The sequence below is a fragment of the Auritidibacter sp. NML100628 genome (genome assembly GCF_003185985.1).
GTDB classification, from domain to species: domain Bacteria; phylum Actinomycetota; class Actinomycetes; order Actinomycetales; family Micrococcaceae; genus Auritidibacter; species Auritidibacter ignavus.
The window spans coordinates 1-54682 of sequence record NZ_QHLP01000019.1 but is presented as its reverse complement, the minus strand read 5'-3'; the positions used below and the strand labels follow the sequence as shown (position 1 = coordinate 54682).

General features: G+C 60.2%; 44 protein-coding genes, 1 tRNA gene, 1 other RNA gene and 1 riboswitch. Of the genes, 29 read left to right on the top strand and 17 right to left on the bottom strand.

The features are described from left to right. Positions 1-60: 60 nt before the first annotated feature. From DCC24_RS12670 to DCC24_RS10945, 3 genes are all read right to left on the bottom strand, one after another. Complete coding sequence (locus DCC24_RS12670) at positions 61-297, bottom strand: helix-turn-helix domain-containing protein (RefSeq protein ID WP_369860294.1); 237 nt, start codon at positions 295-297, stop codon at positions 61-63. Positions 298-959: 662 nt separating this feature from the next. Beyond that, complete coding sequence (locus tag DCC24_RS10950; RefSeq protein WP_110099939.1) at positions 960-2456, bottom strand: HNH endonuclease; 1497 nt, start codon at positions 2454-2456, stop codon at positions 960-962. Positions 2457-2607: 151 nt separating this feature from the next. Then, positions 2608-3981 (bottom strand): sodium/glutamate symporter, encoded by a 1374-nt coding sequence (locus DCC24_RS10945; RefSeq protein WP_199446278.1) that lies wholly within the window; start codon positions 3979-3981, stop codon positions 2608-2610. 141 nt (positions 3982-4122) lie between these two features. Here DCC24_RS10945 and DCC24_RS10940 point away from each other — a divergent pair, with 141 nt between their 5' ends. From DCC24_RS10940 to tgt, 9 genes are all read left to right on the top strand, one after another. Beyond that, on the top strand, positions 4123-4581 hold the full coding sequence (locus tag DCC24_RS10940; protein ID WP_199446277.1) for a 23S rRNA (pseudouridine(1915)-N(3))-methyltransferase RlmH: 459 nt from the start codon (positions 4123-4125) through the stop codon (positions 4579-4581). 105 nt (positions 4582-4686) lie between these two features. Continuing rightward, positions 4687-9717 (top strand): ATP-dependent helicase, encoded by a 5031-nt coding sequence (locus DCC24_RS10935; RefSeq protein ID WP_233492072.1) that lies wholly within the window; start codon positions 4687-4689, stop codon positions 9715-9717. A 30-nt stretch (positions 9718-9747) separates the two neighbouring features. Next, on the top strand, positions 9748-10242 hold the full coding sequence (locus DCC24_RS10930; protein ID WP_110099946.1) for a zinc finger domain-containing protein: 495 nt from the start codon (positions 9748-9750) through the stop codon (positions 10240-10242). Positions 10243-10263: 21 nt separating this feature from the next. Beyond that, entirely contained in the window at positions 10264-11331 is a 1068-nt protein-coding gene (locus DCC24_RS10925) for a pseudouridine synthase (protein ID WP_110099938.1), read from the top strand. A gap of 137 nt (positions 11332-11468) precedes the next feature. Further along, positions 11469-13346 (top strand): hypothetical protein, encoded by a 1878-nt coding sequence (locus DCC24_RS10920; protein ID WP_110099937.1) that lies wholly within the window; start codon positions 11469-11471, stop codon positions 13344-13346. A 41-nt stretch (positions 13347-13387) separates the two neighbouring features. Next, on the top strand, positions 13388-13927 hold the full coding sequence (locus DCC24_RS10915; protein ID WP_110099936.1) for an NUDIX hydrolase family protein: 540 nt from the start codon (positions 13388-13390) through the stop codon (positions 13925-13927). A gap of 117 nt (positions 13928-14044) precedes the next feature. Then, positions 14045-14395: a non-heme iron oxygenase ferredoxin subunit gene (locus tag DCC24_RS10910; RefSeq protein WP_110099935.1), complete on the top strand. Its 351-nt coding sequence runs from the start codon at positions 14045-14047 to the stop codon at positions 14393-14395. After that, positions 14392-15777, top strand: a complete 1386-nt coding sequence (locus DCC24_RS10905) for an FAD-dependent oxidoreductase (protein WP_110099934.1) — start codon at positions 14392-14394, stop codon at positions 15775-15777. Before DCC24_RS10910 ends, DCC24_RS10905 begins: the two co-directional genes overlap by 4 nt. A gap of 78 nt (positions 15778-15855) precedes the next feature. Beyond that, positions 15856-17235: a tRNA guanosine(34) transglycosylase Tgt gene (gene tgt, locus DCC24_RS10900; protein WP_110099933.1), complete on the top strand. Its 1380-nt coding sequence runs from the start codon at positions 15856-15858 to the stop codon at positions 17233-17235. Here tgt and DCC24_RS10895 read toward each other — a convergent pair. Continuing rightward, a complete protein-coding gene (locus DCC24_RS10895) occupies positions 17175-17966 on the bottom strand; it encodes a queuosine precursor transporter (protein ID WP_369860293.1) in 792 nt (263 codons plus the stop codon). The two genes, tgt and DCC24_RS10895, sit on opposite strands and share 61 nt — an antisense overlap. Before the next feature lie 315 nt (positions 17967-18281). Here DCC24_RS10895 and DCC24_RS10890 point away from each other — a divergent pair, with 315 nt between their 5' ends. From DCC24_RS10890 to thiD, 3 genes are all read left to right on the top strand, one after another. Continuing rightward, entirely contained in the window at positions 18282-19394 is a 1113-nt protein-coding gene (locus tag DCC24_RS10890; protein WP_110099932.1) for a class I SAM-dependent methyltransferase, read from the top strand. Between the two features lie 11 nt (positions 19395-19405). Continuing rightward, positions 19406-19924 (top strand): hypothetical protein, encoded by a 519-nt coding sequence (locus DCC24_RS10885; RefSeq protein ID WP_199446276.1) that lies wholly within the window; start codon positions 19406-19408, stop codon positions 19922-19924. Positions 19925-19994: 70 nt separating this feature from the next. Further along, entirely contained in the window at positions 19995-20816 is an 822-nt protein-coding gene (gene thiD, locus DCC24_RS10880) for a bifunctional hydroxymethylpyrimidine kinase/phosphomethylpyrimidine kinase (protein WP_233492071.1), read from the top strand. A gap of 132 nt (positions 20817-20948) precedes the next feature. Here the strand turns inward: thiD and DCC24_RS10875 are convergent, their stop codons facing one another. Beyond that, positions 20949-22115 (bottom strand): thermonuclease family protein, encoded by a 1167-nt coding sequence (locus DCC24_RS10875; protein ID WP_110099930.1) that lies wholly within the window; start codon positions 22113-22115, stop codon positions 20949-20951. Positions 22116-22379: 264 nt separating this feature from the next. Here DCC24_RS10875 and DCC24_RS10870 point away from each other — a divergent pair, with 264 nt between their 5' ends. Together DCC24_RS10870 and DCC24_RS10865 are read left to right on the top strand one after the other, a co-directional pair. Further along, complete coding sequence (locus tag DCC24_RS10870) at positions 22380-23387, top strand: YeiH family protein (protein WP_110099929.1); 1008 nt, start codon at positions 22380-22382, stop codon at positions 23385-23387. 92 nt (positions 23388-23479) lie between these two features. Further along, complete coding sequence (locus DCC24_RS10865) at positions 23480-24604, top strand: YihY/virulence factor BrkB family protein (protein WP_233487961.1); 1125 nt, start codon at positions 23480-23482, stop codon at positions 24602-24604. A gap of 112 nt (positions 24605-24716) precedes the next feature. Here the strand turns inward: DCC24_RS10865 and DCC24_RS10860 are convergent, their stop codons facing one another. The 3 genes from DCC24_RS10860 to DCC24_RS10850 all read right to left on the bottom strand — a co-directional run bounded on the left by DCC24_RS10860 (position 24717) and on the right by DCC24_RS10850 (position 28001). Further along, entirely contained in the window at positions 24717-25274 is a 558-nt protein-coding gene (locus DCC24_RS10860; RefSeq protein ID WP_110099928.1) for a CarD family transcriptional regulator, read from the bottom strand. A gap of 201 nt (positions 25275-25475) precedes the next feature. After that, positions 25476-26960: a helix-turn-helix transcriptional regulator gene (locus DCC24_RS10855; protein WP_110099927.1), complete on the bottom strand. Its 1485-nt coding sequence runs from the start codon at positions 26958-26960 to the stop codon at positions 25476-25478. Between the two features lie 36 nt (positions 26961-26996). Continuing rightward, complete coding sequence (locus DCC24_RS10850) at positions 26997-28001, bottom strand: magnesium and cobalt transport protein CorA (protein ID WP_158524669.1); 1005 nt, start codon at positions 27999-28001, stop codon at positions 26997-26999. Between the two features lie 439 nt (positions 28002-28440). On the opposite strand from DCC24_RS10850, the gene aceA reads away from it, so the two are divergent. Further along, positions 28441-29733: an isocitrate lyase gene (gene aceA, locus DCC24_RS10845; RefSeq protein WP_110099925.1), complete on the top strand. Its 1293-nt coding sequence runs from the start codon at positions 28441-28443 to the stop codon at positions 29731-29733. A gap of 56 nt (positions 29734-29789) precedes the next feature. Continuing rightward, entirely contained in the window at positions 29790-31457 is a 1668-nt protein-coding gene (aceB, locus tag DCC24_RS10840) for a malate synthase A (protein ID WP_369860290.1), read from the top strand. Positions 31458-31625: 168 nt separating this feature from the next. On the opposite strand, the gene DCC24_RS10835 is transcribed toward aceB, so the two are convergent. From DCC24_RS10835 to DCC24_RS10825, 3 genes are all read right to left on the bottom strand, one after another. Then, positions 31626-32576, bottom strand: a complete 951-nt coding sequence (locus DCC24_RS10835; RefSeq protein WP_233492070.1) for a glycine betaine ABC transporter substrate-binding protein — start codon at positions 32574-32576, stop codon at positions 31626-31628. 68 nt (positions 32577-32644) lie between these two features. Continuing rightward, positions 32645-33532 (bottom strand): ABC transporter permease, encoded by an 888-nt coding sequence (locus DCC24_RS10830; RefSeq protein WP_369860289.1) that lies wholly within the window; start codon positions 33530-33532, stop codon positions 32645-32647. Then, complete coding sequence (locus tag DCC24_RS10825) at positions 33529-34788, bottom strand: glycine betaine/L-proline ABC transporter ATP-binding protein (protein WP_110099923.1); 1260 nt, start codon at positions 34786-34788, stop codon at positions 33529-33531. The genes DCC24_RS10830 and DCC24_RS10825 overlap by 4 nt, the downstream gene beginning before the upstream one ends. Before the next feature lie 611 nt (positions 34789-35399). Between DCC24_RS10825 and DCC24_RS10820 the strand changes: the two genes are divergently transcribed. From DCC24_RS10820 to ribH, 6 genes are all read left to right on the top strand, one after another. Beyond that, positions 35400-36227 carry a TIGR03084 family metal-binding protein gene (locus DCC24_RS10820; RefSeq protein ID WP_158524668.1) on the top strand — a complete coding sequence of 276 codons (828 nt, stop codon included), beginning with the start codon at positions 35400-35402 and terminating at the stop codon, positions 36225-36227. A gap of 185 nt (positions 36228-36412) precedes the next feature. Beyond that, on the top strand, positions 36413-37795 hold the full coding sequence (locus DCC24_RS10815; protein ID WP_110099941.1) for an aldehyde dehydrogenase family protein: 1383 nt from the start codon (positions 36413-36415) through the stop codon (positions 37793-37795). A gap of 192 nt (positions 37796-37987) precedes the next feature. Then, positions 37988-38125: riboswitch (FMN riboswitch) on the top strand. 86 nt (positions 38126-38211) lie between these two features. Next, positions 38212-39366 carry a bifunctional diaminohydroxyphosphoribosylaminopyrimidine deaminase/5-amino-6-(5-phosphoribosylamino)uracil reductase RibD gene (gene ribD / locus DCC24_RS10810; protein ID WP_110099921.1) on the top strand — a complete coding sequence of 385 codons (1155 nt, stop codon included), beginning with the start codon at positions 38212-38214 and terminating at the stop codon, positions 39364-39366. Then, complete coding sequence (locus DCC24_RS10805) at positions 39366-40025, top strand: riboflavin synthase (protein ID WP_110099920.1); 660 nt, start codon at positions 39366-39368, stop codon at positions 40023-40025. Before ribD ends, DCC24_RS10805 begins: the two co-directional genes overlap by 1 nt. A 34-nt stretch (positions 40026-40059) precedes the next feature. Further along, the gene (ribB, locus tag DCC24_RS10800; RefSeq protein ID WP_110099919.1) at positions 40060-41448 is read left to right on the top strand and encodes a 3,4-dihydroxy-2-butanone-4-phosphate synthase; all 1389 of its coding nucleotides are present in this window, start codon (positions 40060-40062) and stop codon (positions 41446-41448) included. Then, complete coding sequence (gene ribH, locus DCC24_RS10795; protein WP_110099918.1) at positions 41445-41930, top strand: 6,7-dimethyl-8-ribityllumazine synthase; 486 nt, start codon at positions 41445-41447, stop codon at positions 41928-41930. Before ribB ends, ribH begins: the two co-directional genes overlap by 4 nt. A 27-nt stretch (positions 41931-41957) precedes the next feature. Here the strand turns inward: ribH and DCC24_RS10790 are convergent, their stop codons facing one another. Then, on the bottom strand, positions 41958-42911 hold the full coding sequence (locus DCC24_RS10790) for a cyclase family protein (RefSeq protein ID WP_110099917.1): 954 nt from the start codon (positions 42909-42911) through the stop codon (positions 41958-41960). Positions 42912-44019: 1108 nt separating this feature from the next. On the opposite strand from DCC24_RS10790, the gene DCC24_RS12240 reads away from it, so the two are divergent. Then, positions 44020-45060: a PT domain-containing protein gene (locus DCC24_RS12240; protein WP_199446275.1), complete on the top strand. Its 1041-nt coding sequence runs from the start codon at positions 44020-44022 to the stop codon at positions 45058-45060. Between the two features lie 188 nt (positions 45061-45248). Here DCC24_RS12240 and DCC24_RS12100 read toward each other — a convergent pair whose 3' ends face one another. Continuing rightward, positions 45249-45386 (bottom strand): hypothetical protein, encoded by a 138-nt coding sequence (locus DCC24_RS12100; protein WP_158524667.1) that lies wholly within the window; start codon positions 45384-45386, stop codon positions 45249-45251. Positions 45387-45676: 290 nt separating this feature from the next. After that, a tRNA-Ser gene (locus DCC24_RS10775) sits at positions 45677-45762 on the bottom strand. 144 nt (positions 45763-45906) lie between these two features. Between DCC24_RS10775 and ffs the strand changes: the two genes are divergently transcribed. Then, positions 45907-46003: signal recognition particle sRNA small type (gene ffs, locus DCC24_RS10770), an RNA gene on the top strand. A gap of 14 nt (positions 46004-46017) precedes the next feature. Here the strand turns inward: ffs and DCC24_RS10765 are convergent. After that, on the bottom strand, positions 46018-46230 hold the full coding sequence (locus DCC24_RS10765) for a hypothetical protein (protein WP_110099915.1): 213 nt from the start codon (positions 46228-46230) through the stop codon (positions 46018-46020). Positions 46231-46956: 726 nt separating this feature from the next. On the opposite strand from DCC24_RS10765, the gene DCC24_RS10760 reads away from it, so the two are divergent. Beyond that, complete coding sequence (locus DCC24_RS10760) at positions 46957-47982, top strand: nitronate monooxygenase family protein (RefSeq protein WP_199445898.1); 1026 nt, start codon at positions 46957-46959, stop codon at positions 47980-47982. Positions 47983-47990: 8 nt separating this feature from the next. On the opposite strand, the gene DCC24_RS10755 is transcribed toward DCC24_RS10760, so the two are convergent. Beyond that, entirely contained in the window at positions 47991-48512 is a 522-nt protein-coding gene (locus tag DCC24_RS10755) for a type 1 glutamine amidotransferase domain-containing protein (protein ID WP_110099914.1), read from the bottom strand. Positions 48513-48697: 185 nt separating this feature from the next. On the opposite strand from DCC24_RS10755, the gene DCC24_RS10750 reads away from it, so the two are divergent. The 4 genes from DCC24_RS10750 (at position 48698) to DCC24_RS10735 (ending at position 54301) form a co-directional block, all read left to right on the top strand. Continuing rightward, a complete protein-coding gene (locus DCC24_RS10750; protein WP_110099913.1) occupies positions 48698-51427 on the top strand; it encodes a DNA polymerase III subunit gamma and tau in 2730 nt (909 codons plus the stop codon). A 36-nt stretch (positions 51428-51463) separates the two neighbouring features. Beyond that, positions 51464-52078 carry a recombination mediator RecR gene (recR, locus tag DCC24_RS10745; protein WP_110099912.1) on the top strand — a complete coding sequence of 205 codons (615 nt, stop codon included), beginning with the start codon at positions 51464-51466 and terminating at the stop codon, positions 52076-52078. A 172-nt stretch (positions 52079-52250) separates the two neighbouring features. Next, on the top strand, positions 52251-53537 hold the full coding sequence (locus DCC24_RS10740) for an aspartate kinase (RefSeq protein ID WP_110099911.1): 1287 nt from the start codon (positions 52251-52253) through the stop codon (positions 53535-53537). A 176-nt stretch (positions 53538-53713) separates the two neighbouring features. Beyond that, on the top strand, positions 53714-54301 hold the full coding sequence (locus tag DCC24_RS10735; RefSeq protein ID WP_110099910.1) for a hypothetical protein: 588 nt from the start codon (positions 53714-53716) through the stop codon (positions 54299-54301). Here the strand turns inward: DCC24_RS10735 and DCC24_RS10730 are convergent. Next, on the bottom strand, positions 54289-54682 hold a 394-nt coding region (locus DCC24_RS10730), incomplete at its 5' end, for a transposase (RefSeq protein WP_146206322.1). The two genes, DCC24_RS10735 and DCC24_RS10730, sit on opposite strands and share 13 nt — an antisense overlap.

The following is a 54682-nucleotide window of genomic DNA, read 5'->3' as shown; positions in this document are numbered from 1 at the left end:
AAGGCGCCACTGGCCTTCAACTGCGCAACAACATCAGCCCCACCAGGCTGATCAACACGATCATCTGTCATGGTCATCATCATGTCCTCTCATCGATGACTCTGTACACAAACAATCTGACACCCTCCTGACATTATGAGGATGACGCGGAGCACGACGCAGTTCTCGACTGCTCGTCGAAGGACTACGCCTCAAAAGCTTCGCGATTGCACGCACGCCCAGACCCTCCGCGTTGCACAACGCGATCTCTTCACGCTCAGCAAACGTCAAAAACCGTTTCGAACGCCCATATCCCACTGGTGGTTTCACACCACCACGATCAGCCAACCACCGAAAACACGACCCCGTTGACACGCCGATCAATGCAGGAATCGCATCAGGAACCGTCCCTTCACGCACGCGATCCCAAAACTCAGCCTCTTTTTCCACCAGCAACCGATACCTGGGCACAACCAAAACCTCTTCTGACCAGAGGTGTTGCAACGACCCCTTGAACCCAAGCCCTGGGATTCTGCACAAACCATATGGGGACACAAGCCGTATGTGGACACAAGCTCAAGGAGCGTCGCGGATCATTCCAAGATAGGGGCACGTTACGCTGATCGGTTCCTGACCATAGTCCGCGATCGTCGCCGGGTGACCGGGCAGATCATCGGGAAGGATCATTACCCCGGGGGGCGATAAAGAGCGGAAGGTGGGCTCTAACCGCTATCTCATCGACGAGTCCGGCTAGCTCATCGACGAGCCCGGGTCCTTGGGAGCATGGATGTTGGCAGAACTGTCGTGGCGGGGTTAGTGCCCCTGTCGGAGGCTGACTGGCAGGCGCCCCCATCGCTGGCGTGAAATCCTCTCGTGCCATTTTCCTGTCAGATTCGTGTCAGACCCTAGGGGCAACTCCGTCACAACACATTGCGCAGTGAAGCGAGTCCGTCTAAAGATTATGTCCTACAACGCCGGCACTAGGCAGCCCGGCGCATACCGGGGATCAACGGCGGGTCCTGAGTGAAGTAGCTGTGTCCGGTTGGGGTAATGACTTTGAGCCCACCTTTCACGGGGCGCTGGGTCCAACCGTGGGTTTCTTTCATTTGGTTGCATACTGCACACAGTCCCTGACCGTTGTCCAAACTGGTCTGACCGCCATCGCGGTAGCGACGAATGTGGTCGGCGTGGTCGATCGGGTTGTCGCAGTACAGATTGCGGCACCGGTGGTCCCGGAGCACCAGCATCTTGCGCAGGGTCTGAGGGAATGCGCGGGATCGGGAGTCCATAGTGACCAGCTGGTTGGTTTCCGGGCTCGTGTAGAGTCGGCGCAGGAAGACTTCGATCTGCTCATCTTGGACCCATTCTCGGGCTAGAGCGGCCGGGATCGGACCGTATCCCACAAATTGCGCCGGGGTGTCATCGCCAGCGAACAGTGCCGCATCGGTCATGACCAGGTTGAGTTCGATGGCTCGTGGAGCCCGGAATACCGGTGACTGGGCGTCGGAGGCCGGCTCGGGGTCTGGGTCATTCGCGGGATCGTGGGTGAGCTTGGCGATGAAGAGATCTGCCATGATCTGGTCGATGGTGCGGGGCGGAGTGGGCGTCGAAGCTGCGGTGTCATGTTGAGGGTTCTCCGCTCGCTCGGCATCATCACCAAGCTCAGCATTATCGACATCATCGGCATTATCGGTGAAGTCTTCGACCGCGCGCAACGATTCGGTATAGGCAGCCCGCTCAGCGCGGAGGATCTTTTCGGCTTGCTCTCGCAGGATATCCAGGACGGGGATCCCATATTTGGCTTCGACCAGCCCCGAGATTTCAACCATGCCGTCGGAGCGGTCAGAGCGGGCCACTTTGCGGGAGGCTTGGGCGCGATCGGATTTGTCGCGGGAGGACTGCGGTTCAAGGCGTTGGACATGGCCGCGGGCTTCATCTTTGAGCTGAGAGATCCCCAGGAACCGGTAGCGGTCCTTCAGCTGGGCATCGACCTCATGCTGAGTCTGGTGTTGTGTGCCGGCTAGCTCACGGGCGAGTACGGTGACTTGGTCTTCGTTCAGATGGCCCTGGCTCAGTGCGGTGTGGGCGTGTCGGGCGTGGTGGGCTAACAGCAGTGCTTCGCGCAGGCGAGCGTTGCCTTTGGAGGGGGATTCACGACGCGCGAGTCCGATTTCGGCGCCCAGTCCGCCAGCGCGTCGTTGTTTCGGGATGTTGGCGAGTTTGTCGCGACGGGTTCGTAATCGATTCAGCTGTGCGGTGGAGGCAATTTGTTGTGCAGCCAGAGCATTCTTAGCGCGTTCGGCGGCGGCAAGGTGGTCGACCAGATCACGTTCGAGATCGCGTATTTGGTCGGCGGTGAGTTCGTCTAAGGCCGGATCATCTGGGATCTCCGGCGAGGTTAAGACGCCGGGATGGCCGGAGGGGCTGGGGCCGGTGCTGGGGGTGTGGCGGGGAAGCGCCGGTGTGGAATGTGTCATAGGTTCACGGTAAGTGGCCACGGCACCAAAAATCCGGGGTGGATCTCTACTGTGGACAGTGCTGGCCCGATCCGGGATCTCGCCCCGAACCCTACGGACGAACTGTGGATGAGATCAGCTGTGACCGAGGAGGAGATAAGAAGGAAAGCGTTTAGCGCGAGGAACCGGTTGAGGCGCTTGAGGTCGTGAGGGTCTGGCCGTCGCGAGCATTCATCCGGGCCAGGATGAAAGCTGCCACGATCGTGACGACCGCGATCGCACCCCAGATGCCGACGACGGTCCAGGCGAGTCCAGCCAGCACCAGACCGGGAACGAATGTCACCGCGGTGATCTCGACCGGGGTGACCGGAAGGTAGGCGAGGCCGAAGTCCTCCAGGGTTCCGGATTTTAGTTTCGGATCGACCACGCGCAGCATAGCGATGCCGGTGGACACACCGCCGGTGGACCACCCCCAAGTGAATAGCTGGCGCTCGAACCAGCCATGCTGAATGATCCGTGGCGCGATCACCTGACCTAAGAACAAGCAGAGGACCAGGCCAAAGACGAACAAGATGCTCAGTTCTAGCCAGTTTCCGGCCACGACGGAAGGGTCGATCGAAGCTATACCGCACACGATGAGCACATCGGTAAAGGCCCCCGAGGTGGAGTTCAGTGAACCCGGGTCGACGTATTTGGCGACGTTGAGCCGGCTCATCACCGCGCGGGCTACCAAGCCGATCAAAAAGGCCACCACAAAGACGGGGACCGACAGCTCGGGGAGTCGCCCTTGAATCCATTCGGTGATCCCGTATCCGGCCCCGGCGGTAGCAACCACCAAGGAGATCTGGATGGCCAGGGTTTCCACCGAAGAACCCGAAAAGGTGTGCTGACCGATCGAAGGGCGTTTATTGACCTGTCGGATCAGACCGGTGCGCTCTTCCTCGGGCAGAGCGGACATGCTGGCGAAGGCCTCGACCTGTCCGCGCATCGCACCAATTTTAGCCTGGATAAGACCACCGACAATTCCCACGACGAGCCCCACGGTCGCCGAGGTGAAAGCCAAGGTACTCAGCTCCGGATCGGACTCGGCGAAGGCATCCCCCATGGCTGCGGCCGTACCATACCCTCCGGCCCAGCCTGCGAACAGCACCACACCGACTTCATCACCTGTGCCGAATAACGGTTGCAGTAGTACCAACACCAACAGCATGCCCAGCGACACCTGGAGCGCGTAGATCATCACGCCTTGGGCGGCGAAACCCCCTACCGTGCGGTTGAGTTTGAAGATGTTGAAGTCGTCGGTCATGGCCACGCAGGCGAACACTCCCGCGATCAGCACCGAAGAATAGGTGGAGAGCTGATCGGAGAAAGGCAACCAGCCCAGCACCATGGGACCAAAGATTAGCCCCAGGATCCCACCCAGCACACTGGCGGGGATCATCAGAGTTTGGATCGGTCTGATCCAGGCACGTAGGACGGCACCAATGAGCAGAAGAACGCCAATCAAGGTAGCATCGGTCAAGGCAACCCACGGTGTGAACTCCATGGATACGGATACTACTCGGAGTTGAATAGCAGGACGTTAATCTGTCCGGGTGTTCACTCGCGCGGAGGCGGGCGCGTGCGCGGGTGCGGGAAGGAGCATCGTGGGTCTCATCGGTTCGATTCACCAGTTAGTCTGACCGGTATGGACATTACGGTGGTCGCGATCGGAAAGAAACATGAGTCCTGGGTGGCAGACGGGATCGACCGCTACGCTCAACGGTTGAAGAAGCCCTGGAAGATCAGCTGGAAGCTGTTGCCACACTCCTCTCGTGAGGGTGAGCAGGCGCGCGCTGAGGAATCCGAACGGCTGGTGGCCGCCTGTGGTGCCCACGATGAGGTCATCCTGCTGGATGAGCGCGGGACGATGCTGGATTCGGAGTCGTTATCGCGGACCTTGCAGGGCCGTTTTGATCGGGGTCGGCACGTGGTGATGCTCATCGGCGGGGCGTACGGGGTGACCGAGGAGTTGCGAGCTCGGGCGAATCTGGTGTGGTCACTATCGGATTTGGTATTCCCCCATCAGCTGGTGCGGCTGATCGTCACCGAGCAGATCTACCGGTGCCAGGAAATTGCGGCGGGACGGTCGTATCATCATCGGTGAGCTGAGATTGTTTTGTCGCAGGATCTCCGGCAGGACCGGACCGGCCGTAGAATCGTCTCCTATGGTGACCTATGGCGATGAAGATGCGAGCGAGCCGAGGTAAGCGTGCTGGATCCTGACAGTACACCGGATCCTGACCGGGCAGAACAGGTGCTGAACCGGTTCACTCCCGCCACCCGCCGGTGGTTCACCGGGGCCTTCTCCTCCGCTACTGAAGCACAGCTGGGGGCCTGGGAGGCGACCTCACGGGGTGACCACACACTGGTAATCGCACCGACCGGTTCGGGAAAGACGTTGGCGGCTTTTTTGTGGGCGCTGGACGGGTTCCTGCGGACGAGCGCATCCGATCGAACCGAGGCATCCGGTAAGGCTGATGCCCGTGGCACCACAGTGTTATACATTTCCCCGTTGAAGGCGCTCGGGGTGGATGTCCAACGGAACCTGCGCGCGCCACTGATCGGGATCACCCAGACCGCTGCGGGATTGGGAGTCGAAGCCCCCGAGGTTCGTGTGGGCGTACGCACGGGCGATACTCCGGCCAGGGACCGGCGCCGATTGGTCACCGACCCGCCGGATATTCTGATCACCACACCCGAGTCGCTCTACCTCATGTTGACTTCCAAGGCGCGCAACACGCTGGCCTCGGTGCATACCGTGATCATTGACGAGGTGCACGCGTTGGCCGATTCCAAGCGCGGGGCGCACCTGGCGGTGAGTTTGGAACGCCTCGATGAGCTCACCGACACCCCGGCCCAGCGGATCGGGCTGTCGGCCACGGTCTCCCCGCCTGAGGAAGTGGCACGGTTCATCGGTGGGGTTCAACCGGTGACGATCGTCAATCCCGCCTCGGCCAAGCGCTGGGATCTGCACGTCAGCGTGCCGGTGGACGATATGACCCGACTTCCGGATTTTATCGGCGAGCAACCTCATGACCCTGCCGGCAACGCCACAGCGGATCCCGGTAGCGCCGTAGCGGATCCGCAACCGGTGAGTAGCATCTGGCCCCATATTGAACACCAGATCATCGACCGGGTCAGCCAGGTCCATTCCACCATCATCTTCACGAATTCCCGCCGGCTGGCCGAACGACTTACCCAGGACTTGAATGAGATGTGGGCTACCCGCGCGGAGGCAGACCAGCGCACGGGCGAGGAGGAGTTTGCCCGATCCCACCACGGGTCGGTGTCGAAAGTGCAGCGCGCCCTGGTGGAAGAGGGGCTGAAAGCGGGCACGTTGCGGTGTGTCGTGGCGACCAGCTCGTTGGAGTTGGGGATCGATATGGGATCGGTGGATCTGGTGATCCAGGTGGAAGCGGCCCCCTCGGTGGCCTCCTGCCTGCAACGGGTGGGTCGAGCCGGGCACCAGGTCGGCGAAATCTCCCACGGGGTGTTTTATCCCAAACATCGATCCGATCTGGTCAATACCGCCGTGATCACCGAGCGGATGCTGCAGGGGAAGATCGAACAGCTCCACGTGCCGGATAACCCGCTGGATATTTTGGCCCAGCAGACCATTGCGGCGGTGGCGATGGATGATTTAGAGGTGGAGGCCTGGTACGACACCGTGCGACGGGCGGCACCGTTCACCACACTGGGCCATCAGGTCTATGAGTCGGTGCTGGACCTGATCTCGGGGCGGTATCCCTCCGATGATTTTGCAGAGCTACGGCCCCGGGTGCTCTGGGATCGGGATGCCGGCACGCTCTCGGCCCGGCCGGGAGCCCAGCGACTGGCGGTCACGTCCGGGGGCACCATCCCGGACCGGGGGTTGTTCGGAGTGTTTCTGGCCGACGGCACGAAGGATACCCAGCGGGCCGAGGACATCCAGGAGTCGGACCCTTCCCAGAGAGCTGACAGCGTCACGCAGCGTAGCACCAGCTCATCGGGTGGCCGGCGGGTCGGGGAGCTGGACGAGGAGATGGTCTACGAATCCCGGGTCGGGGATGTGATCGTGTTGGGTACCACCAGCTGGAAGATCCAGGAGATCACCCACGATCGGGTGCTGGTGCTTCCAGCCTTCGGACAGCCGGGCAAACTGCCGTTCTGGCGGGGCGAATCCGAGGCCCGGCCCACCGAGCTCGGGGCCGCACTGGGAGCCTTCCGGCGCGAGATCGGCCAGTACCTGGTGGGATCATCAGCGGGATCATCGGGGCCATCGGGCCGATCGGGCCGGGCCGATTCGGCCACGGCTGGCCATCTAGCCGGGCCTGACGACCCGATCGCGCAACGACTGACCGCGGCCGGGTTGGACGAGCGAGCCCAAGCTAACCTGGTGGCCTATCTGTCTGAACAACAGCAGGCGACCGGGGTGCTACCCACTGATCAGACCCTGGTGATCGAGCGGTTCCGAGATGAGCTAGGCGACTGGCGGGTGGTCTTGCATTCAGGTTTCGGCCACGGCGTACACGGCCCGTGGGCCTTAGCGGTGGCTGCCCGACTCACCGAGCAGTACGGGTTTGACGCGCAGGTGCAAAGTTCCAATGACGGAATCGTGTTGCGCCTGCCGATGATGGAGACCGCCCCGCAACTGGCCGATCTCTTCCTCTTCGATCCCGACGAGCTGGCCGATCTGGTGCGGACCGAGGTCGGGTCCTCAGCGTTGTTCGCCTCCCGGTTTCGGGAAAATGCGGCTCGGGCATTATTGATCCCGCGTACGAAGCCCGGCCAACGGGCCCCGCTGTGGCAACAGCGTCAGCGGGCCGCACAATTACTCGGCGTAGCCGCCGAGCACCCGCAGTTCCCGATCATCCTCGAAACCGTGCGCGAGTGCCTGCAGGACGTCTACGACATGGACGGGCTGATGTGGCTAATGCGATCCCTGCAGTCCGGGTCGGTGCGACTGGTCGAGGTCGAGACCGCCACCGGCTCACCTTTTGCCCAGCATCTACTATTTGGCTATACCGCCCAATTCCTCTACGAAACGGACTCGCCGTTAGCCGAACGGCGCGCGGCCGCCTTGAGTTTGGATCCCGAACTGTTGCGCCAGCTGTTTGGTGACGATCAGCTCCACGATCTGCTCGACGATGAGGTGATTGCCGAGATTGAGGCCGACCTGCAGTACCTGAGCCCGCGACGGCAACTGCGGTGGGATACTGAATCGGTGGCGGATTTGGTGCGGGTGCTGGGGCCGTTGGATGCTGACCAGTTGGCGGCCCGCATGCGGCCGGATGACGCTGAGCCAGCTACTGAATCAGCTGCCGAGCCGGCTGCCAAGCTGGCTGAAGCACTCGCGGAGGATCTGGTGCACCAGCGCCGGGCGATACGGGTGCGAATGGCCGGTCGTCAGGTCTATGTCGCTATCGAGGATGCCGCCCGGATCCGGGATGGGTTGGGGATCCCGTTGCCGATGGGTATTCCGGTGGCGTTCATCGAGCCGGTGGACGATCCGCTCGGGGACTTGTTGGGCCGGTATCTGCGCACCCACACGGTGGTCACCGCCGAGCACATTGCCACCCATTTCGGACTCGGTACTGCGGTGGTCACCCAGTATCTCACCGATCAGGTGCAACGCCGGAGGGTGGCGTCCGGGATCTTCCAGCAGAGTGCTCAGTCCGGCGGAGTCCGCACACGCCAGACGCAGTACTGTCATACCCAGGTGTTGCGTCGGATCCGGCAACGGAGTTTGGCGGTCTTGCGCCAGGCCGTCGAGCCGGTGACCGGTCCCGATTACGCTCGCTTCGTGCTCGATACGCACGGGATCGTTCCCCCGCGCACCCAGTACGGACTCTACCGGCCCGGGCAACGGGGGATCGATGCGGTAGCCGAAACGCTCACCCAGCTGACGGGGTATCCAGCTCCGGCCAGCGCGTGGGAGCACTATATTCTGCCCGCCCGGGTCGCCGACTATGCGCCCGGGATGCTCAATGAGCTATTGGGCACCGGCGAATTTGTGATGGCCGGCACCGCCCCAGGCACCGGAGATGATGGCTGGTTGGCCTTCCACCCGGTCGAAACCGCCGAACTGACCGTGCCCATTCCCGATCCCGCACAGATTGAGGCCTTCGGAAGGGTGCATCACCGGATCATCGAGGTGCTGGCCGACGCCGGGGCGTTCTTTTTTCCCGAGTTATGTCACCGGGTCGCGGGATTGGATGGTGACCAGCAGTCCGCACAGCCCGATAGCCAGCAGGCCGGTCAGCAGTTCAGCGACTCGGCGGTGCTCTCGGCCTTGTGGGATCTGTTCTGGGCCGGGGTGGTGACCAATGACAGTTTCACGATGATCCGCGCCGGGTTGGCCACCGGTCGTAGCGCGCATCGGCAACGATCGCAACCACGACGCTCCCGGGCTCGGCGGGCTCGGCCTCGGTTGTCGACCGGGCTGGACTCCGGCGGGCTGAGGCCGTCCGGGGTGAGATCCACCGGGGTAAGGTCGAGCGCCGGATTGGATGCTGCCACCGATCAGCCCCGCGCGGCCGGACGGTTCTCGCTGTTGCGCCACCCGGAGGCCACCGGCCCCGATTCGACCCTGGCGGCCAACGCTCAGGCCGAGGTGTTGCTGGACCGGTACGGGGTGATCACCCGCGGGGCGGTCAGCACCGAGAAAATCCCCGGCGGATTCGGATACTACTACCGGTTCTTGACTCACCTGGAAGAGCTCGGTGCGCTGCGGCGCGGGTATTTCATCGATCAGCTTGGTGCCGCCCAGTTCGCCACCGCCAACACGGTGGATGCGTTGCGTAGCTTCCACCCGGCCCCGGGCGAGGACGATCCGGACCATCCGCGGGCCACCCATCACGCGGTGGGGTTGGCTGCCACCGATCCGGCCAACCCCTACGGGGCCACCTTGCCCTGGCCCGAGATCGCCGAACCGGCTACTGATCACCCCGCAACGGGGAAGTCCTCCGGCCCGCACCGCCCGGGCCGAAAGGCCGGTGCCCTGGTGGTCTTACTCGACGGCCAGCTGGCGGTGTACCTAGAACGCGGGGGCAAAACCATCTTGGAGTTCCCCGCCGCAACCACCCACCGCCCGCTGATCGCGCAGGCGCTGGTCGAGGCGTTGCAACGGGCCGATGCAGCTGCGGTGCATGTCAAAACCGTCAACGGGTCCCCGATCCGCAACACCGAACTCGCCGAGGCACTGCTCTCGGCCGGGTTCTCGTCCTCACCACAGGGGGTCCGGTTCCATCCACATGTTTGAACGTGACGGCTCTGCCCGAAAGTAGTTGCGATGCCCGAAGGCGACACACTTTTCCATCTCGCCGGCCAACTGGACCCGTTGTTGCGCGGGCAGATTATCACCGACTCCGATGTACGCACCCGGCGCTACGCGACCGCGGAGCTGACCGGAAGCCGGATCACCGGTGTGCGCTCGGTGGGGATCGCGCTGTTGGATCAGTCCATCCTGGCCGGAATCGGCAATATTTACCGGTGCGAGGTGCTGTTTGTGGCCCGGCTGGCTCCACATACTCCCGCCGGTGATCGTGATCCGGTCCTGCTGGGCGCGGTGGTGGATTTAGCCCGCGCGCTGATGCTGGCCAATAGTGGTGCCGGGCCCGAACACGCGTCCACGCGCACGGGCGCATCCGCGCGCACGCGAGGGCGCGGGCGGTTCTGGGTTTATCCGCGCACCGGGGCGCCCTGCCCGCGCTGTGGTGCCGTGATCCAGCACGACAGGCTGGCGGGCCGAGATTTATACTGGTGCCCGGCGTGCCAACATCAGTAGGACACCAGGAGGGCTCACCCCATGGCCATGACGCCACCGCTACCGGTCAAAGACGGGATCAATCCCACCCGGTTGCACCTACCGGTCACCGCCAACCAACTCGCCGAGCTCGCCGAACAGTACCGGCCCACTCCCCCGCGCACCATTGCTGAGTACATGATGGCCCGATTCGACCACGTGGATCCCGCCACGCTACGTGAGCGGTTCGACTCCGGGGAGGTGGTCACGATCACCGGCGATCCGGTGGGGTGGGAGCAGCCCTTGGGATCCCACGAGTTCATCTGGTATTACCGCACGGTGCCAGACGAGCAACCACTACCGGAGTCGGTCCAGGTGCTGTTCGAAGATGAGCACCTGCTGGTGGTGGATAAACCGCACTTCATGCCCACCACTCCCGGCGGGCGTTTTGTGAAGGAGTCCGCGCTGGTCAAGCTCCGGGTGGCGACCGGTCATTCCGATCTGGTGCCGCTACACCGGTTAGATCGGGCCACCGCTGGGGTGCTGCTGTTCTCCACTAATCCGGCCACCCGTGGGGCCTATCAGATGCTCTTCGCGCAGCGGCGGGTGACCAAAACCTATCAGGCGATCGTGCGGCTCGATGAGGATCCGGATCGGGCGATTCAGCAGTGCCGACGTTTACCGCTGGTGTATCGCAACCGGATCATCAAAACTCGGGGCGTGATCACGGTGGATGTCCAGGACTATCCGGTGGCCGATTCGGGTCGACTCGACCCACCGCGAATCGGCAAACGCCGGCGCAGTCACGATCCCACCACCGGACCGAATGCCCAGACCCGGATCTCGTGGTTGGGGGCGAAAGATGCCCAGGGTCCGGTCCCGCACCACGGGCTGGGATGGGTGCGGTTGGAACCACGCACGGGGCGCACCCACCAGTTGCGGGTGCATTTGGCCCAATTGGGTACCCCGATCCTGCACGACCGGCTCTACCCCGAGCTTTTAGTTCAGGCCCCCGATGAGATGGATCGGCCATTGCAGTTACTGGCCAGCACCCTGGAGTTTATCGATCCGCTCAGCGGTCAGGCCCGCCGATTTCAGACCGATCGACGACTCGCATATCAACCTCGGTAAACCCCAAGATCACAATCCGGCAACGTCCAGCGTCTTTGATGAATAATTCAGGATGATTGGGTAGCCTGAGATATCCCTGACAGAACCCGGCGGGTTCTCGGCAACGTCCCCACACCACAGCAAAGGATGCCCTGCTGATGAACGATGAGCACGGTCACGACACCGCCGCATCCGAGGCCTTGTCGCGCCTGAAAAGTTCTTCGTCAACGTCGCGCGAGCCCTTTGACCAGCAACAGTTCGAAGACTCGGCCGTCGAGGACTCTCCCGAGACCGAGTCGCCGACCCCAACCTCGGCTGATCCGAGCGCGGAGCAGGAACCCGGCGCAACACCAGCAACACCAACAGAGTCTACGGAACCCGTTGAGCCTACTGAACCCGCCCCTGATGAGCCGGCCAGGAAGTCCCCGGAGGTCTCGGCCGAAGACAAAGCCCTGTGGACGGTGAGCTTCAATACCGGTTCCGGAGAAGAACAGCGCAAAGACACCCTGGGGACCCGGCTAACCACGTGGTTGGATTCATTCGGCGGACCAGATATGGACAAGGTCGAGGCCGATATTGCTGATACGCCAGCCCGGCTACGGCGGCACTGGCTCAAACATCGGGCCCGACAGACGCTGAAGAAGCGTCGCGCGGCAGAGCAAGCCGCAGCGGAACGAAGGGCGCGGGAAGAGCGGGAACGACTCGAGGCCGAGGTCGCCGAGATCCAACAGATCTTAGCGGTCCAGGCAGCCGAGCGCGCTGCCGAGGAGAGGGAACGCCAACGGTTGGCCGAGATGGAGTTGCTCAAGGCGCAGCAAGAACGCGAGACCCAGGCTTTGGTGACCGCAGCGCGCGAACTAGACGGCACCGATTATGTACCGGCCCCCGATCACCGGCCCATGTTGCAACGGCCCGGGGAAGAACTCTCCGATCAACAACTGCTGTCTCGGGCCCGATCACTCTTGCCGGAGTGGCGACGTCGTGACCGGATCGTGGAAAAGGCCCAAGCGATTGAGGCCAAGCAGGCCCAGCTACGCACAGACCAAACCGACACCGGTGACGATGCCCACGACCCACTGGGGCTTGGCGATGGTTCCGGCTACATTCCGCCCTACCTGCTTCCGGAACGGCAGGATCCCCAACCGGAACGACTCGATAGCGTCCGTCGGGTGATCGTGACCATCGCCTGGGTGCTGTTCGTGATCGGTGGGCTGGTGGGTCTGGGGTGGATCGGTGGCACCGAGCCACTGTCCCAGGTCAATGATGGGGCCTACCATTCGTCGGCAACCCTGTTATCGATGGCAAATTGGCACGTCACGATCTGGCCGGTGCTGTGGATCGCCACCGGACTGTACACCGTGCACCAGTGGACCCCCTCGCAACGGTCGGCCTCCCGACAACGGCGCACCGGGTGGCTCATGGCCAACGCCATGTTTGCCCTGGCCCTGTGGTTCGCACTGGTCCATATCGAACCGTGGGGACTGGAAATCATCGTGTGGATATTGCTCTGCGCGCTGCTGGTCACTGCGGTCCGGAACCTGAATTTACACACCTCGCGAACCCAGGGCGAGCAACTGTTCACCGACGCCCCGATCGGGCTGTTGACCGGGTGGGCGCTGGTGTTTATGGCCTCCCAACTGCTGACTGTGGCCGGGATCTGGGACGTACTCCACCTGCTGTGGTTGCCCGAATCCGTGTGGGCAATCGTCATTCTGATGGCACTGATGCTGTTCGTTCCCATGGTGTCGATGACCGAACGAGGGCGCGTGGTGATCGTCGTCGGCATGGCCTGGGGGCTAGCTGCCATCATCGGGGTGCGCCTGTTCGGATCCAATCCCTCGGTCTTGATCGCCGCGGTGGCATTGCTGGGAGGTTTCGTGGTGTTGTTGGCAACCGAAAACCGGCGCTGGCGGATTGCGCAGGCCGAAAAACGCTACCTTAACCAATTCGATGATGAGCCTCAGGGTAGTCTCGAGGGCGGGCTCGCAACAGACCCCGAGAACAGCCCGACATCGACCTCGATTGCTGGAGGCTGAATCCGGTGTTGTCGGACCCACCGGGCTGGTAGAAAAGAACTATGAGCGTTCGTACCCCAGATCCACATCCCGGTTGGCTCTCCGATGAGGACCTCTACGAGGCCCGGCGACGGTTGCCGATGGTCTACGTGGAGGCGATCCCGGTCCGGGTCGATCCTCTGGGATATGTCTCCCAGATCGGGTTACTCTACGTGGCCGATGGAGACGGGCACCTGCGACGGACGTTTGTCTCCGGTCGGGTGATGTACCGGGAAACGCTGCGGGCAGCGTTGATGCGGCATCTGGAAAAGGACCTCGGCCCGCTGGCATTACCACAAATTCCAGCCGATCTGCGACCGTTTACCGTCGCGGAGTACTTCCCCCATCCTTCCGAAACCGAGTTGACCGATGACCGTCAGCACGCGGTGGCGTTGTGCTATTTAGTGCCGGTGACCGGAGAATGTCAGCCACGCCAGGATGCCCTGGAGCTCAGCTGGCTGACCCCGGAGGAAGCCATGGCTGAAGACATCCAGTCCGAATTCGTCGGCGGGCGGGGACGGATTATCCAGCAGGCCTTGGCCAGCGTGAACTGGGGGCGCTAACCCGTCCGTGCTGGGATCCTCCGACCGGGCAGTGGCTGCAGTCTGCTCTCCCATCCGTCCCAACCTCACATCCATCCCAACCTCACATCCATCTAGAATCTCGAAAAGGTAGCGAAGATGACTGACCAGCCTGGGCTCGATGTCGGCGCAGCCGCGGATCTGCCGGTGGAGGAGACACTACTGGTTCCGGCCAGCACCACCGGCACCGTGCCAATCACCATTTTTCACGACGAAACCGGATTCTTCGCGCTCAACGACCGGTGCACCCACGGTAACGCTTCTCTGGCCGAAGGGTGGATCGAAGACGGAACGGTGGAATGCCCCCTGCACGGTTCCCCCTTCTGTCTGGCCACTGGCAAGGCTCTGGGCCTGCCCGCCACCGTGGCTGCTCCCACCCACCGGGTTGAGGTGGTCGACGGGCGCCTGATCCTTTACCCGGGAGTGCCCGCCGACGGGACCGAGGCATGAGCACCACAGCGGAGCCGGCAACGCCCGGGTCGGTCGCCATCATCGGTGGTTCGGTCGCTGGATTCACCGCCGCGCACACCCTGCGCGAACGCGGCTATGCCGGGGCGATCACCGTGATCGACCCGAACCCCTACCCTTATGATCGACCACCGGTCTCCGGAGATTATCTCACCGGGGCGCTCGACGAGCCCGGTCTACGCTTGGGCGGTGCACACTGGGCCGAGCAGCACCAGATCCGCTGGGTGCAGGCGGTCGCGACCGAGCTACACCTGGGGCACCGCCGTGCTGAGCAGACGGCCGGATCGGTGGCCACCGCAGCAACGAGATCCACACACCTGATCCGCACCGGGGACGGTCAACAGCTCTCGGCCGAGGTGGTCATTCTGGCTACCGGGGCCTCCCCGGCACCCTTCGAGCACTCGCTAGCCGATCAAGACGGCGAGCCTTTGCCGGTACTCACCGTACGGGACCACACCGACGTCGACAGAATCCGGCAACTGATCACCTCCCGAGCTGAGGAGTCCCATTCGTCACCCCCACTGCGCATCAGCGTGGCCGGTGCCGGGCTGTTGGCCGCAGAACTGGCCGCCGGGGTGCATCAGCTCGGAGCTGCGGTGCGACTGTATCAACCACACCATCGGCAGGCTGCGGAGATTTTCGGGGACACTATTGCCGAGCTACTCGACGCCGACCATGCCCGGCACGGGGTCGAGCTGATTCAGCAGTATCTGCAGGCCGATGCGCTCCCGGAAGGGTTCACGGCCCAGACGGATCTGGTGCTCGCCGCGGTCGGGACGGTACCCAATACGCAACTGGCCGAGCAGGCCGGGTTGCCGGTCACCGACGGCGTTGCCGTCGATGACCGGCAACGGGTGGACGGTGTCTGCGGGGTGTACGCGATCGGGGATCTCACCCCGGGGGTCAAGCACTGGGATCAGGCGGTGCGTTCTGCTCAGCGGGCGGTCGCCGACCTCCTCGATACCAGCCCGACCGCCGAACCGGACCAGGTCCTGCCCAAGCAGAACGAACACCACCGCGTGGCTCCGCGTTGGATCTGGACGGATCGCTACGACACGCACGCCGGGGCCCTGGGCGAGATGACCCTGGCCGCTCGGCCCGGATATCAGCTCATCGAGCGTTGGCGCCGTCCGATCCATGAGGACGAAAGCCCGCTGCATGGTAGCGCAGCCAGTGGCGGACAGCGACGCGAGCACGCCAGCTTCGTGCTCGATCCGCAACACCGGTTATGCGCGGTAGCGGCACTCAACCAACCGTTGGTGCTACGGGCGGCCACCCGATTGATGCAACGCGGGATCGTCATCGACCCGGTGGACCTGGCCGATCCGGACCTGAACCTGCGCTCACTCATCCGAAATCGGTGAAACGCTCACCCGGTCCCGCTAAGGTGCTGGCCTCGTACGGTTAACACGTCGACCAACCGGGGCTCTATCATGACAGAGATGGCAGATTACCCACAGACCCGTCGCCAACCCAGCGATCCCACCCCCGCGGTGGTTCCCACCCACCACCCAAGCCCGCGGGACGTCAGCTTCAGCATCCAGACCCGGATGGACTCCGGTCTGGGTCGCACCGGGGTGATCCACACCCCGCACGGGCAGATCCAGACCCCGGCGTTCATCCCGGTGGCGACTCAGGCCTCCGTGAAGGCCGTCGCCCCCGAGCAGATGTCAGCCATCGGCGCGCAGGCGTTGCTGGGCAATGCGTATCATCTCTACCTGCAACCAGGGGCCGAGCTGGTCGATCGAGCCGGCGGACTGGGTCAGTTCATGAATTGGTCGGGACCCACCTTCACCGATTCGGGAGGGTTCCAGGTGATGAGCCTGGGGTCGGGATTCAAGAAAGTGATCGATATGTCCGGACCGCATGCTCCCAACGGGACCGGGTCCGATGACGACACCGCGGCCGGCAAGAACCGACTGGCCCACGTGGATGATGACGGAGTCTGGTTCACCTCCCATCTGGATGGCTCCAAGCATAGATTCAGCCCGGAAATCTCGATGAACATCCAGCACCAGCTGGGTGCGGACATCATGTTCGCTTTTGATGAGCTGACCACCCTGCATAATTCTCGTCGATATCAAGAAACCTCGCTGGAACGCACCCGGCTGTGGGCCCAACGCTGTCTGGATCACCACGCCGGGCTCACCGCCCACCGGTCCGATCGACCCTATCAGGCCTTATTCGGGGTGATTCAGGGCGCCCAATACGAGGATTTGCGACGCAAGGCGTGCCAGGATCTCTCAGCCATGCAGGCTGATTTTGTCACCGATAACGGCACTGACCGCGCCGGGTTCGACGGGTACGGGATCGGCGGAGCACTGGAGAAGAAGAACCTGGGCACGATCGTGTCCTGGTGTGCCCAGGAACTACCCGAGGACAAGCCACGTCACCTGCTGGGGATTTCCGAACCCGATGATTTGTTGTGGGCGATCGAGTCGGGGGCGGATACCTTCGACTGTGTCTCGCCGACCCGGGTAGCCCGCACCGGTGCGTTCTACACCGACTACGGACGGATCAACCTGCCGCGAGCGCAGTTCAAGGACGATTTTGCCCCGCTACAGCCCGGGTGCGACTGCTATACCTGCGCGCATTATTCGCGGGCCTATCTACGACATCTGATCAAGGCCAAAGAGTTGCTGGTGCACACGCTGATCTCGATCCACAATGAACGGTTCGTCATTCGGCTCGTGGAGACCATCCGGACCAGCATGATCGAAGGCACCTACCCGGAGCTGAAAGAACAGGTGCTGGGACGGTATTACTCTGCTGAGGCCTCGGACCCGCCTGGGGCTTCGGCCCGTTTTTCGGTGACCCCGTAGGCCGGTTCAGCGCGTTTGATCAGCTTCATCACCCACATGGTCACCGGGGCGAGGATGATTTCCACGGCGGATTTAAACAGGAAGCCCACGACCACGTAGTTGACGAATTGGCCAACGGTTTCGATCCCGATCACCGGTGTTGCGATCGAGCAGAACACCAGCGTGTCCAAAAATTCGCCGATCAACGTCGAGACCGCAATACGACCAAACAGGACTTTCTCGCCAAAGGAGCGCTTCATCCGCACCATGAACCAGGCGTTGGAGAGCTGACCAACCAAAAAGCCCAACAACGAGGCCACCACGATCATCCACACCGGCCCGAGAGTGCGTTCCAGGGCCTGTTGGCCGTCATAAAAATCGGCCGGGGGCAGATTAATGATGATCCAGTAACACAGCACCGCGAAGATCGACAACGCGAAGGTGGTGATCACCGCGCGACGGGAATTTTTGAAACCGTAGACCTCGGCCACCACGTCGCCGACGATATAGGCCAGCGGGAACAGGAAGAAGCCACCGTCGGTCACGAGTGGGCCAATCTGTACGCCCTTGGATGCACCGATATTTGACAGGATCAACACGGTGGCCATGATCGCGGTGATGATCGCGTACAGTCCGGATCCAGCCGGGGCGAAGCGGGCGATCGGTCGGGATTGATCAGTAGCTGAGGTCTTGGAGTTGCCGACGTTGCCAGAGCGGGGTGAGCCGGGGGTGGAAGAATCGGGGGCAGACACGGTGATCCTCCTGGACGGTGCTGTCAATGATGCAGTCGTGCTCGCTGGTACCGGCACGTGTGCTGGTCGTGTTGCCAGCGCTGGACGACGACGGTCTCACCGGCCTCTACGGCCCCGTGCACACCTGCTGCCCCAGGCGGCGTCCGCAGCTAGTGTACCAACGGTGTCCCCGGGTGCGGAAAGATGCCCCGCGTGCGGATCACGCCCCGGCTACGCGGGTGTGACAGGATAGAAGGGGATCACCTGAGCGTGCTGTGCTGTGCGCGCACGGCGCAGGCGAGAGCATTGGTTGCACAGAACCGAAGGAAAGTCTAGATGAGTACCATCGACAAAATCTTGATCGCGTTGTTTGCCCTGGCGTTGGCCGGTGGCCTGATTGCCTGGGGCCTGCATGCCAGCTGGTGGGTGGGGCTGGCCGCCCTGATCGCGGTCGCGATCCTCGGGATCTGGAGCATGCGAGATCGGAAAATGCTCAGGGTGATGGCCCGGCGGGAGACCCAGCTGCTGGACCAACAGCGCCAGGTGCTGCTCGGTCAGCATCAGGTCCAGACTGCGCTGACCGAGGTCGTCGAGCAACAGCGCGAGGCGGTGGCCCGCACCGCATCGATCGCCTCGGCGACCGAGCAGATCAACGCCACGGTGGATGAGGTCGCCGGGCAACTGACCCAGCAGGGTGGCACCGCGCAAGATCGTCACGATCAGGTCCTCAAGACGGTCCAGGACGGTACCCAGCACCTCGATCGGCAAACGCGGAACCACGTCAATAACATCAACCGGCGACTGGGCTACGCGCGAGAAGAGATTGAGGCCCAGCAGTATTTGCAGCGTCGCATCGATACCGGCACGCTGTGGCCGTCCACCGGTGACTGGGCGTTGAATGCCCGTTCGGCGGTATACCTGCTCGATCTGCTCGATCAGGCTCGCCCGCAGCATATTGTCGAGCTGGGCTCGGGCACGACCACGTTGTTGTTCGGCCATTATCTGACCGCACACGGTGGCCGACTGTACTCTTTCGATCACCTGAACCACTACCGGGATCTCACCGCCAGTTATGTGAGTTTGCACGGGCTGGAGCCGGTGGTGGATCTGCAGCTAGCCCCCCTGGCACCGCAGGTACCGGCGTCAGACACCGAGCCGGCTGAGGATGCCGAACCACCTCAGTGGTACGACCTCTCCCAGGCGCGACTACCCGAGCAGATCGACCTGTTATTCGTCGACGGTCCCCCGGCAGCCACCGGCCCACACGCCCGGTATCCGGCCCTCAACGCGCTGGCAGACCGGCTGGCACCGGGTGCGGTGGTGATCCTGGACGACGGTGTGCGCGATGAAGAACAGCAGATCGCAACCCGGTGGGCCCAGGAGCACCCCGAGCTGGTGCGAGAAGCACCGGATCTGACCGCGATGATCGTGTTGCGCAAGAAAGGCTAACTCCGACCGGTATGACCACTCCTATTCCGCAAAAAACTGCCCAGCCCCGGGGCAAGAAATCCGGCACTTCCGATCGCCGGCCACGACTGAAGATGTCGATCTACGGTTATCTCATCGCCTGGCTGGCACCAAATATTGTCATGGCCGGGCTGGTCGTGATCCTCAATCTCTTGCCGGTGGCCGAACAGGTCGGTGATCTGACCCCGTTGCTCACCCTGGTGGGGCTAGCCGGTCTGGTGCTGGGTCTGCCACTGACCCTGTTGGTGAACTGGTTGTTTCGGTTCACGCTCAACCAGGCTGTGCACGTACTGGCCTATGCCCTGGTGGGCATGCTCTACGGGCTGGTGGTGCTCGTCGGTGGGCTCGAGGGGCTGTTGCCGCTACTGATTCCGGTGGTCGGGTTTCCGGCCGGGATCCTGATGGCCCTAGGCCGGTGGCTGGCGATCCCATTTACCGATGTGGTGGATGCCGACGGACACATTTTGGCCCCTGGTGAGGCTGACGAAGATTCGATCATCGACGAACAGTAGCCGGTCGATCAGACCCGGCCTGCCGGAGGAAAATCTGAGGAAAAGCCCTGACGGAAATGAGGATATGACGATGACCGAATACTCCATCCACGAACCAGCACTGGCGCTGTCTATTGCCGGCTCAGAAGCCACCGGTGGTGCCGGGGCGCAAGCGGATCTGAAGACCTTCCAGGAGCTGGGGGCCTACGGCATCATTGCGCTGACCTGCATCGTGGCCTTTGACCCCAACGATGACTGGAACCACCGGTTCACCCCGGTCCCGGCCGAGGTGATCGCCGATCAGCTAGAGGCCATTCAGGCTAACTACGCCGGACAGTTGCACACCACCAAGTTGGGGATGATGGGCTCACCGGAGACCATTCACACGGTGGCGCGCGCACTGCGGTCTCAACAGTGGCAGCACGTGGTCCTGGATCCGGTACTAATCTGCAAGGGTCAAGAGCCCGGCCACGCCCTGGATACCGATGAGGCGCTGAAGGCGGAACTGTTGCCGCTAGCGACCTTCACCACCCCGAACCATTTCGAGGCCGAGCAGCTGTCGGGCCTGACGATTTCCTCGGTGCAGGATCTGCAGGAGGCCGCTCAGATCATCCACGATCACTCTGGTGCAGCGGTGCTGGCCAAAGGTGGTATCCGTTTAGAAGGTGACCAGGCGGTCGATGTGTTCTACGACGGAACTGATATGGAGGTGCTCAGCACACCGAAGGTCGGCGATCATGCCGTCTCCGGAGCCGGATGCTCGCTGGCGGCTGCGGTCACCGCCGAGCTGGCCAAGGGTGCCTCCCCGCGTGAGGCTGCGTATACGGCCAAGGAATTCGTCACTCGTGGCATCGCCCAGCGGGTGAGCGCCAAGACCCCGTTTGACACGCTCTGGCAAGGCGGACTGCGCTAAAAGTTGCGCTTACACCGTCGCCACCGGCGCGGTGACCAGTGCAGAGAGCAGGGTGTCGGCGTGGACCAGGCTCATCCCCGTCTCGGCGCGGATCGTCTCCACTGCGGTTGGCAGTTTCCAGGATGCCAGTGACTAGTCAGCCTGCACCAGTTGCGGTCGCGCAGGTGCTACGGGACTGTCGTGCTGCTCCCACGGAACCTGCTCGACCTGGAATTCCGCGCGGATGTTCTGCTGGGAAGGCTCAGCTTGGTGATCGGCCGACTGTTGCCGAAGCTGCTGTTGAGAGTCTTGCTGTTGGGGTTGCTGTGCAGACTGTTGCTGCGCACCATCACCGGAGGAGTCTTGTTGCTCGTTGAGTTCCTGCTCGGTCGGTTCGGGCTGGGAGGAATCTGGGCTAGGGGGTCGTGATTCGGCGTTGCCGGCACCACCCTCATCGGAGTCTTCGGGCACGAATCCTCCGTCTTCACTACTCATCGAAGCCCGCGCTTGCTGTGCTTCGGAAAGTTTCGACTCGATCTCGCTGAGACTCTCCTCGATCTGCTCCATATAGGTCTCTTTCAGTTGGCCCCAGGCCAAGGCGGAGACCGACTCGCCCGTCGTGGGGATCGCGGCCAGAATAGAACGAGCCTGTTGGGCCTCGGTCTGCAAACCGTTCAAGGTTGCAATATATTCGGAGGTTTCCTGAAGATCGTTCAGATTCGAATCGGGAATCTCTTCGAGTTCCTCCAGCACCGGCTCGATCTGCGACGGCAAGGTACAGTCGGCATCTTTGGAGTAGATCCCGCGTTTGGCCTCGAAGGCCTGCTGACGCGCCTCGTTGAACTCTTGAGCCCGAGCATCGTCTTGCGCTTCTTCTGTATAGGGCACCGCATAACCGGAACGCACCATTTCGAGCGCCAGATCATCGCCAGATTTCTCCAAATCCGCCCAGACCTCGCCATTCGGGGCGTTCGGATAGGCCGGGTAGGTGGGATTCACCGTCGAGCCGGCAGGCGCCAGTTGTTCGAGCTGGTTTTTAGCTTCGTCATGCAAACAGGTGTCCAGCGTTTCGCTGGCATCATCTTCAGGCGGAACCGGGGCGCGCATGGCCTGCATGCGGACCACCTGCTCACCGGTGTTAGCGGTAATCTGCATTGACTGTCCGGTCAGCACCTCATCGATCCGCGCGGAGTCCTCGTCTTGGGCGAGATTTCGTACCACCGTCAGCACAGTCAACGTGAGCAACACCAAGGCCACCAGGGTCAACAAGATCATGATGGACCAGTTGATGCGGCGTTTGCGGCGGGGGTTTGAAGACATAAGATTCGCTAGCAACTTGACGACGAGGGCGGGTCCAGCACGTCAGAGGGCGGTACCTCTGATCGAACGTGCTCCCTAAAGTGTAGCTAATGATCGAGGTGCTGTGAGGAATACCGACGAATACCGGTGCTGAACAGCCACATGAGGCGAAGCACCGGCCTGCAGGCCTGCGATGCTAGGGTAGTCCGTGAGATTGCTCCCCTGCTCGTGATCATCTCAGGATCGAAAATACCGGGGGAACCGAGCCCCTAATAAGGATTGATCGTGAACCGCACCATTCTTCCCGGATTGGTACTCTCCTTCGCGATAGGAGCACTGGCACTGGGTATGATCGCTGGCATCGGCGACTACCTACCCGGTGTTTCCGGATTGCTGGTCGCCATTGTCATCGGGGTGTTATGGCGGAATATCGCCCCCGTGCCAGAGGTGGTTGAACCGGGGATCACGGTGGCATCAAAAACGGTGTTGCGCTGGGGCATTGTGCTCATGGGGCTTCAGCTGGCGGTCGATGAGATTCTCGCACTCGGATGGGGCACCATTGTGCTGATCGTGCTCGCTGTGGTCATCACCTTCGGTGCCACCGTTATATTGGCCAAGGCCTTGCGGGTGCCCAGCGCTCTGGGGTTACTGATTGCCAGCGGGTTCTCGATTTGTGGAGCTGCGGCGGTGGCTGGTGCGGATTCGGTGCTCAAAGCCAAGAAAGAATTCACTGCGACCTCAATCGGGCTGGTGGTCCTGTTCGGCACCCTGATGATCCCCGCTATGCCGGTGCTGGTGGCACTATGCGGATTTTCCACAACTCAAGGGGCGATCTGGGCTGGCACATCGGTTCATGAAGTCGCTCAGGTCGTTGCGGTCGCCGAGACGCTGGGACCAGAAGCCTCCACCACAGCGGTGACGGTGAAACTGGGCCGGGTGATGATGCTGGCCTTCGTGCTGGCAGCGATAGCATTTCTCAGTTCCCGCCACCCGTCATCTCGATCCACCCCGGAAGACCCAGCCCCTGGATCACGTCCTGCTCTGGTGCCCTGGTTTGTGATCGGGTTCTTCATCATGGTGGCACTGCGCTCGGTCGATATTCTGCCTCCGACGGCCCTTGAGGTGGTCCAACTGATCCAGTCGTTGTTCTTGGCGACCGCGATGTTTGGGCTCGGTATGGGTGTACGCATCCGGTCGCTGGTGCAGGTGGGCGCTCGCCCGATAATGTTGGCTACCCTCTCGACGCTCATCATTACGGTCATCGGGGGCTTGGGTGCAGGACGATTAGCCTAGTCGTGCACTAAAGTTGAATCCGTTGCACCGCGATCGTCACCGGCGCGTGATCGTCGGCCCCCAAAACCCTAATCACTCAGGAGTTCTCCACCTTGTCTGCCAGAGATGACATCGTTCGCGTCTTGAACGAGGACGACCGCAATCAAGAATATGCCGACCCGAAACTGTACAAAAACTCCCTATCGTGGTCGGGCCGAAAATACGCTTTTAAACGGGCACTGAAGAAATTCGGCACCGATGGCGGAACCGATCTGTCGGCGAAGCTCACCTACTACACGGTCCTGTCCATGGCTCCCGGTCTGCTGGCCGTATTCTCCATGCTGTCCTTGGTCTTGTCCTCCAACGCCGAGGTTATTGAGAACATGCTCGATGATGTGATCACCCAGGCAGTTCCGGAAGACTATCAAGCGCTGGTACAAGACCTCGTGGAAACCATGATGGACTCGGCCACCGGTGGCGTGATCGCGTTGATCATCGGTGTGATTACAGCACTGTGGTCGGCATCGGCCTATGTTAAGGCGTTCTCCCGGAACATGAACTCCATCTACGGGGTGGCTGAAGGTCGCACCTTCATCAAGAAGAACCTCACCATGGTGCTCACGACCGCAACGGTGCTGGTCGGTGTCGTCGTCATCCTGATCTCTTTGGCCCTGAACCGTCCACTCGTCGATGGGCTGTTCGGCCCCATTGCGGAGCCGCTAGGATTGGAAGGCGTCCTGGCATTTATGACGGACACCTTCTTGCCGCTCTGGGCATGGCTACGCTACGTTGTGGTGGCTTTGGTGTTGATTCTGGTCATCGCCGTGATGTACCACTTCACCCCCAATGTGCAGAAGCCGAAGTTCACTTGGTTCTCCATTGGCGCCGTGGTGGTGTTGGTTGGTAGCGCGATTGCCGGTGTGGCCATGGCGATCTACCTGACCTACTTTGCCTCGTACTCATCCTACGGTGCGGTCGGAACCATCATGGCGGTGCTGTTCGTGCTCTGGATTTTCAATATGGTGATGCTGCTGGGGGCCCTAATCGATCACGAAATGTTCCGTGCCCGCCAGCTGGAATCCGGCATTCCTGCCGAGGTCCACGTCCAGCTTCCACCGCGTGATACCGCCGGTGCTGAGAAGGCTAAGGAAGACCAGGACAAGCTGATCGAAGAGGCCCGTACCCTTCGTCGGACCATGAGCAACCCACTAGCCCCGGAAAATCGCGACGTCGACTAAAAGACCACACCGAGGAAGTCAACGTCTGCCTCAGACAGCGGGGCCGGTGGGCAACACACTCACCGGCCCCGCTGTCTGAGAGGAAAAGGATTGGAAAATATCCCGGGCGCTGTTAGGCCATCGAGGCTTCCTTTTCCTTATCCTCCTTCGATTCTTTACCGCGGTCCAGACCCAACCGGGTCAATGGCACGCCGTCGATCGCGCCATCGATGGTGCGCTCAGCTTCGTCGTGATCGACGTCAAGCACCAAAGCGACCTCGGCGATAATCATGTCCTTGGCCTCTTGATAGAGGTTTCGCTCGGCCATCGAGAGCTCCTTCTCCTTCTGGCGGCGGTAGAGATCCCGGGCGACTTCGGCAACATTGTCCAAATCACCGGTAGCCAGCTTTTCGCGCAGTGCTTTCAAACGACGGGACCACTGCTTTTCCAAGGTGTCACCATCCTTGGCCAGCAACGACATCAACTTGCGCAACCGAGTATGGCTGGACAGGTCTCGAACACCGATCTCCGACAGGCTCGATTCAGGCACAGCGATCTGCAGGCGCTGCTCCTGGACCTCAAGGACGACATAGTCGACGTCTTCACCCTTGATCTTTTTGGTGTTGCGGCTCACCACTTCGGCCGGACCGTGTTGCGGATGGACGACGAACTTGCCTGGGGTTAAACGCATGGAGCAGATGCACCTTTCTTTGATGGCACAGCATAAGCGCCCGGCATTGCAACGAAGTGTCGGAATACCGAGCGCTCGCTGTTTTCCTACTGAGGTACACCATACTAGCACGGAAACGGCCGCATACCACAAAATATCACTCAGAGCAAGAATGACATGCACGTGGCATGTCAGGCTCGAATTCACCCTCGCTGGACAGCGCTACACGTTGTCGACACCGGATTGTTCCTGAAGGAATTGGAAGACCTCCACTTCATCGACACCCGGGAAGGCACCGGTGGGCATGGCCGCCAAAATGTGGGCGTTAGTTCGCGCCGCGGGCCACGCATGTCCACCCCATTCGGCTTCAAGTTCCGGGGAAGGCAAGCGGCAGCACGTCGGGTCCGGACACCGCGAGACAGACCGCGAGGTGGTATCCCGACCACGAAACCACCGCGCCTGATCGAAAGGGACCCCAATTGAGGACGAGTAAAGACCCGAGGCGGAAGACTCCACCACGGCGGTGCACCAATAGGTACCGGCCGGGGTATCAGTGTATTGATCGAACGCGCGGAATCGATTCTGGACGTCAAAGACTTCTCGGGAGGTCCAGTACCGACAAATCTGCTGGCCTTCGATGGCTCCAATACTGTCTGTTGGGAAACTCACCCCGTCGTTTTCGTAGGCTTTATGCACCACTCCGGACTGGTGCACTTTCTGAAAGTGCAGGGTAATACCCAGGTGTTCGGTCGCCAGATTGGTGAACCGGTGGGCAGCGGATTCATAGGAGACCCCGTAGCCATCTCGCAGATCCTCAATGGCCAGATCTCGGTTCTGATGAGCAGCCTTCAGCTCTTTGACCACAGGTTTTTCTGGCATGAGCAACGCGGCAGCACAGTAGTTGATGTAGACCCGCTGTTTCAGAAAGTCCTGATAGTCCACCGGCTCACCGAATCCGAGCACATAGGCCGCAATCGCCTGCAATAAGACCGACCGAGCGTCATGGTCGGTGTGCGGTCCGCCGGGCAGATAGAATCGTCGGTTCTTCAGGTCAGTAACCGAGCGGGTGGAGTGGGGCAATGAGCCGACGAAGTGGATCGAAAATCCCAGGTGGTCAGCAATGTTTGCGATTCTGCGGTGAGTCAGTGGCCCCGAGGGCTGGCCCACCGCTTCCAGCAGTTCTTGAGCTGTTGATTCCAGCTCGGGGTAGTAATTGTTGCGCTCACGCATCTCCATCCGCAATGCGACATTGGCTCGGCGAGCTTCCTCCGGCGTAGCAACCCGCTCGGCAGCTTGACGTCGTAATTCGCTCGCTAAGCCCGCAATCGTTTCGAGCACCTCGGTGGGAGTCCGGGAGGTGATCTTGACTCCGGGAAGCCCCAGCGCGTGAAAGTGCGGGGATCGTTGGAGTTTCTCCACCGCGATTTCCAGTTCGGCTCGTTTGCTCGGAGGTTTAGCCGAGAGCATGTCGTCAACCGAGACGCGAAGTTCTGCCGCCAAGGCAGACAACAGTGATAGCTTCGGCTCGCGGTGGCCGTTCTCAATCTGGGAGAGGTGAGAGGCCGTAACATCCACCCTGCTTGCCAGATGTTCCAGGGTAAATCCGGCCTTCTTCCGCTGGTGACGCAATTGGCGTCCCAGCACCACGGAATCCAGCCGTGCTACCTCGCCGGTATCGGTCACATCGTCTACTGTGTTTTGCACCATAATCACAGCGTAGTTAAAAACCGCGGATTTTTCCTCCTACATCCAGCCCTTCTTCTTAAAGATCAGATACAAGGTGAGGCTCGCGGTCAACATCAGCCCAATGGCCCACAAATATCCGAAGGACCAATGGAGTTCTGGCATGTCGTCAAAGTTCATCCCGTAAATCCCGGCAATCACCGTGGAGACCGCGAACAGCGCAGCCCATCCCGATACTTTTTTCATATCCTCGTTTTGTTTTCGGCCCACCAGCGTAGATTCCACGGTCAGCGCATTCTGCAATGCGGCCCGAATACCTTCGAGTTGTTCGACATCACGGGTAACATTATCGCGGACGTCACGCAGGTGACGAGCGAATTCTTGATCCATGCCGTACTTCGTGGCTCCCCGAGTCAGCAGATCGATCATGTGCGATAACGGGCGAGTGACCCGCAGGAACTTCACGATCTCGTTGAATAGCTCGTAGATGCGTTGCGAGGTTGCCACCGTTGCCGAATCGCCAAACAGTGAGTCCTCGATGTCGTCCAGATCATCGTCGAGATCGATAATGATGGGCGCATAGCCGTCAGCAATACCGTCGAAGACGAAGTACAACATTGTTTGCGGGTGCCCGGCGTCCATCACATGCCGCCGGAAGGGGCGGTGTAGCCAATGCACGACTTTCTGAGCCAGTGAGTGGTCATCAGCGAAGACCAGGAAGAAACGGTCGCCGACAAAGATATGCAGTTCCGCGAACTTCATTTTTTCGGTTTTGTCCACGTACTGGGCCCAGTGCAGCACGACGAACAGTACCGAGTCGTAGCGTTCAAGTTTGGGGCGCTGGTGTCCTTGCAAGGTATCTTCGACCGCTAATTCGTGTAGCTCAAAGTACTCGGCACACTGCTGAATTTCAGCCGAACTGGGTTCTGAAACCACCACATGGGCCCTAGCATCGGGGTCTGACGACAGACGCGCGAACATCTGTTCAATACTCTCCAGTGCTTCCAATCGTGGGGCCGAGGCCCCGTGCTGGACGTTATCAACGGAGTGCAAGAGATAGGTCATGGTGCATCTTCCCATCGTCTACTTGTCACCTTGGCCTACATATTCTTGCATGGTTTGCCTCGGTGGTCACCGCCACCGGCACCCGAACTACTTCGCGTCGTTGGTGGGACACTGCTACCTGCCGTCCGGGTCGCGGAGTGTTCGCGTGCGCGCACGTGCTCTCGCAGGCGCGCGAGCGTGTATGAGGGTAACCATCCGACAAATCGTCGCTTTTTTTGTTCTGCATCTCACAATTTTGCAGATGAGGGGCGAATCGTTCGAAAGAAGTCAGATTTTTTCCAAATGGTTATCTGAAGCGCAATTTTTTTCGACAATCCCCTGCCCCACTGGCGACAAACACGGAAGAGTAGAAACTACCCAGACGGGAACCGAACCATTCGGAACCGTCACGAAAACGACAAGAGACGCCACACTGATACACACTCAAGGAGTTCAGATCATGTCACAGCACACTCCCGCTTCCGCAGAGCAGATCCAGCACGACTGGGACACCAACCCTCGTTGGGCGAACGTCAAGCGCACCTACTCGGCCGACGAGGTCGTGAAGTTGCGTGGTCGTGTGCAGGAAGAGCACACTCTGGCGCGTCGCGGATCGGAGAAGCTCTGGGAGCAACTGACTACCGAGCACCCTCAAGGTGAGTGGACCAACGCTCTGGGCGCGCTGACCGGTAATCAGGCTGTTCAGCAGGTCAAGGCTGGACTGCGGGCCATCTACCTGTCTGGTTGGCAGGTGGCTGCTGACGCTAACCTGGCCGGCCAGACCTACCCAGACCAGTCGCTGTACCCGGCTAACTCGGTCCCGCAGGTCGTCCGCCGGATCAACAACGCACTGTTGCGGGCGGATCAGATCGAGTTCTCCGAGGGCATCCAGACTGTCGAAGACTGGCTGGTGCCGATCGTGGCCGATGCTGAGGCTGGCTTCGGTGGCCCACTGAATGCCTATGAACTGATGAAGGCCATGATCACCGCCGGTGCTTCCGGTGTGCACTGGGAAGACCAACTGGCTTCCGAGAAGAAGTGTGGTCACCTCGGCGGTAAAGTGCTGGTTCCGACCAACCAGCACGTGCGCACTCTCAACGCTGCCCGTCTGGCCGCCGACGTCGCCGATGTTCCCTCGGTGATCATCGCCCGCACTGACGCTGAAGCCGCCACCTTGCTGACCAGCGACGTCGATGAACGCGACCAGCAGTTCCTGACCGGTGGTCGCACCGCTGAAGGCTTCTACGAGGTGCGCAACGGCCTGGAGCCCTGCATCGCTCGTGCGAAGGCCTACGCAGAGTACGCCGATTTGATCTGGATGGAAACCGGTACTCCGGATCTTGAGCTGGCTCGTGAGTTTGCCGAGGCTGTCAAGGCCGAGCACCCCGACCAGATGCTGGCCTACAACTGCTCACCGTCCTTCAACTGGAAGAAGAACCTGGATGATGAGACCATCGCGAAGTTCCAGCGCGAACTGGCTGCGATGGGCTACACCTTCCAGTTCATCACTCTGGCGGGCTTCCACGCCCTGAACTACTCGATGTTCGACCTGGCGCGTGGCTACAAGGAGCGCCAGATGTCAGCGTACGTCGAGTTGCAGCAGCGCGAGTTCGCTGCCGAGCCACAGGGTTACACCGCTACCAAGCACCAGCGCGAAGTCGGCACCGGCTACTTCGACGCGATCTCCACCGCTGTCAACCCGGATTCCTCCACGGTCGCTCTGGCCGGTTCGACGGAGTCTGGACAGTTCTAATCCCTCACCACCACTGATTCTTCAGAAATCAGCCAGCCAGATAGGACGTGATGATCATGACCAGCCAGATTCGCTACACTACCTCTTCGGGACTGACCGTCAGCGTGCTCGGCGAGGTCTCCGAAGCCACTCAGCCGCTACTGTCCGATGCGGCCCTGGAGTTTCTGGCCTACCTCCACACCACGATGGAGCCCAAGCGTCAAGAACTCTTGGTAGCGCGTCAGCAGGTGCGCGCAGCCATTGCGGCTGGGGCGCGTCCGGGATTTGAGAGCACCACGAAGAAGATTCGTGATGATGATTCCTGGCGCGTTGCTCCACTGGCACCCGGTCTGAAAGACCGCCGTGCCGAAATTGCCGGACCGGTGGATCGGAAAATGACCATCAACGCCCTGAACTCCGGGGCCAAATGCTGGCTGGCTGATTTCGAAGATGCCTGTACTCCCACCTGGGAGAACATGATCGAAGGCCAGCGGAACCTCTACGAGGCGATCCGTGGCCAGATCCGCCACACCGACCAGACTACCGGTCGGACCTACAAGCTCAAGAAACCAGCCCTAGCGCAGTCTCCAACGATCCTCCCGCGGCCGCGGGGGTTGCACCTGGACGAGAGCCACATCGTGGTCGAAGATCAGCCGATCGCCGGAGCGCTGATGGCTTTCGGGCTGTTCTTCTTCCATAACGCGCACGAGCTGGTACACCTGGGCCGTGGCCCCTACTTCTACCTGCCCAAACTGGAACACCATCTGGAAGCTCGCTGGTGGAATGACGTGTTCACCAAGTCCCAGGACTACCTGAACATTCCCCACGGAACCATCCGGGCCACGGTGTTGATCGAGACCATCACTGCAGCCTTCCAGATGGATGAGATTCTGTATCAGTTACGCGATCACTCTGCCGGGTTGAACGCTGGTCGGTGGGATTACATTTTCTCGATCATCAAGAACTTCCAGGACTCCTCCGACGAGTTCGTGCTCCCGGATCGTTCCGATGTCACCATGCAACAACCGATGATGCGGGCCTACACCGAGTTGCTGGTGCGTACCTGCCACCGTCGTGGTGCTCACGCCATTGGCGGGATGGCAGCCTATGTGCCGGATAAGTCGGACCCCGTCAAACACCGGATCGCTCTGGAGAAGGTGCGCGAGGAGAAGTCCCGTGAAGCTGCGGACGGTTTCGACGGTTCCTGGGTGGCTCACCCAGATCTGGTGCCGGTGTGCATGCGGGTCTACGACGAGTTGCTCTTTGAGACCCCGCACCAGATTCGCACGCGCAAACGAGAGGATGTGGTCCCGGATGCTGAGGCGTTGCTGAACGTGAAAGCCACCACCGGGGCGATCACCGAAGCTGGCATTCGCACCAATATCGAGGCCGGTATCCACTACTTGGACGCCTGGTTGCGCGGTCACGGTGGAGCCAGCATCAACGACCTGATGGAAGACGCTGCCACCGCCGAGATTTCCCGCTCCCAGCTGTGGCAGTGGATCCGAACCGAGGCCACGGCCACGACCGCGCAGGGGTCCGAACGCACCGTAACCCGCGAGTGGGTCGATGAGCTCATCAACGAGATCGTGTCTGCTGCGGATCGGTCAGACCAGGATCGGATCACTGAGGCCCAGGAGGTCTTTTCCGCCGTGGTCTTCGCCGAAGAGTTCCCTGAATTCTTGACCATCCCGGCTTACAACGCCTACCTGGCAGCTGACGCCAACACCCGCGTCGCCGTCTGAGGCACCTGGGGACCTAGAGCACAACCCCGAGCACACAGCACAGCGGGCCCGACCAGACACTCTCTGGCCGGGCCCGCTGTTGATCTACACAGGCAGTGTGTTCAGTCTCGGTGTTGCAGCCACCTAACCAAGCAAGTGACCCACCAAGACGGAGACGACACGCAAAATTTACTCTTCGTCGCCGGCATCTTCTTCGTCGCCGTTATCCTCAGAGTCGCCACCCTCGGTCAAGGAGTCGACGTAATCCTGGTTCTCCGCGACCCAGTCTGCCACGATGTTTTCGTACTCGCCCTCGTCGTCATTATCGGCGAACATCTGGGCTTCGAGATCGTAGAGCAGGTCGTTTTCCATGGTGAAGTCCGATAGCCACTCAGAGACCTCGGAGAAATCATCGCTGAAACCGTTGTAGGCGTAGGTCGACATGGTTTCAGAACCACCCAGAGCACCCTCGGGGTCTTCCAGATCACGGACCGGGAAGGCCTCGTATGCCCAGTGCGGACGCCACAGAGTCACCACGATGTTTTCGTCGTTATCGATGGCGGTGTTCAGCTCCTGGAGCATGGCAGGAGTGGACGAGGTGGTGAATTCCATCCCGTCCAAGCCGTAAGTCGGGATGACCTCATCTTCGGTGGCGGAGGTCAGACCGGCGCCGGGCTCAATACCGACGATCCGGTTGTCGAATTCATCGGCGTTATCGGCCAGTTCCTCCAGGGAGTCAATCGGCGCGTCCTCGTTGACAGCAATCTGTAGCGAGGACTCATCGTTCCAGGTACCCAGCATTTCCAGGTCGTCACCGTACTCATCCAGGTAGGACGCGTGGGTGGTGGGCTCCCAGACGTCCATGGTGAAGTCGTAGTCCTGAGTGGCAACACCGGAGAACACCACGGCCGGCTCAGCCTCTTCGAGGTTGACCGTATAGCCTTCTTCCTCCAGAATGTGCTTCCACAGGTAGGACACAGCAATGCCCTCTTCCCAGCCGTTGAAGACGCCGATGGTCAGTTCGCCCTTGTCCTCATCACCGTTGTCGCCGGTGCCGTCGCCTTCGCCACAGGCGGTCAGGGCCAGGGCGCCGATAGACAGTGCAGCAACGGATTTCCAGATCTTGTTGAACTTCCTCACTCTGTTACCTCCAGTTAGTGTCAGTGTGGATGATGAACCGAACCGGTACAACTCAGGCACCCGGTCCGTTAGCTTTTCTTCTTTAGCGCGGTCAGCCGGTCCAGATACATCGCCAACACGACCACGGCGATACCGGCTTCAAAGCCCAGTCCCGCATCGATACTGCTCAAGGCCGACGTGACCTGGCCACCCAGGCCACCGGCGCCGACCATACCAGCGATGACCACCATCGACAATGACAGCATAATGACCTGGTTGATACCGGCCATAATGGTCGGCATGGCCAGTGGAAGCTGGATCTGACGCAGGATCCGGAACCGTGAGGCACCGAAGGCCTGACCGGCCTCGACCACTTCAGCGTTCACACCGCGGATACCCAATTCGGTAAAACGCACACCGGGCACCATCGCGAACAGAATGGTGGCCACCATGCCGGGAACAACACCGACACGGAACATCACCAGCGCCGGAATGAGGTAGACCATCGGCGGCATGGTCTGCATAAAGTCCATGATCGGTTTAATAATGGCCGAGGCCGTATTCGAGGAGGCGGCCAGAATACCCAGCGGGATCGCAATGACTGCGGCAATAAAGGTGGAGATCGTCACCAGCCCCAGGCTGTCCATAGCATGTTCCCACATGTTCATCCCGGCAATCAGGGTGAAGCCCAACGCGGTGCCTAGCGCTAGTTTCCAGGACTTGACGATCCAGCCCAGCCCGGCCAGGACGAGGGTTACCACCCACCAGTCAGGCCAGGTGAGCAGACCGACCAGCAGGTCGTTGAGCGTCGCCAGCGTGGTGCGCACGATTGAGAACGCTTCCGAAAAAGTGCCGAGCAACCAGTCCAGACCGGCTTCAATGGCTTCGCCGACGCCGAAGCGGAAGTCGTTAATGGACTCGAATTCGAACCAGGTGATGTCCGAAGCCGGGATGAGAGCAGACAGTGTCGAGCTCACAGCGCATCACCCCCAGCGGTCTTATGGCGATCGGTATCGCCAGCAGGCGACGGATCGATTTGTTCAGCGTGGCGACCAACCGAGGCATCTGGCGGGGCGTCCGCAGGGTCGGTGGTCTCAGCTGACTCCAACCGCTCTGACAGTGTTTCCGAGCGCTGAGGGCTCATGGCCTCCAGCAGACGCGAGACGCGGACATAACCGACCTTCACCCGTTTGCCATGGTCCTCACCTTCAACCGCAACCGGGCCGTCGGCTTCCACGGCAACCGGGACGATCTCCTGCAAAGTCGCCCCAGGCTTGACACTACGGTGTGTGCGCCCGAAGCTGGTAATTTCTGCTTCCGAAAGCTCCGCAGGCGGAACCATGACCGATTGCGCGGTGAGAACCCGAGACCGATCCACATCCGCGGTGAAGGAGGCGACATAGTCATTGGCGGGAACCGAGAGGATCTCTTCGGGCGTACCGATCTGAACGATGCGGCCTTCCTTCATCACCGCGATACGATCACCCATGTACATGGCTTCGTTCAGATCGTGGGTAATGAACACGATGGTCCGATGTAGCTCACGTTGCAAGGAGATCATTTCTTCCTGCATCTCACGCCGGATCAACGGGTCCAAGGCTGAAAAGGCCTCATCCATCAGCATCACATCGGTCTGCGAGGCCAACGCCCGAGCCAGTCCCACACGCTGTTGCATACCGCCCGAGAGTTCACTCGGGTAGCGCTTTTCCCAGCCGGCCAAACCGACCGAGGCCAGCACCTGCGCAGCCATCTCCTGACGTTCTTTTCGACCGTAACCCTGGATTTCTAACCCATAGGCGGCGTTATCGAGCACGGTCCAGTGCGGCAACAATGCGAAGTGCTGAAAGACCATCGACATGTGCCTGGCTCGCAGATCTCTCAGGTGGTTTTTCGACAGCTGAGCCAAGTCTTGCCCCATGACTTCAACAGTGCCCGAGGTGGCCGGTTGCAACGCGTTCAGGGTTCGGATCAGGGTTGACTTTCCGGAACCAGATAGCCCCATCACAACAAAAATTTCACCGGGCTTCACCTCAAAGGAAGCGTCAATCACCGCGGCAACACCCTCAGACCCAATGTCTTTTCGGTCAGCACCGGCCTTAATTTTCTCGACGACTCGTTCGGGACGTTTACCGAAAACCTTATAAACATTCTGTACCCGAATCACCGGGGCATCGGACTGGCCTGCACTACCTGTTGGCTCCGGTTGCTCCGAGATCTGTGGCGATGATGTCATACACGCTTCCCTTGGGTTGACATGCAAAATCAAGAAGGCGATCCCTTGCGGGAGATGCCACAAAAAGGTCACCAGCTAATGATAATAACAAACTTTCAGGGGAATATCTCATAATTCAGATCTTGGCTCCACAAATTCGGATGAGATAAAACTACCCAACCGGGCAGATAATGCAATGAGATTTACTGCACATAATGCGTCAACCATTCCGCCCAGACGAACAAGAAGCCTATGATCAGAAGCCAGAAGGTAACGATCACATAGTGCGGTGTTATGTGCCCACAAATCATGAGACCCCAAGAAAACGGCTTGAGTTTTTTGAATTTCCCATCGGGTGATCACAACATGTGTTCACTTTGAGCTGAAACTTGGGGCGTAAAACATTGATTCACAGGGTCCTGGCCGTGGCGCACACGTCCATGGCGGGCGCCCGTGTGATGCTCGCCCCGGAGTGAGAGGCCACAGAGATGATGATGGACCTAGCAGACAAAGCCGTGTGAACGAGCTTACACTGGACAGTAAGGGAGTCAATCTGACCACCCATCACCGCACCGATGTCGCCCTCCTTCAGCCCGGAGGGTCACGTCGTCGCCCTGGAAGCAAGGAAACTTATGAAACTGTCTGAGGCCGTTGTGCTACTTGAACGCGAAATCGCCGAGGTTGACAAACTGTTCCAAGACATCCCCGACGAGCAGTGGCGACAAGCTACCGTTAGTCAGGGGTGGACCGTTGCCGACCAATTAGGTCACTTAGTGTGGACCGATCAGCTCTGTCTGTCGGCCATCGACAACGACGAGCGCTTTCAACAGGTGGTGGCGCTGGCTCAAGGTAGTGACCCAGAGGCGTTCACCAAGCACGTTGATGCTGAAGCCCACCGACTAGCTGAGCAGGAGCCTGCCGAGCTGCTGAATCAGTGGACGACAACTCATCACGAATTACTGACCCGCTTGAAAGCATACGGCGACGAACAGGAGACGAAAATCGCCTGGCTGGCCCGCCCCATGAGCCCCACCAGCATGGCCCGGGCTCGCACGATGGAGCTCTGGGCCCACAGCTTGGACATCTACGACGCTGTGGGGTGGACCAAGCCCCGCAACGAAGCCGAAGCTTCGGTTGCCGAGCTCGGTGTGAAGACCCGTGACTTCGCGTTCACGTTGCACGGCCACACGCCACCGCAGGAGCCAATTTATGTCCAGCTGTCCTTACAGGTCGGCCCTGACCTGAGTTTTGGTGACCCTGATGCCGAGAACCGCGTTATTGGTTCCGCCTGGGGTTTCTGCGCGGTAGTTACGCAGCGTCGACACTTTGCCGATGCCGACCTCAACATCGAGGGTGACACCGCAAAGCTGTGGATGCAGATCGCCCAAGCCTTTGCCGGTGCTGCGACCACCGGACCGGAACCAGGGGAACGGCTATCTCCGGCTGATCTGGAAGACTAGCCCGCTGTCTGAGTCGCTCACGCGCACACGCGACCTCTCACACGCGGGCCACAACGGAGACGCGGGCTGGCGAGGTGTCGTTAATCTCGTTAAAGACGCAGAAATTTTTACGCTTTTCGCATGAATACGGCGTCCGGGGCGCGATGCCCCTTTACCAAATCGGTTTTCCGGTGTTTGCTGGAACCATGAGCAAATACGCAGTCACTAACCCCAACACGGGTGAAGTTGAGAAGACTTTCGACTCACTGACCACCGAAGAGATTCCCGTCGTCATTGACACGGCCTATCAGGCCTACGAATCCTGGTCCCAGACCGACCTGAGCAAGCGTGCTGAGATTCTGAACCGGTTCGCAGATCTCCTGGATGAACGTGCCGAAGAGCTGGCGCACATCATCGGGCGTGAAATGGGCAAGCCACTCCCCCAAGGCAAGGCGGAGGTCGATAAGGTTGCCCGCACGGCCCGCTGGTTTGCCGAGCACTCCGCAGAGTTCTTGGAGACCACCGAATTGCCGGATGCTCCCGTGGCGGACCGTACCTACGTCAAGCACGACCCGCTCGGTGTGCTGTTGGGCATCATGCCGTGGAACTTCCCGTATAACCAGATCGCTCGTTTCGTGTTGCCGAACCTGATGGTGGGTAACACCATCTTGATGAAGCAGGCTTCGATCTGTCCTGAGTCCTCGCAGATGTTCCAGACCCTGCTGGAAGAAGCTGGACTGCCCCAGGGTGTGTACACCAACATCTACCTGAACTCTTCCGACACCGAAGAAGTGCTGAAAGACTTCCGTGTCAAGGGCTTCTCCCTGACCGGTTCAGAAAGTGCCGGCGCGTCGGTGGCCTCCGTGGCAGCCAAATACTACAAACGCTCGGTGCTGGAGCTGGGCGGTAACGACCCGGCCGTGGTGCTAGACACCAACGATGTGGACGCCCTGGCCAAGAAGCTGGTTGGTATTCGCACCTCGAACGCCGGCCAGGTCTGCACCTCCCCGAAGCGGATGATCGTGGTCAAGGAGCTGTACGACGACTTCGTGGCCGCTGCCGAAAAGGCGCTGGCTGATGTCAAGGTCGGCCCCTACGACGATCCCGAGACCGACATGGGCCCGCTCTCCTCGGTACAGGCCCGTGACGAGGTCCTCGAACAGATTCACAACGGTGTCGCCGACGGCGCAACCCTACGCTTTGGTGGCGAAAAGCTGGATCGCCCCGGCGCCTGGATGTCCCCGGCGTTGCTGACCGATATTGATCCGCACTCCACGCTGGGTCAAACCGAAGTTTTCGGACCGGCCGTGATGATCTTTAAGGCCGAGGACGAAGAAGATGCCCTGCGCATCGCTAATTCCACCGAGTACGGCCTGATGTCTTCGGTCTGGACTCAGGACCCCGAGAAGGGTCGCGAGTTCGCCGAGCGGATCAACGCCGGTATGTGCCTGGTGAACGCTCACCAAGAGTCCAGCCCCGAGTACCCCTTCGGCGGTATTAACCGCTCCGGTTACGGTCGTGAAAACGAACGGTGGGCACTGCAGGGCTTCACCAATGAACGTCTGGTGCGTATCCACAACGAACACTAAGAACCGCGCTCATCTGGTGTCCTAGACAGATCCCGTTGAGGCCCGTGATCTGCCCCATCGTGAGGGCGTTCACGGGCCTCAACTGTGTCTCCAGTCCCTCCCCGCGCCACCCGCCTGATGTCAGGGTGCAGAAATATGACAGTCGACATGACCCTGCGGGTGCACACACGACGAAACCAGAGTAAGATGACCCTCATGTTCCGGGGGTCGGTGAGAATCCGAACCGGCGGTGACAGTCCGCGAACCTCGCACCCGCGAGGCCGACTCGGCGAAATTCCGAGACCGACGGTGATGCGCCTCAGGCGCGAGTCCGGATAAAAGGAACACGATGATTGCAGCAATGGCACCCGTTATGTTGGGGTTGCCTTCCCTCGGTGCATACCGGCTCACCGAGCCGGGAATCATGATCAGAGAAGATGATGAACACCGAGAACCCTTTTTCCACGGTAGCGCGCGCCCACAGGCGGATAGCGCTGGATCGTGCCTTCCAGATCGCCCGCTTCGGCCCGGCCGACACCGCCAACCCACAGGTGGGGTGTGTGCTGATCGATCCCGCCGGCCGAATCCGGGCCGAGGGGTGGCATCGTGGTGCTGGAACCGACCACGCTGAAGTGGACGCACTCAGGCAACTACCTGCTTCCTGGGCCGACCGTGGCCACGAGCTCACCGCCGTCATCACGCTAGAACCCTGCCACCACACCGGTCGTACCGGTCCGTGTGCCCAGGCACTGCTCGAGGCCGGGATTGCCACAGTGGTCTACGCGATGGACGATCCCACCCCCACCGCACGCGGGGGCGCAGACTTCTTGGCCAGCCACGGTGTGCAAGTTATCGGACCGGTCGATCCCGTCGCCGGATACCGACTTTTGGGCACCTGGCTGGCCCGCACGCTCCCCCGCCCGCAGATCACGGTGAAGTGGGCGCAATCTGTAGACGGCCGAATAGCCGCACCCGATGGCACCAGTCAGTGGATCACCGGTCCGACAGCACGCGCTGATGCGCACCGTCGTCGCGCCGCGGCCGACGCCATCCTGGTCGGCACCGGAACCGTGCTGGCCGATGATCCCGCTCTCACCGCTCGTACCGCGCAGGGAGAGCTCTTGGTGCCCGCCGACGAGCAACCGGTGCCGATCGTGCTCGGCTCACGGGATATTCCCGATACGGCAGCCGTGCACCGTAGCCCTGCTCTGGCAGCTCGCGGACTGCATTCCGCCGTGCGCCTCACACCGCAACACCCGGGTGAACTGCTGCTCGAATTCGCTTCCCTGCGGGATCAGGGCATCACCAGCGTGCTGGTTGATGGGGGACCACGCGTGATCTCCTCCCTGATCCGGGAACACCTCGTGGATGAATTCCTGATTTACACCGCACCGGTGCTACTGGGAGGACCGCGCACTGCCCTGGACGATATCGGCGTCACCAGCCTGGAGCAGGCACCCCCGCTGATCATCCACGAGCGCCACCAGCTGGGTGCGGATCACGTGACGATCGCAACTCCCGCCCCATACGTCATACCATCAACCACAGAAGAACACCACCCAATCGCTTACTCACCTGACAGGAGGCCCTGATGTTTACCGGACTGGTGGAAGACCTCGGAGAGGTCCTCGATCTCACCCCCGATGGAGATGGCCAACGCTTGCGCGTCCGCTCCACGCTGGTGGCAGCCGATGCCAGCCACGGGGACTCGATTGCCGTCAATGGCGTGTGCTTGACCGTCGTTGACCACACCGACACCGAGATCAGCCTGGACGTGATGGCCCAAACTCTGGCCGTTACCGGGCTGGGCAACTTAGGCGCCGGGGCTCCGGTGAATCTGGAGCGGGCCCTGCGGGCGGATGCCCGACTCGGTGGGCATGTGGTCCAGGGCCACTGCGATGCCCGCGCAGTGGTCGCCGAAATCCACCCTGGCCAGCAATGGCGCAAGATCCGGTTCGCACTACTCGGGGATGCGGCGACCACAACGGTTGCCCCACTGATCGTGGATCGAGGATCGATCACCGTCGACGGCGTTTCCCTGACCGTTTCCGCCGTGTCAGGACCGGCTGAAACGACTCCCTGGTTTGAGGTCTCGCTGATCCCCGAAACCTTGCGAGCCACCACGCTGGGGCAACTCGGCCCCGGGGACGCGGTCAACCTCGAGACCGATGTTCTAGCCCGGCACCTAGCGCGCCTGGCCCAATTCGACCGTTCACTCATCGTCCCCTTCGACCGCACCTCAGCCAACTGAGGTATCACCCTATCGTTCTGAACGGAGGCATCTGTTGTCCTTAGCATCCATTGACGAGGCGGTCACCGCCTTAAAAGCAGGCCGGCCGGTTATTGTCGCTGATGATCAAGACCGCGAAAATGAGGGCGATGTCATCATTTCCGCCCAGCTGGCTACCCAGGAGTCGATCGCCTGGGCAGTCAAACATTCCTCGGGGTTGCTGTGCGCACCGATGACGCGCGAGATCGCCGATCGGTTAGATCTGCCGATGATGGTCGAGCACAGTCAGGATCCCCAAGCCACCGCCTATACCGTCACCGTCGATGCCACCGAAGGAATCACGACCGGGATTTCAGCCCATGACCGGATGACCACATTCCACCGGCTGGCCGACCCCTGCGGTGTGCCAGCAGACCTGACCCGTCCCGGGCATGTGCTCCCCTTACGTGCCGTGGACGGTGGGGTGCGGGTCCGCCCGGGCCACACCGAGGCCTCGGTGGAATTAATGAAGCTGGCCGGCCTGGCCCCGGTGGCGGTCATTGCCGAAATTGTCGCCGATGACGGTGAGATGATGCGCCTGCCGCAGCTACAAGAACTCGGTGCTGCCGAACAGGTTCCGGTGACCACGATCGAGAAGCTGATTGATTACCTCAATGAGCGCGATCCCCGCCATGCCACTGACGCCTCCCAGCACTTACAGTCGGGCACCTCACCAGTACAGCACCGCGCCCACCGCAGGGTCTCGCTACTGGCCGACACGCTGGTCCCCACGATCCACGGTGATGTCCGGATCAGGGCCTATCGGGACCGCCAGCAGGGCATTGACCATTTGGCGGTGACAGCCCCGGGTTCGGCCAACGCCGAAGACCGGCGCGACGTCCCGTTAGTGCGAGTCCATTCCGAGTGCATCACCGGTGAGGTCTTCGGCTCGCTGAAGTGTGAATGTGGTCCGCAACTCGATGCCTCTCTAGCGCAGATCCACGCCGAGGGCGGCGCAGTAATTTATCTGCGCGACCACGAAGGGCGCGGTATTGGACTGGCCAACAAACTGCGGGCCTATGCCCTGCAGGAACAAGGACTGGATACCGTGGAGGCCAATCTTCAGCTGGGCTTACCAGCCGATGCCCGCAATTACGAGGTGGCTGCCGAGATCCTGGCCGAGCTCGGTATGACGCGGGTGCGACTGTTGACGAATAATCCCGAGAAGGTCGCTCAGCTCACCAGCGAAGGTATTACCGTCGTCGATACCGTGCCCCTGGTGGTCAACATTCATGACACTAATGTCCAATACATGCGCGATAAGCGCGACAAGATGGGGCATACACTCCCCCAGACCTTGACCATCACGACCAACACCCAGTCTGTGACGACCGCCGGAGTTTCCTCGGCGCAATCCGTAGGTCCCGCCACAGATCAGAGTACAGAGAGGAACCTGTCCGCATGAGCTCTGCAGGAGCGCCCCAGCTTTCCGCGAATGCTGAGGGTCTTAACGTAGCCATCATCGCCGCCAGTTGGCATCACCACGTCATCTCGACCATGCAACAGGAGGCAATTACGACCATCACCAAGTCCGGGGCCGAAGCGGAAACTTTTACCGTGGCCGGCTCCTTCGAACTTCCCCTGGCTACCCAGGTTGCCTTAAGGACGGGATATGATGCCGCGGTTTGTCTTGGGGTCATCGTCCGTGGAGAAACTCCGCACTTCGACTATGTCTCCAGTGCTGTCACACAGGGGCTCACCCGGGTCCAGCTCGATACCGGCAAACCCGTCGGATTTGGAGTATTGACTGTAGACAACGAGCAACAAGCCTGGGATCGTTCGGGAGCAGCCGGGGCGCGCGAGTCCAAAGGCCGAGAAGCTACTGAAGCTGCTTTGCACCTGGCCCGGGCAGTGCAAAAGATCACGACCGGTCGTAGTTCGTCATGACGCCAAGAGGAGTCGCGGTGAGAGTACTCATCGAATCACGAGGGGGTTCACCGGAGACCCGGTAGCGCGGTGAATCTTCAGTGGCGCGGCAGTGTAGAGAAAGTCGTACTTACCGTCAGCGTGACATTTCTCTGCCAGCTCTTCGAGGTCGCAAATCTCGGTAAAGACAACCCCCAGGTTGCGCATCAGCGCATTATGTAGCACCAAAGCAACCCCGGTGGCAGGATCGAACGTGACCTCGTTACCAATCAAATCGGTCACCAAATTGGGGATCTCCATCTCATGGAACCACTCCACAAGATCCGGAGAATAAGCCAAGCCCGGTTCGCAAAAATCCTCATAGAACGACTCCCCCTCATCGTGGAACCGTTGGAGGTAATTGGTACGGATGACCACGATGTCGTGCTTCTCGAGCGTGATGTTCTGATGTTCTGCACAAGCTAAAAGCTCCTCGTGGTCGAAGGTTTCCCCGGCATCGAGTGATTCCACGCCTCGATACCGAGCTATGTCGAGAAGGACTCCTCGCCCCACCACACCACGTTGCGCAATGGGGGCGACGCTCGCTTTATCTAAACCACCAACCGTGGTGCGTGCATCGTAGCCATTCCACAGCGTTCCGTCGTACCAGACGTGTCCCAGAGCGTCGTACTGGGTTGATCCCTGCAAGAACGCCAACATTTTGTCATCGGCATAGTGCATACCGCCGGGGAACTCTGGGCCCGTGCCAGCATCCCAGGACGACTCATCGGTAATCATCTCTAGCTTGGCTGGTTCGCGCCCTGGGAAAACCGGGTCGCCTTTCGGATCACCAATCATGCGTTGCAGGGTGAGAACCTCGCCCTCTGACACAGCTTTGATACCCCGGAGCACCTCATCTCTGGTGAGAAAATTCAGGGCGCCCACCTCATCGTCCGCACCCCAACGTCCCCAATTCTTCGGAGCATTCGCTAGTAGTTCTCTCAGTTCTGGCACATGTGGCATCTGAATTCGTCCTATCTATCCCCGTCGCGAAAGAGGTTTTGACCTCCACCTCACCCGATTCAATATGGCGTACATCATAGTTACACGCGAACGGCGAGCGCAAGATTCGCACGGTCCAGAATGGACTTCGCGAGGCACCTTGGCGTGTTCTTGTAGCAACCCCAGGGTGAAGTGTTACTGCAGCCTTGCCTAACGCCCCCAATTCCAGCTTTCGCGGATACTAGCCGTACCCCGTGTTGACGATTCCGACAACCCGTCGGCGCTAACGGAAGCCTGGCGGAAGAACGGAGCACACCGAAGATAACGACGACCAGGACGGTAACCCTATGGGCACCGACAGGTTAGCCTTCGGACAACAAATCATGGCACGTTTCCGGCGGCAGAACCCGCCGAGCGCAGTAAGGAAGACGGTCAGCGCGACGCCACGTTCTCCGATGAGTCACCAATCCGGGCTACACCGATGGGAGAGGAGGAACAACGAACCCATTCAACCCCAGACAGAGAAAACATCCGTGTCGAAGATACCTTGTAGAACGTTCCGACCACCGATGAGTAATCCTCCACTTTCCCCACCGTCAACGATAGTGCTAACCCCGGTTTCTAGTACCCGAGAATCCGCTCATGCCACTCGTACTTCCGCGCCACGATGAGTCGATGATCCTTAACTAACCGAAATGAAATAATTAACCGATAGTTAATGATTAGTTACCACATAGCTAACAATAACCAGATGGCGCCGACCCTCCGGATCAAAAGTCAAATAATGAAACGTACAGGATACCGAACGCCTCAAGGTCGGAACGCGCGCACCCGGCGTCAGAAATGAGAATAATATTCTTCGGTTAAAAAAGATTGCACAGCCACCCTAAAAGTCAAAAAATATCATCCTGACTAGCCAGTTTGCCGGAGACTGCCTGACCAGAATCGAAGCTACATCCCTGCGATACCGCCGAAGTTTGACAAAAAGCCCTTGTACCTCCCACGAGGTGCTTATACCCTTGATTTTGAGTTCGAGCCAAAGTCTTGACTCGAGAGGGTCGCTCAGCCTCCGGGTAGTTCATTCCCTCAATTCTTTTAGGCACAACTTCATTCCACTAAGGAGAGCCCCATGTCCACCTCATCCAAAAAGAGCGTTCTGGCGACAATCGTCGGATTCGGATCCGCAACTGCGCTGTCTTGTGGCCTGATGATCAGCCCGGCTATCGCTGACCCCAATGAGCCCGGCAACGGTGAACAATTGCCCATCGACGACCCAACCGACCAGCCCACCGACGACCCAACCGACGACCCAACCGACGACCCAACCGACCAGCCCACCGACGAACCCACCGACGACCCAACCGACCAGCCCACCGACGAACCCACCGACGACCCAACCGACCAGCCCACCGACGAACCCACCGACCAGCCCACCGACGACCCAACCGACCAGCCCACCGACGAACCCACCGACGAACCCACCGACGAGCCGTCGCCTACTGATACGGAACTGCCGGATACCTGTGATGTGTGGATCGTTGATTCAGCCGGCAGTGGCCCACGCGAAGACAACACCCTGGCCCAGGGTGAAACCTTGTCCGGCGTCGATTTCGCCGGCGTAGGCCTGGAACACGGATCCCAGTACACCTGGGCAGTCTCCACTGACTCAGACGTCGACAACGCTGAGTTCTCGGATCAAGCCGACGAAGAAGGATTCTTCGCCTTCAATCTGGGCCAAGAGACCCGTAACGAAGACGAGGCACCCGGGGAAGGAACCCAGACCGCACTGGCCACTGGCGACTACACCGTAACTGTTGACGGCACGCAGGGCAACGGAGAACCAGCCAAAGACTGCACCGTCAACTTCACCGTCGTGGCAGATAAAGACGGCTCTGGCGCCGACAACGGCTCGGACTCCGACGACAAGGGCTCTGGCAACAAAGGCTCTGGCGACAAGGGCTCTGGCGACAAAGGCTCTGGCGACAAGGGCTCTGGCGACAAAGGCTCTGGCGACAAGGAAGTTGTAGCCGCAGGTTCCGGTCAGCAGAGTGGCGGAGACACCCTGGCTAACACCGGTGCCACCGCCGGCGTACTCGCCGGAGCTGGCGCTCTGGCTGTTGCCGGTGGTGCAGCTGCACTCATCGCAGCACGTCGCCGCGCTCACTCCTAAAACATAAATAAAATAGGTCGGCCTAAACCGACCCTGCAACAAAGCAACTCACAAATATTGATGGGGCAGGTCATAGCAGACCTGCCCCATCAATATCGACGCCATCTTGAATCCAAAAAACCGACAATAGACTGGCCATGCCATTCAAGTAGTCGTTTGTACATGTACAGGGTGCCAAGACTCCGGCTCTATTCTTCCAACCATGCCAGCCACGCCTCGCCGAGGTCACGCACTGTTCTAGCGTCCTTGACCGCCTGTGCTTCTTCAACCTGTCGCTGAGCCTTTCGCTGTTGCTTCAGTTTGGCCGGGGGAACGAAAACACCCATAGCTTTCTGTTCCTTAGCTATCTCAAGAGCTTTCTCTGCGTCCTGACGCCGATCAAACTGACCTATCTCATACTGCACACCTAAGTAGCTCATTCTGACCCTGTACTTACCTCGCCTGAACGTGATCCCTCGAGGTAGCTTCTCAGGTCGTGCCATGTCCCTATGTCCTGTCCCTAGTTTTAGGGTATTTTGGCGCATATCCTGGAACAACCTGAGATAAGCCAATTCCACTAATTTCCTTTGTTTGCAACGAAAAACCCCGGAAACTCAACGGTTCCCGGGGTCGTACGCGGAGGATAGGGGATTTGAACCCCTGAGGGCTGTTAACCCAACACGCGTTCCAGGCGTGCGCACTAGGCCGCTATGCGAATCCTCCTTGAGCTCTCACTCGAACACATGCCGTCTTCGTGCAAGAGCAGGTTCAAGCATAGCTGAAATCATGACACGTTTTCAAAATGCGCACCGACAGTGCCTGAATGACTCCTGCGCCCGGCTCTTGTCATGACCTGATACGATGGGTCACGGCTCCTCACGTGGTGTCATCTTTCTGAACTCCCCCAGGACAGGAATGTAGCAAGGGTAGGAAGGCTCTGGCAGGTACGTGAGGGGCCTTTTTGTTATAACTTCTAGGCTAGGCTGCAGTCTCGCCCTTGTTCCGCGCCCGCTTAGCCCACGGCTCTTGATCGGTGGGTGTACCCAGGTTGAAGACAACGGTCACGACGAGACCGAGCACCAATCCAAAGACCAGGGCCAATAAGAAGTTAAAGTCGACACTGAACATAAAGGCGAACAACACACCGGTCCAGACTCCAGCGAACAATCCGGGGGTAGACAAGTACTTCATCACATTCCTCTTGATCCGAAAGCTGTTGTGACCACTACGTACTCCTATTATCTCATGCCCCCGTTCCTGAAGTTCTCGCGCTAACTCAGAATTGCCAGCAACTGCTGACCCGGTTCCAAGGGTCCTCACATATTCGCATCTTAGACTGGAACCAGCGCCTCCAAGGTGTGAGTGATGAGTGATAGTGATCGGCCCGGATACTCCCCCAAGTATCCGGGCCGATTCTTTGACTCAACAGACTGCGTTCGACCATGAGCTATCCACGGCCAGACATCCACGACCAGACCGTTCACAATCCCGGTCTAGCCCGTAACCGGCGAGTTATCCAGCCACGCCATCGCCGTCCATCCAACATTGTCTCAGCACATGTGCCCCACGGCGTGAGGGGAACAGCTTAGCGTGGCGCAGCAGTTTCGAGGTTCTCTCCGACTCTCCACCGCGCGCCGGTAGATCGCCCACATTGCGTGCTCTTTTACAACGAAGCACTCTTCGCGGTAGCAAAAGATCGTCAGATTCCCAGATTCCTTTAACCTTGACTCAAGCCTCTTCACATTTAAGCCCCTTAGAGTTGATATCAACCTCTTCAAGGTGTGAGTGATGAGAGGTGGCCCGGATGCGATACCATCCGGGCCACTTTTTTGTTGCGCAAATTCAAACAACACGACAAGCCGCATTACCACAGCCTCGTGACATATGGTGAAAATCACTTACACTAGTCAGCGGGGCATGGGCTCTGCAAAGCGCCAAGCTCACCCCCGAAAGAGCTCAACCAAGGGAGAAAAAGCCGTGACGGTAGTCGAAGATCTCAAAGCGAACATGACGTTGCCAGTCATCGGTGCACCCCTGTTCATTATTTCGAATCCGAAACTGGTCATTGAACAGTGTCGCAATGGCGTTATCGGATCGTTTCCAGCCTTGAATGCCAGGCCACAGGAACAGTTTGAGGTCTGGCTTGACGAGATCGAAACGACACTGGCTTCCCTCAAAGAACAAGAGCCAGAACGTCGCATTGCTCCTTATGCGGTGAATTTGATCGTCCACCCCACGAACAAGCGCCTCCAGGACGATCTTGGCGTCTGTGTCAAGCACCGAGTTCCGATCGTGATCACGTCTTTGCACGCTCCCACCGAGGTCGTCAAAGTAGTCCACGACTATGGAGGATTAGTTTTCCACGATGTCACCACCGTTCGGCACGCACGTAAAGCTATCGAGGCCGGCGTCGATGGGCTGATCCTGGTCTGTGCAGGTGCGGGTGGTCACGCAGGAGCTACCAGCCCGTTTGCTTTGGTCCCTGAAATTCGTCGTTTCTACGACGGGCCGATTGCACTGTCCGGTTCTGTTGCCTCCGGACAATCTATTCTCACCGCCGAAGTGCTGGGCGCAGATTTTGCCTATGTCGGCACGAAGTTCATTGCTGCCACGGAAGCGAACGTGCCCGATGCGTATCAGCAGATGGTGCTCGATTCTGCTGCCGCAGATGTCGTCTACACCTCGGCTTTCACGGGCGTTGCCGGAAACTACCTGAAGCCCAGTATCACCGCTGCCGGCCTAGACCCCGACCACCTGGCTGAACGAGACTCCTCCACAATGGATTGGAATGACGGTGGCGCGAAAGCCTGGAAAGATATCTGGGGTTCCGGCCAAGGCGTGGGACAAATTGACGCCGTGGCGCCGGCCGCATCCATCATCGGCGCCCTCGCCGAGCAGTACCACCAGCACAAAGCACTGGTGGCACAGCAACTTAGTGAGTAACCACGTGATTACCCGAGTTTGTTGACAATCTCGCGGTTAAAGGCGTCCAGATCTGCCGGAGTGCGCGAGGAGATGAGCTTGCCATCGACGACAACCTCCTCGTCCACCCAGGTTGCCCCGGCGTTGCGCAGATCGGTTTTCAGTGAGGGGAAGCTCGTGAGCTTCCGACCCTGGAGTACCTCAGCATCGGTCAGAATCCATGCGCCGTGGCAAATTGCGGCCACGAGTTTGTTCTGGTCGAAAAACCCGCGAGTGAAAGCCACAGCGTTTTCATCCAGACGGATCGCATCAGCATTGCCGGTGCCACCCGGTAGAACGAGAGCATCGAAATCCTCTGCCTTCGCCTGGGCCACCTCAAGGTCAACCGGCTGGGCGTGGGCACCTTCTTTACCGGATACTTCCTGCTGCTTCGGAGAAACCAGCACGGGCTCAGCCCCTGCTTCGGCTACAGCTTTCCAGGGTTCCGTCAATTCTGAAGGCTCATAGTTGTCAGTGACCAAAAAAGCAACACGCTGTGCCACGAGAATCAGTGACTCCTTTCGCGACGTTGTTCACGATATCCCGATGGATTGTCGATGCATTTGTCGTGCAGGTTTGAGATCCTGTTGCTCCCTTTTAACGCAAGTACTTCTCGACGGTCTCGTCAAGGGGATACGATCGATGCGGATTCGGTCAGCTACACACTTTTGGCTGACAGCGACTAAGGTGTACTGATGTGACCACCGCCTTATACCGTCGCTACCGTCCGGACACATTTGATGATGTGATCGGTCAGGAACATGTGACCGAGCCGCTGAAGAACGCGCTGAGCAAAAATAAGGTCAACCACGCCTATCTGTTCTCCGGTCCACGCGGTTGTGGCAAGACCACCTCGGCCCGTATTTTGGCCCGTTGCTTGAACTGTGTCCAGGGGCCCACGCCGGTGCCCTGTGGCGAGTGCGATTCCTGTCGCGAGCTAGCCACCGGTGGTCCGGGCTCCCTGGACGTGATCGAGATTGACGCGGCCTCTCACGGCGGTGTAGATGATGCACGTGACCTGCGGGAACGTGCGACGTTTGCTCCCACCCGGGACCGCTACAAGATCTTTATTGTCGACGAGGCACACATGGTCTCCTCTGCTGGTTTCAACGCGCTGTTGAAGATCGTGGAGGAACCACCCGAGCACATCAAGTTTATTTTTGCCACCACCGAGCCAGATAAGGTCATCGGCACCATCCGCTCGCGGACTCATCACTACCCGTTCCGACTGGTTCCCCCCGAACCGCTGATGAACTATCTGGAGTCGCTGGCCGGACTCGAACACATTACGATTGCGCCCGGAGTCTTATCCTTGGTGGTTCGAGCCGGTGGCGGTTCAGTGCGCGACACGCTCTCGGTACTCGACCAGCTCATTGCCGGAGCCACCGAGGAAGGCGTCAGTTATGAGCTCGCTGTGAACCTGTTGGGGTTCACCCCCGAGTCCTTATTAGATGATGTCGTCGATTCCCTGGCAGCCCAAGACTCCGAAACGTCCTTTCAAGTCATCGACCGGGTGATCCAATCCGGCCAGGACCCGCGTCGCTTCGTGGAAGATCTCCTGGAACGGTTGCGCGACGTGGTAATCGTCAAAGCCATGGCCGAGAATGCTGGAAGTGTGTTGCATGGCGTCTCTGAGGACCAGATCCGTCGCCTCAATGCCCAAGCCGCCCAGATGGGAGCCGCTGAGCTTTCGCGGGCCGCGGACATCACCGCAAAGGCCCTGACTGAAATGGTCGGGGCAACCTCGCCCAAACTTCACCTGGAGCTGTTGGTCGCGCGACTGATGTTGCCCTCGATCGATGAGACCCAGCAGGGCCTGGCTGCCCGGATCGAACGCATTGAGCGTCGTTTGGACTACGGCGCAGCGCCCCCTGCTGCCCCAGCCGGGGCAGTTGAGTCGACAGCTAGCGGTGCATCCGCCACTGCGGCCACTGCTGGCAATACCACCACCTCTGGGGCCGCCCTGGCGCGGGCTACTCTGCGCGGGAATGCCGGCGACGAGCAACAACCGGAACCTGCTCCCAGCGACCAACCCCAGCAGTCGGAACCACCACAAGCGCCACCCCAGCACACTCAGCCCGACCAGTCGGCTGAGCCGCGTCAGCCCAGCCCGGACCAAGGCAGTTCCCGGGTGGAAATGGTTCGCCGTGCGTGGCCGGAGGTGATCAACTATCTCGAACAACATTCACGCCTGATGTGGATGACGTTCAAAGACAACGCGGGCATTGCCGGCTTTGATGGCACCACGTTGACGATCGGCTTCCGGAATGACGGGGCCAAGCACACCGCCCAAAAGCGTGGTGGTGAACAGATCATTGCCCAGGCCTACCAGCAGATTCTGGGCCTTGAACCTCAGGTGGACTTAGTGGTCGGATCAGATACGGCCACCCCATCGGTTGCGGCCCCCAACTCCGGCGGTAGTGGTGGCGGTGGTGTCGACCCAAAAGCTGAAAGCCGCCCGACGCCGGCGGCAGAGACCCCAGCAGTGACGTCCACCGAGGTCTCTGCGCCCCCGGCGCCACAGACTCCCACGCGATCTGCTCCAGCGCGCGAGTCGGGCCAGGAACCTCCGTCCGCAGAGACTGGTCAGAACGCGCGCCCCGGGGCGCCGGAGCAGACGCCTGTGCACACCGGATCGGCCGTCTCCGAGTACCAGCCCAGTGCCGAAGAACTTGCTGAACTCGCCGAAGATGAGCAGGCCCCTGTAGCCTGGGACGAAATACCCGATGAGGGCGAGACATCCCCCGCACCGCCACAGGCAACTCAGTCCGCCTCCGAGCCGGTTGCTGAGGACGGCTACGCCGGATTCATCCCTACCCCAGATCCAGCCACCAAGCCCAAGGTCCCTTTCTTCGCCAAACCCGAGGCTGAACTTCGCGCAGAGTTCCAGGAACGTTTCGGGGATTTGATCCCGACCTATCCCCCCAAGACCCCCGATTCCTCTACGCCGAGGCAAGATTCAGCCTCTCCTGCTCCGCCGAGCGCTCACGCGCCAGACACCAATCGCCCCGGCACCCAGAACACCACCGATACTGACCCCGGCTCCGCAGAGACCACCACTACACCCCAGGCTGCGGAATCCGCGCCCGGTGAAGACACCCAAAACTCTTCCCGGCCGTCAATGTTCCAGCAGATGATGAACCAGTACCGGAAAAACACGGCACATAACACCGTCGCGTCTTCCCCGGTCCATCCCCCCGCTCCTTCACCGCAACAGCACCCCCACCAGGACCCGAGCGATCGCCACCCCGAACCAGCCACTCACGACGAGCCGGCACCAGTAGCCTGGAACGAAGAGGTTGCCAGCGAGGATGACGTTCTCGTTGAGGACTCCGGCCTTGTCGGACGCCCGGTGCTAGAGCGCATCCTCAACGCCCGGCTCGTGGAAGAACTCAACCCCGACGGCACTCCGAAGTTCTCATCCTGATCGCTGACCACCAGCTCAACCAAAGAAGGTCCCATCGTGTATGACGGCGCCATCCAAGACTTGATGGACGAACTGGGCCGACTACCCGGTATCGGCCCGAAGTCTGCCCAACGCATTGCCTTCCACATCTTGGAGGCCGATGCCGAGGAGATGCTGAAACTCGCCGATGCCATCCGCGTGGTCAAGGAAAAGATTCAACTCTGCTCGGTCTGTTTCAATGTCACCGAACACGAGATCTGCCCGATCTGCGCCGATGAGTCTCGTGATCGCGGACTGCTATGTGTGGTGGAGGAATCCCAGGATGTGCTGGCCATCGAGCGCACTCGCACCTTCCACGGTCGCTATCACGTTTTAGGCGGAGCGATTAACCCCATCGGTGGAGTAGGACCCGAGCAACTCCACGTCCGCGAGTTGCTCTCCCGACTACAAGACGACACCATCCAAGAGGTCATCATTGCCACCAACCCCAACTTGGAAGGCGAAGCCACCGCAACGTACCTGACTCGCATGCTCGCTGCCACCGGGATCACCATCTCCCGGTTGGCGTCGGGCTTGCCGGTGGGTGGAGATCTAGAATATGCCGATGAAGTCACGCTGGGCCGAGCCTTCGAAGGCCGCCGTCGCTTGGGAGAATCCCCCTCACAAGAGTGATACAGGTCATCACCTCGCATGTCTCAGCTCACAACTCAGCCACGAACATACCCCCAATTCGCAATATTTCACCCGTATCTGCTTAATTACACCTTTTTTCAGGTGCGCTGGGGTGGCATCCTCCGTACACTTAATGTCTTGTTAGCACGCACATCAATCGCGAAAGTTCTCAATGAGTCTTATCGTTCAAAAATACGGCGGCTCTTCGGTTGCCGATGCCAAATCCATCCAACGGGTAGCACGTCGTGTTGCCGACACCCAAAAATCTGGGAACCAAGTGGTCGTGGTGGTCTCCGCCATGGGAGACACCACCGATGACCTGCTGGACCTCGCCGATAAAATTTCTCGTCAAGCCCCAGTGCGCGAAATGGATATCCTCCTCTCGGCCGGCGAGCGCATTTCCATGTCCCTGCTGGCCATGGCCGTACACGAACGCGGTATCACGGCCCGTAGCTTCACCGGTTCTCAGGCCGGTATGCTCACCGACACCCAGCACGGGGATGCCCGGATCGTGCAGGTCAACCCCTACCGCATTAAAGAAGCCGTCGATGAGGGCGATGTTGCCATTGTGGCCGGTTTCCAGGGCATGAGCCCTGAATCCAAAGACATCACCACCATGGGACGCGGTGGTTCCGATACCACGGCGGTGGCTTTGGCGGCAGCATTGCGGGCCGACGCCTGCGAGATCTACACCGATGTTGATGGCGTGTACTCCGCAGACCCCCGCGTGGTGCCCACCGCGAAGAAAATCCACGAAATCTCCTCCGAGGAAATGCTGGAAATGGCGGCCTCAGGATCGAAGATCCTGCACTTGCGCTCGGTGGAATATGCCCGCCGCTTTGGCGTGAAACTCCACGTCCGCTCCTCATTTTCCCACCATCAAGGAACGTGGGTCATCCCCGATCCAGCCGATTCGATCCACCTGAAGGAAGGCGAACCCTTGGAACAACCCATCATTGCCGGTATTGCTCACGATCGATCCGAAGGTAAAGTCACCGTCATCGGTGTACCCGACGTGCCGGGTAAGGCCGCCGAGGTCTTCCACGTCGTGGCCAAGACCAACACCAATATCGATATGATCGTCCAGAACGTCTCGCGCGCCGGCTCCGGTCGCACCGATATTTCCTTCACCATCCCCAAGGATCAGGGCGACGAGGCATTGCGGGCCCTGCGCGAGGCGCAGGAGGACATCGGTTTCGAGGACACACTGTTCAATAAGAACATCGGTAAGGTCTCGCTGGTCGGTGGCGGTATGCGCTCCAACCCCGGGATCTCCGCCCGGTTCTTCGACGCACTGCACAACGCCGGCGCCAACATCGACTTGATTTCGACCTCCGAGATCCGCATCTCGGTGATCACCGCTGCCGAGAAGCTCGATGACGCGATCAAGGCGATCCACACCGAGTTCGACCTCGACGCCGAAGAAGAAGCCACCGTCTACGCTGGCACCGGCCGCTAACACCGGTCCCGCCAGTGGCGCCAAGAGGTTAAGACCTCAACACAGCAAGACGTCACGGCAACTGACCACACGTGATGGCCGGTCCACCACCCCGGGTACTCGCCCGGTGGCGGACCGGCCTGTTTCACTCCTGCGGGGGATGACCCACCTCGCAGTGATCTTCTAGACTGTCACCCATGCACACAGCCACCAGCCCCGGAACCCTGACGGTGATGGATGCCGAGGACTATCGGGCCCGATCCGCCGCACACAGCCAACGCATCACCGAGCTGACCCGGGAACTTTTCGAGCTCCGCGCGGCCGGGATCAAACACCCGATCTTCGACTTCATGTTCTCCTACTATTCCTTCACCGCCGGAGCGCTGAAGCGCTGGCATCCGGGCCCCCACGCTGTGTTGCTCCCCGATCACACCGGTCAGGCCCCCGACCATGCTGACTACCCGCACTACCGGTATGACTCAGACTGGGGTGGGTACCGCGTGGATACCGACTCTTTTCGTGCCAAGCGCCAGACCGCCATCAATGTCACGGTCAATCTGCTCGCCGCCACACTACCCCGCCGGGCCCAGCTGAGCTGTTTTGGTCTGCACGAGTGGGCGATGGCCTACCGATCGGACCGCCACGGGATTCGGCACGCCCAGCTACCGTTGCGACTCGGAGCATCCGGCACCGACGAGGTGGTGGAATCCCACAAGATCACGTGCACCCACTTTGATGCCTACCGGTTCTACGCGCCCGAGGCCAAACCGGCTCATCGTAATTGAGAGTGTAGAACCGGTCTGAAGCCGCCGGACTCGAGCAGACATCTCGCGATGTAGTGCGTGAGGTTGCGGAAGCCGAGTGCTGAGCCCCGTAGGTGTTCGAGCCTGCCATTGATCGCTTCGGTAGGCCCGTTCGACGTTCCCGGTCGGGTGAAGAACGCCAGGATATCAGCAGCTCGACGCTTCAGAGTCCGTCCTAACCGCTTGAGTTCGGCCAGTCCTGTCGGCAGATTCGTCGTCAGATCGTCGATGACTGTTTGTAAGAGCTTCTTGCCCTCGTTGCCGTCGTTGGTTCGGTAAGCGCGCACAATGTCTTGATAGACGGCCCAGGTGACTTCGACGGCGGTGAAGTTGGCGTCGGCGAAGAGGTCTACGATCCGCTCC

Excerpts from the sequence above, each read along its gene's own strand:
- DCC24_RS10950 (WP_110099939.1), bottom strand. The coding sequence starts at position 2,456 with ATGACACATTCCACACCGGCGCTTCCCCGCCACACCCCCAGCACCGGC.
- DCC24_RS10945 (WP_199446278.1), bottom strand. The coding sequence starts at position 3,981 with ATGGAGTTCACACCGTGGGTTGCCTTGACCGATGCTACCTTGATTGGC.
- DCC24_RS10940 (WP_199446277.1), top strand. The coding sequence starts at position 4,123 with ATGGACATTACGGTGGTCGCGATCGGAAAGAAACATGAGTCCTGGGTG.
- DCC24_RS10930 (WP_110099946.1), top strand. The coding sequence starts at position 9,748 with ATGCCCGAAGGCGACACACTTTTCCATCTCGCCGGCCAACTGGACCCG.
- DCC24_RS10925 (WP_110099938.1), top strand. The coding sequence starts at position 10,264 with ATGGCCATGACGCCACCGCTACCGGTCAAAGACGGGATCAATCCCACC.
- DCC24_RS10920 (WP_110099937.1), top strand. The coding sequence starts at position 11,469 with ATGAACGATGAGCACGGTCACGACACCGCCGCATCCGAGGCCTTGTCG.
- DCC24_RS10915 (WP_110099936.1), top strand. The coding sequence starts at position 13,388 with ATGAGCGTTCGTACCCCAGATCCACATCCCGGTTGGCTCTCCGATGAG.
- DCC24_RS10910 (WP_110099935.1), top strand. The coding sequence starts at position 14,045 with ATGACTGACCAGCCTGGGCTCGATGTCGGCGCAGCCGCGGATCTGCCG.
- DCC24_RS10905 (WP_110099934.1), top strand. The coding sequence starts at position 14,392 with ATGAGCACCACAGCGGAGCCGGCAACGCCCGGGTCGGTCGCCATCATC.
- tgt (WP_110099933.1), top strand. The coding sequence starts at position 15,856 with ATGGCAGATTACCCACAGACCCGTCGCCAACCCAGCGATCCCACCCCC.
- DCC24_RS10890 (WP_110099932.1), top strand. The coding sequence starts at position 18,282 with ATGAGTACCATCGACAAAATCTTGATCGCGTTGTTTGCCCTGGCGTTG.
- DCC24_RS10885 (WP_199446276.1), top strand. The coding sequence starts at position 19,406 with ATGACCACTCCTATTCCGCAAAAAACTGCCCAGCCCCGGGGCAAGAAA.
- thiD (WP_233492071.1), top strand. The coding sequence starts at position 19,995 with ATGACCGAATACTCCATCCACGAACCAGCACTGGCGCTGTCTATTGCC.
- DCC24_RS10875 (WP_110099930.1), bottom strand. The coding sequence starts at position 22,115 with ATGTCTTCAAACCCCCGCCGCAAACGCCGCATCAACTGGTCCATCATG.
- DCC24_RS10860 (WP_110099928.1), bottom strand. The coding sequence starts at position 25,274 with ATGCGTTTAACCCCAGGCAAGTTCGTCGTCCATCCGCAACACGGTCCG.
- DCC24_RS10855 (WP_110099927.1), bottom strand. The coding sequence starts at position 26,960 with ATGGTGCAAAACACAGTAGACGATGTGACCGATACCGGCGAGGTAGCA.
- DCC24_RS10850 (WP_158524669.1), bottom strand. The coding sequence starts at position 28,001 with ATGACCTATCTCTTGCACTCCGTTGATAACGTCCAGCACGGGGCCTCG.
- aceA (WP_110099925.1), top strand. The coding sequence starts at position 28,441 with ATGTCACAGCACACTCCCGCTTCCGCAGAGCAGATCCAGCACGACTGG.
- aceB (WP_369860290.1), top strand. The coding sequence starts at position 29,790 with ATGACCAGCCAGATTCGCTACACTACCTCTTCGGGACTGACCGTCAGC.
- DCC24_RS10825 (WP_110099923.1), bottom strand. The coding sequence starts at position 34,788 with ATGACATCATCGCCACAGATCTCGGAGCAACCGGAGCCAACAGGTAGT.
- DCC24_RS10820 (WP_158524668.1), top strand. The coding sequence starts at position 35,400 with ATGAAACTGTCTGAGGCCGTTGTGCTACTTGAACGCGAAATCGCCGAG.
- DCC24_RS10815 (WP_110099941.1), top strand. The coding sequence starts at position 36,413 with ATGAGCAAATACGCAGTCACTAACCCCAACACGGGTGAAGTTGAGAAG.
- ribD (WP_110099921.1), top strand. The coding sequence starts at position 38,212 with ATGATGAACACCGAGAACCCTTTTTCCACGGTAGCGCGCGCCCACAGG.
- DCC24_RS10805 (WP_110099920.1), top strand. The coding sequence starts at position 39,366 with ATGTTTACCGGACTGGTGGAAGACCTCGGAGAGGTCCTCGATCTCACC.
- ribH (WP_110099918.1), top strand. The coding sequence starts at position 41,445 with ATGAGCTCTGCAGGAGCGCCCCAGCTTTCCGCGAATGCTGAGGGTCTT.
- DCC24_RS10790 (WP_110099917.1), bottom strand. The coding sequence starts at position 42,911 with ATGCCACATGTGCCAGAACTGAGAGAACTACTAGCGAATGCTCCGAAG.
- DCC24_RS12240 (WP_199446275.1), top strand. The coding sequence starts at position 44,020 with ATGTCCACCTCATCCAAAAAGAGCGTTCTGGCGACAATCGTCGGATTC.
- DCC24_RS12100 (WP_158524667.1), bottom strand. The coding sequence starts at position 45,386 with ATGGGTGTTTTCGTTCCCCCGGCCAAACTGAAGCAACAGCGAAAGGCT.
- DCC24_RS10765 (WP_110099915.1), bottom strand. The coding sequence starts at position 46,230 with ATGAAGTACTTGTCTACCCCCGGATTGTTCGCTGGAGTCTGGACCGGT.
- DCC24_RS10760 (WP_199445898.1), top strand. The coding sequence starts at position 46,957 with ATGGGCTCTGCAAAGCGCCAAGCTCACCCCCGAAAGAGCTCAACCAAG.
- DCC24_RS10740 (WP_110099911.1), top strand. The coding sequence starts at position 52,251 with ATGAGTCTTATCGTTCAAAAATACGGCGGCTCTTCGGTTGCCGATGCC.
- DCC24_RS10735 (WP_110099910.1), top strand. The coding sequence starts at position 53,714 with ATGCACACAGCCACCAGCCCCGGAACCCTGACGGTGATGGATGCCGAG.